Source organism: Aeromonas sp. s5, assembly GCF_040907865.1.
Lineage (GTDB): Bacteria > Pseudomonadota > Gammaproteobacteria > Enterobacterales > Aeromonadaceae > Aeromonas > Aeromonas dhakensis.
Genome location: NZ_JBFOCO010000007.1, coordinates 56,440 through 112,593 on the forward strand (window position 1 = coordinate 56,440; position 56,154 = coordinate 112,593).

General features: G+C 61.2%; 54 protein-coding genes and 1 pseudogene (2 of these 55 cut by a window edge). 37 read left to right on the plus strand and 18 right to left on the minus strand.

Features of this window, described 5'->3' with window-relative positions; translation table 11 throughout:
* The 3 genes from AB5Y94_RS05650 to AB5Y94_RS05660 all read left to right on the plus strand — a co-directional run.
* Positions 1 to 123, plus strand: the end of a protein-coding gene (locus tag AB5Y94_RS05650; RefSeq protein ID WP_019839346.1) for a potassium-transporting ATPase subunit C. Its footprint begins 405 nt before the window's first position; the window shows 123 of its 528 coding nt (coding positions 406–528); its start codon lies beyond the left edge, outside the window; it ends in the stop codon at positions 121 to 123.
* A gap of 102 nt (positions 124 to 225) precedes the next feature.
* Complete coding sequence (locus AB5Y94_RS05655) at positions 226 to 2,814, plus strand: sensor histidine kinase KdpD (RefSeq protein WP_201892930.1); 2,589 nt, start codon at positions 226 to 228, stop codon at positions 2,812 to 2,814.
* A gap of 38 nt (positions 2,815 to 2,852) precedes the next feature.
* Positions 2,853 to 3,536, plus strand: coding sequence for a response regulator (locus AB5Y94_RS05660; RefSeq protein WP_005307112.1), 684 nt, complete (start codon positions 2,853 to 2,855; stop codon positions 3,534 to 3,536).
* A gap of 4 nt (positions 3,537 to 3,540) precedes the next feature.
* Here AB5Y94_RS05660 and AB5Y94_RS05665 read toward each other — a convergent pair whose 3' ends face one another.
* Positions 3,541 to 4,668, minus strand: a complete 1,128-nt coding sequence (locus AB5Y94_RS05665; RefSeq protein WP_368205158.1) for a multidrug effflux MFS transporter — start codon at positions 4,666 to 4,668, stop codon at positions 3,541 to 3,543.
* Positions 4,669 to 4,760: 92 nt separating this feature from the next.
* Here AB5Y94_RS05665 and AB5Y94_RS05670 point away from each other — a divergent pair, with 92 nt between their 5' ends.
* Complete coding sequence (locus tag AB5Y94_RS05670) at positions 4,761 to 5,585, plus strand: helix-turn-helix transcriptional regulator (RefSeq protein WP_368205159.1); 825 nt, start codon at positions 4,761 to 4,763, stop codon at positions 5,583 to 5,585.
* Here AB5Y94_RS05670 and AB5Y94_RS05675 read toward each other — a convergent pair.
* Positions 5,515 to 5,748: a hypothetical protein gene (locus AB5Y94_RS05675; RefSeq protein ID WP_042051608.1), complete on the minus strand. Its 234-nt coding sequence runs from the start codon at positions 5,746 to 5,748 to the stop codon at positions 5,515 to 5,517. The two genes, AB5Y94_RS05670 and AB5Y94_RS05675, sit on opposite strands and share 71 nt — an antisense overlap.
* A gap of 282 nt (positions 5,749 to 6,030) precedes the next feature.
* Here AB5Y94_RS05675 and AB5Y94_RS05680 point away from each other — a divergent pair, with 282 nt between their 5' ends.
* A complete protein-coding gene (locus tag AB5Y94_RS05680) occupies positions 6,031 to 7,281 on the plus strand; it encodes a valine--pyruvate transaminase (protein WP_219326890.1) in 1,251 nt (416 codons plus the stop codon).
* A gap of 83 nt (positions 7,282 to 7,364) precedes the next feature.
* Here AB5Y94_RS05680 and AB5Y94_RS05685 read toward each other — a convergent pair whose 3' ends face one another.
* Positions 7,365 to 7,805 (minus strand): Hsp20 family protein, encoded by a 441-nt coding sequence (locus tag AB5Y94_RS05685; RefSeq protein WP_017766633.1) that lies wholly within the window; start codon positions 7,803 to 7,805, stop codon positions 7,365 to 7,367.
* Between the two features lie 92 nt (positions 7,806 to 7,897).
* Entirely contained in the window at positions 7,898 to 8,311 is a 414-nt protein-coding gene (locus AB5Y94_RS05690; RefSeq protein ID WP_016348872.1) for an Hsp20 family protein, read from the minus strand.
* Between the two features lie 236 nt (positions 8,312 to 8,547).
* Between AB5Y94_RS05690 and AB5Y94_RS05695 the strand changes: the two are divergent.
* Both AB5Y94_RS05695 and AB5Y94_RS05700 read left to right on the plus strand, forming a co-directional pair.
* Positions 8,548 to 9,242, plus strand: a pseudogene (locus AB5Y94_RS05695) (helix-turn-helix transcriptional regulator).
* Positions 9,243 to 9,308: 66 nt separating this feature from the next.
* Positions 9,309 to 9,686 carry a VOC family protein gene (locus AB5Y94_RS05700; RefSeq protein WP_368205160.1) on the plus strand — a complete coding sequence of 126 codons (378 nt, stop codon included), beginning with the start codon at positions 9,309 to 9,311 and terminating at the stop codon, positions 9,684 to 9,686.
* A 102-nt stretch (positions 9,687 to 9,788) separates the two neighbouring features.
* On the opposite strand, the gene gyrB is transcribed toward AB5Y94_RS05700, so the two are convergent.
* From gyrB to dnaA, 4 genes are all read right to left on the minus strand, one after another.
* Complete coding sequence (gyrB, locus tag AB5Y94_RS05705; RefSeq protein ID WP_017766631.1) at positions 9,789 to 12,200, minus strand: DNA topoisomerase (ATP-hydrolyzing) subunit B; 2,412 nt, start codon at positions 12,198 to 12,200, stop codon at positions 9,789 to 9,791.
* On the minus strand, positions 12,197 to 13,300 hold the full coding sequence (gene recF / locus AB5Y94_RS05710; RefSeq protein ID WP_017787844.1) for a DNA replication/repair protein RecF: 1,104 nt from the start codon (positions 13,298 to 13,300) through the stop codon (positions 12,197 to 12,199). Before recF ends, gyrB begins: the two co-directional genes overlap by 4 nt.
* Positions 13,301 to 13,302: 2 nt before the next feature.
* Positions 13,303 to 14,406, minus strand: coding sequence for a DNA polymerase III subunit beta (gene dnaN, locus AB5Y94_RS05715; protein ID WP_005307138.1), 1,104 nt, complete (start codon positions 14,404 to 14,406; stop codon positions 13,303 to 13,305).
* An 83-nt stretch (positions 14,407 to 14,489) separates the two neighbouring features.
* Positions 14,490 to 15,860, minus strand: a complete 1,371-nt coding sequence (dnaA, locus tag AB5Y94_RS05720) for a chromosomal replication initiator protein DnaA (protein WP_005307141.1) — start codon at positions 15,858 to 15,860, stop codon at positions 14,490 to 14,492.
* Positions 15,861 to 16,173: 313 nt separating this feature from the next.
* On the opposite strand from dnaA, the gene AB5Y94_RS05725 reads away from it, so the two are divergent.
* From AB5Y94_RS05725 to mnmE, 8 genes are all read left to right on the plus strand, one after another.
* Positions 16,174 to 16,932: an amino acid ABC transporter substrate-binding protein gene (locus AB5Y94_RS05725; protein ID WP_201892923.1), complete on the plus strand. Its 759-nt coding sequence runs from the start codon at positions 16,174 to 16,176 to the stop codon at positions 16,930 to 16,932.
* Positions 16,933 to 17,601 (plus strand): amino acid ABC transporter permease, encoded by a 669-nt coding sequence (locus AB5Y94_RS05730; protein ID WP_005307147.1) that lies wholly within the window; start codon positions 16,933 to 16,935, stop codon positions 17,599 to 17,601.
* An 87-nt stretch (positions 17,602 to 17,688) separates the two neighbouring features.
* Positions 17,689 to 18,423, plus strand: a complete 735-nt coding sequence (locus AB5Y94_RS05735; RefSeq protein ID WP_368205161.1) for an amino acid ABC transporter ATP-binding protein — start codon at positions 17,689 to 17,691, stop codon at positions 18,421 to 18,423.
* A gap of 269 nt (positions 18,424 to 18,692) precedes the next feature.
* Complete coding sequence (gene rpmH, locus AB5Y94_RS05740; protein WP_005307156.1) at positions 18,693 to 18,827, plus strand: 50S ribosomal protein L34; 135 nt, start codon at positions 18,693 to 18,695, stop codon at positions 18,825 to 18,827.
* A complete protein-coding gene (gene rnpA, locus AB5Y94_RS05745; RefSeq protein WP_005307159.1) occupies positions 18,827 to 19,186 on the plus strand; it encodes a ribonuclease P protein component in 360 nt (119 codons plus the stop codon). Before rpmH ends, rnpA begins: the two co-directional genes overlap by 1 nt.
* Positions 19,153 to 19,401, plus strand: a complete 249-nt coding sequence (gene yidD / locus AB5Y94_RS05750) for a membrane protein insertion efficiency factor YidD (RefSeq protein WP_010635605.1) — start codon at positions 19,153 to 19,155, stop codon at positions 19,399 to 19,401. Before rnpA ends, yidD begins: the two co-directional genes overlap by 34 nt.
* Positions 19,402 to 19,406: 5 nt before the next feature.
* Positions 19,407 to 21,053, plus strand: coding sequence for a membrane protein insertase YidC (gene yidC, locus AB5Y94_RS05755; RefSeq protein ID WP_021463924.1), 1,647 nt, complete (start codon positions 19,407 to 19,409; stop codon positions 21,051 to 21,053).
* A 109-nt stretch (positions 21,054 to 21,162) separates the two neighbouring features.
* Entirely contained in the window at positions 21,163 to 22,524 is a 1,362-nt protein-coding gene (mnmE, locus tag AB5Y94_RS05760; RefSeq protein WP_368205162.1) for a tRNA uridine-5-carboxymethylaminomethyl(34) synthesis GTPase MnmE, read from the plus strand.
* Between the two features lie 70 nt (positions 22,525 to 22,594).
* On the opposite strand, the gene fhuB is transcribed toward mnmE, so the two are convergent.
* The 5 genes from fhuB to AB5Y94_RS05785 all read right to left on the minus strand — a co-directional run bounded on the left by fhuB (position 22,595) and on the right by AB5Y94_RS05785 (position 30,152).
* Positions 22,595 to 24,577: a Fe(3+)-hydroxamate ABC transporter permease FhuB gene (gene fhuB, locus AB5Y94_RS05765; protein WP_368205163.1), complete on the minus strand. Its 1,983-nt coding sequence runs from the start codon at positions 24,575 to 24,577 to the stop codon at positions 22,595 to 22,597.
* Positions 24,574 to 25,500, minus strand: a complete 927-nt coding sequence (locus AB5Y94_RS05770) for an ABC transporter substrate-binding protein (RefSeq protein WP_368205164.1) — start codon at positions 25,498 to 25,500, stop codon at positions 24,574 to 24,576. Before AB5Y94_RS05770 ends, fhuB begins: the two co-directional genes overlap by 4 nt.
* Positions 25,501 to 25,518: 18 nt before the next feature.
* Positions 25,519 to 26,283: an ATP-binding cassette domain-containing protein gene (locus AB5Y94_RS05775; protein ID WP_005307174.1), complete on the minus strand. Its 765-nt coding sequence runs from the start codon at positions 26,281 to 26,283 to the stop codon at positions 25,519 to 25,521.
* A gap of 22 nt (positions 26,284 to 26,305) precedes the next feature.
* Positions 26,306 to 27,964, minus strand: a complete 1,659-nt coding sequence (locus tag AB5Y94_RS05780; protein WP_368205165.1) for a multidrug ABC transporter permease/ATP-binding protein — start codon at positions 27,962 to 27,964, stop codon at positions 26,306 to 26,308.
* A gap of 79 nt (positions 27,965 to 28,043) precedes the next feature.
* Positions 28,044 to 30,152, minus strand: coding sequence for a TonB-dependent siderophore receptor (locus AB5Y94_RS05785; RefSeq protein ID WP_368205166.1), 2,109 nt, complete (start codon positions 30,150 to 30,152; stop codon positions 28,044 to 28,046).
* Positions 30,153 to 30,535: 383 nt separating this feature from the next.
* Between AB5Y94_RS05785 and mioC the strand changes: the two genes are divergently transcribed.
* From mioC to glmU, 15 genes are all read left to right on the plus strand, one after another.
* Positions 30,536 to 30,985 (plus strand): FMN-binding protein MioC, encoded by a 450-nt coding sequence (mioC, locus tag AB5Y94_RS05790; protein WP_005307185.1) that lies wholly within the window; start codon positions 30,536 to 30,538, stop codon positions 30,983 to 30,985.
* A gap of 509 nt (positions 30,986 to 31,494) precedes the next feature.
* The gene (gene mnmG / locus AB5Y94_RS05795) at positions 31,495 to 33,384 is read left to right on the plus strand and encodes a tRNA uridine-5-carboxymethylaminomethyl(34) synthesis enzyme MnmG (protein WP_017783543.1); all 1,890 of its coding nucleotides are present in this window, start codon (positions 31,495 to 31,497) and stop codon (positions 33,382 to 33,384) included.
* Positions 33,385 to 33,404: 20 nt separating this feature from the next.
* Positions 33,405 to 34,031, plus strand: coding sequence for a 16S rRNA (guanine(527)-N(7))-methyltransferase RsmG (gene rsmG / locus AB5Y94_RS05800; RefSeq protein ID WP_024942392.1), 627 nt, complete (start codon positions 33,405 to 33,407; stop codon positions 34,029 to 34,031).
* 26 nt (positions 34,032 to 34,057) lie between these two features.
* Positions 34,058 to 34,861, plus strand: coding sequence for a ParA family protein (locus AB5Y94_RS05805; protein WP_005307193.1), 804 nt, complete (start codon positions 34,058 to 34,060; stop codon positions 34,859 to 34,861).
* A complete protein-coding gene (locus AB5Y94_RS05810; RefSeq protein ID WP_010635594.1) occupies positions 34,858 to 35,772 on the plus strand; it encodes a ParB/RepB/Spo0J family partition protein in 915 nt (304 codons plus the stop codon). The genes AB5Y94_RS05805 and AB5Y94_RS05810 overlap by 4 nt, the downstream gene beginning before the upstream one ends.
* A 190-nt stretch (positions 35,773 to 35,962) precedes the next feature.
* Positions 35,963 to 36,373 carry an ATP synthase subunit I gene (locus AB5Y94_RS05815; RefSeq protein WP_010635593.1) on the plus strand — a complete coding sequence of 137 codons (411 nt, stop codon included), beginning with the start codon at positions 35,963 to 35,965 and terminating at the stop codon, positions 36,371 to 36,373.
* An 8-nt stretch (positions 36,374 to 36,381) separates the two neighbouring features.
* Positions 36,382 to 37,164, plus strand: coding sequence for a F0F1 ATP synthase subunit A (gene atpB, locus AB5Y94_RS05820; RefSeq protein WP_005307200.1), 783 nt, complete (start codon positions 36,382 to 36,384; stop codon positions 37,162 to 37,164).
* Positions 37,165 to 37,222: 58 nt separating this feature from the next.
* On the plus strand, positions 37,223 to 37,465 hold the full coding sequence (gene atpE / locus AB5Y94_RS05825) for a F0F1 ATP synthase subunit C (protein ID WP_005307205.1): 243 nt from the start codon (positions 37,223 to 37,225) through the stop codon (positions 37,463 to 37,465).
* A gap of 52 nt (positions 37,466 to 37,517) precedes the next feature.
* A complete protein-coding gene (gene atpF, locus AB5Y94_RS05830; RefSeq protein ID WP_005307207.1) occupies positions 37,518 to 37,988 on the plus strand; it encodes a F0F1 ATP synthase subunit B in 471 nt (156 codons plus the stop codon).
* A 13-nt stretch (positions 37,989 to 38,001) separates the two neighbouring features.
* Positions 38,002 to 38,535: a F0F1 ATP synthase subunit delta gene (gene atpH, locus AB5Y94_RS05835; protein ID WP_211030772.1), complete on the plus strand. Its 534-nt coding sequence runs from the start codon at positions 38,002 to 38,004 to the stop codon at positions 38,533 to 38,535.
* 15 nt (positions 38,536 to 38,550) lie between these two features.
* Positions 38,551 to 40,092 (plus strand): F0F1 ATP synthase subunit alpha, encoded by a 1,542-nt coding sequence (atpA, locus tag AB5Y94_RS05840; RefSeq protein WP_010635591.1) that lies wholly within the window; start codon positions 38,551 to 38,553, stop codon positions 40,090 to 40,092.
* A 43-nt stretch (positions 40,093 to 40,135) separates the two neighbouring features.
* Complete coding sequence (gene atpG / locus AB5Y94_RS05845; protein ID WP_005307212.1) at positions 40,136 to 41,002, plus strand: F0F1 ATP synthase subunit gamma; 867 nt, start codon at positions 40,136 to 40,138, stop codon at positions 41,000 to 41,002.
* 33 nt (positions 41,003 to 41,035) lie between these two features.
* Positions 41,036 to 42,424, plus strand: a complete 1,389-nt coding sequence (gene atpD / locus AB5Y94_RS05850) for a F0F1 ATP synthase subunit beta (protein ID WP_005307215.1) — start codon at positions 41,036 to 41,038, stop codon at positions 42,422 to 42,424.
* Positions 42,425 to 42,442: 18 nt separating this feature from the next.
* Positions 42,443 to 42,871 (plus strand): F0F1 ATP synthase subunit epsilon, encoded by a 429-nt coding sequence (locus tag AB5Y94_RS05855; protein ID WP_005307217.1) that lies wholly within the window; start codon positions 42,443 to 42,445, stop codon positions 42,869 to 42,871.
* Between the two features lie 93 nt (positions 42,872 to 42,964).
* Positions 42,965 to 44,326 carry a bifunctional UDP-N-acetylglucosamine diphosphorylase/glucosamine-1-phosphate N-acetyltransferase GlmU gene (gene glmU / locus AB5Y94_RS05860; RefSeq protein WP_368205167.1) on the plus strand — a complete coding sequence of 454 codons (1,362 nt, stop codon included), beginning with the start codon at positions 42,965 to 42,967 and terminating at the stop codon, positions 44,324 to 44,326.
* A gap of 50 nt (positions 44,327 to 44,376) precedes the next feature.
* Here glmU and creD read toward each other — a convergent pair whose 3' ends face one another.
* From creD to blrA, 4 genes are all read right to left on the minus strand, one after another.
* A complete protein-coding gene (gene creD / locus AB5Y94_RS05865; RefSeq protein ID WP_368205168.1) occupies positions 44,377 to 45,738 on the minus strand; it encodes a cell envelope integrity protein CreD in 1,362 nt (453 codons plus the stop codon).
* A 117-nt stretch (positions 45,739 to 45,855) separates the two neighbouring features.
* The gene (gene blaOXA / locus AB5Y94_RS05870; protein ID WP_005307225.1) at positions 45,856 to 46,650 is read right to left on the minus strand and encodes an OXA-12 family class D beta-lactamase; all 795 of its coding nucleotides are present in this window, start codon (positions 46,648 to 46,650) and stop codon (positions 45,856 to 45,858) included.
* A gap of 75 nt (positions 46,651 to 46,725) precedes the next feature.
* A complete protein-coding gene (gene blrB / locus AB5Y94_RS05875) occupies positions 46,726 to 48,147 on the minus strand; it encodes a beta-lactam sensor histidine kinase BlrB (RefSeq protein WP_139753478.1) in 1,422 nt (473 codons plus the stop codon).
* Between the two features lie 34 nt (positions 48,148 to 48,181).
* A complete protein-coding gene (blrA, locus tag AB5Y94_RS05880) occupies positions 48,182 to 48,856 on the minus strand; it encodes a beta-lactam response regulator transcription factor BlrA (protein ID WP_252602887.1) in 675 nt (224 codons plus the stop codon).
* A gap of 122 nt (positions 48,857 to 48,978) precedes the next feature.
* On the opposite strand from blrA, the gene AB5Y94_RS05885 reads away from it, so the two are divergent.
* Positions 48,979 to 49,752 (plus strand): DeoR/GlpR family DNA-binding transcription regulator, encoded by a 774-nt coding sequence (locus AB5Y94_RS05885; RefSeq protein ID WP_005307234.1) that lies wholly within the window; start codon positions 48,979 to 48,981, stop codon positions 49,750 to 49,752.
* A 51-nt stretch (positions 49,753 to 49,803) separates the two neighbouring features.
* Positions 49,804 to 51,636 carry a glutamine--fructose-6-phosphate transaminase (isomerizing) gene (gene glmS, locus AB5Y94_RS05890; protein WP_024942398.1) on the plus strand — a complete coding sequence of 611 codons (1,833 nt, stop codon included), beginning with the start codon at positions 49,804 to 49,806 and terminating at the stop codon, positions 51,634 to 51,636.
* Between the two features lie 69 nt (positions 51,637 to 51,705).
* Here glmS and AB5Y94_RS05895 read toward each other — a convergent pair whose 3' ends face one another.
* A complete protein-coding gene (locus AB5Y94_RS05895) occupies positions 51,706 to 52,482 on the minus strand; it encodes a LuxR family transcriptional regulator (RefSeq protein WP_016352388.1) in 777 nt (258 codons plus the stop codon).
* A gap of 209 nt (positions 52,483 to 52,691) precedes the next feature.
* Between AB5Y94_RS05895 and AB5Y94_RS05900 the strand changes: the two genes are divergently transcribed.
* The 5 genes in view from AB5Y94_RS05900 to AB5Y94_RS05920 are tightly spaced (each overlapping or abutting the next) and all read left to right on the plus strand, a layout consistent with a single transcriptional unit that may run on beyond the window.
* Positions 52,692 to 53,453: a DUF3450 domain-containing protein gene (locus AB5Y94_RS05900; RefSeq protein ID WP_368205169.1), complete on the plus strand. Its 762-nt coding sequence runs from the start codon at positions 52,692 to 52,694 to the stop codon at positions 53,451 to 53,453.
* The gene (locus AB5Y94_RS05905; protein WP_368205170.1) at positions 53,450 to 54,757 is read left to right on the plus strand and encodes a MotA/TolQ/ExbB proton channel family protein; all 1,308 of its coding nucleotides are present in this window, start codon (positions 53,450 to 53,452) and stop codon (positions 54,755 to 54,757) included. The genes AB5Y94_RS05900 and AB5Y94_RS05905 overlap by 4 nt, the downstream gene beginning before the upstream one ends.
* Positions 54,754 to 55,284, plus strand: coding sequence for a MotA/TolQ/ExbB proton channel family protein (locus AB5Y94_RS05910; protein ID WP_005307253.1), 531 nt, complete (start codon positions 54,754 to 54,756; stop codon positions 55,282 to 55,284). Before AB5Y94_RS05905 ends, AB5Y94_RS05910 begins: the two co-directional genes overlap by 4 nt.
* A complete protein-coding gene (locus tag AB5Y94_RS05915; RefSeq protein WP_010635580.1) occupies positions 55,281 to 55,682 on the plus strand; it encodes a biopolymer transporter ExbD in 402 nt (133 codons plus the stop codon). The genes AB5Y94_RS05910 and AB5Y94_RS05915 overlap by 4 nt, the downstream gene beginning before the upstream one ends.
* Positions 55,679 to 56,154, plus strand: the 5' portion of a protein-coding gene (locus AB5Y94_RS05920; RefSeq protein WP_017766612.1) for an energy transducer TonB. It continues 187 nt past the right edge of the window; the window shows 476 of its 663 coding nt (coding positions 1–476); it begins with the start codon at positions 55,679 to 55,681; its stop codon lies beyond the right edge, outside the window. The genes AB5Y94_RS05915 and AB5Y94_RS05920 overlap by 4 nt, the downstream gene beginning before the upstream one ends.

Sequence of the window (56,154 nt, forward strand, 5' to 3'; positions counted from 1 at the left end):
GGGCTGGATCCCGTTCGGCTGACGGAGCAGGTCAAGTCGGCGGCACAAGCTGGTATCCTTGGCCCGCAGGTGGTCAACATTCTCCAGTTGAACCTGCAACTCGATCATCAAAAGGGCGCCTGAGGGCGCTCCTTGCCGTTCGGGAAGGCTCCCTTTCGACAACGGGGACAAGCATGAGCAATGAGGTCACGGCCGCGGTTCGGCCGATGCAACGGGAGCGCGGGGATGCGTGATGAAGTGAGGGCGGACGCCCTGCTGGCGAGCCTGGAACAGGAGCACAGGGGCAAGCTGAAGGTGTTTCTCGGCGCCGCCCCCGGCGTGGGCAAGACCTACGCCATGCTGCAGGCGGTGCGGGAACAGGCCAAAGAGGGGGTCGACATCCTGATCGGGGTGGTGGAGACCCACGGCCGCCAGGAGACCCTGGCCCTGCTCGACAAGCTCGCCATCCAGCCGCGCAAGCTGCACCTGCACCGCCAGCAGCGGTTGGAGGAGATGGATCTGGACGGCCTGCTGACCCGCAAACCCGCCATCGCCGTGGTGGACGAGCTGGCCCACAGCAACGCCCCTGGCAGCCGCCACGAGAAGCGCTGGCAGGATGTGGAGGAGCTGCTCGGCGCCGGTATCGACGTCTACACCACCCTCAACGTGCAGCACCTGGAGAGCCTCAATGATCTGGTGTGGCAGCTGACCGGGGTAAGGGTCAAGGAGACCCTGCCCGATCAGGTGCTGCTGGAAGCCGACAGCCTGGTGCTGATCGACCTCCCCCCCAAGGAGCTGCTCGGCCGCCTCAAGGAGGGCAAGGTCTATGTGCCCCACCAGGCCAAGGCCGCCCTGCAGTCCTTCTTCTCCCTCAACAACCTGACCGCCCTGCGGGAGCTGGCGATGCAGACCGCCGCCAGCCACGTGGAGGGGGATCTGCAACTGCAGTGGCAGGCCGCCGGCAAGACCACACTGCCGCTGAGAGGCAAGCTGATGGTCTGCCTCGGCGACGAGCACGGCGCCGCCCTGGTGCGCTACGGCCACCGCTTCGCCCAGCGCCGCCAGCTGCCCTGGCTGGTGGTGCACGTCGACAGCAAGGGGCAGCGTTCCGCCGAGCAGGAGCAGGCGCTGGCGCTCGCCTCCCAGCTGGGTGCCAAGGTGCTGACCCTCTCCAGCCCGGCGGTGGCCGATGCCCTGCTGGAGACGGCCGAACAGCAGCAGGTGTCGCAACTGCTGCTGGGCAAGCCCCACAAGGCGCCGTGGCGCCGCTCGCTGGTGCAGCATCTGCTCAGGCAGGCACAGGGGCTCGAGATCACCCTGGTGGACACAGAGAAGCGCAAACCCGGCCTGAACTGGCAGCCGCTTCACCCCAAGGACATTCGCCAGAGCCTGCTGGCGGTGGTCATCATGGGGACCACCTCGGCCGCCGTCTGGGGGCTATCTCACTGGCTGCCGCCCGCTTCCCTGCCCATGCTGTTCGTGCTGGGAGTGCTGGCCACCGCGCTCACCACCAGCCTGGTGCCCGCCATCCTGGCCGCCGTGCTGGGCTTCGTCGGCCACAACCTGCTGTTCACCGTCCCCTACTTCTCCCTCAGCGTCGCCAGCCACAGCGACCTGCTCACCCTGTTCGTGCTGCTGATCGTCGGCATCACGGCCGGACGGCTCGCCTCCCGTCAGCGCCAGCAGCTGGTCGGCCTGCGCGAGACCCAGCAGCTGGGCAACGCCCTGCTCTCCCTGAGCCAGGGGCTGGCCACCGCCAGCAGCCCGGTCGAGGTGCTCAGGCAAGGGAGCCAGGCCATCTCGCTGGCACTGGGTCAGCCGGTGTTTGCCCTCGATCGGCACTACCAGTACTGGGCCGGCTCGACCGAGCACAAACCGGGACAGACCGACAAGGCGGCCATCGACTGGTGTCTGGCCCAGAAACAGAGCGCCGGCGCCCACACCGCCACCCTCAACGCGGCCGAGGCCCAGTACCATCACCTCAGCGATGACCTGGTGCTGGGCATACTGCTGGCCAATCCGCTCGCCTCCTCGGCCGAGCATCAGCTGCAGGCGCTGCTCACCGATATCCGCGCCGCCCTGGCCCGGATCGACCTCAACGAGCGGCTGGCCGACAGCCAGCTGCAGGCAGAGACCGACCGGATGCGCGCCGCCCTGCTCTCTTCTGTCTCCCACGATTTGAAGACACCGCTCGCCACCATCATAGGTGCCGGCAGCACCCTGCTGGAATATGGTGACCGGATCAGCAGCGAAGACCGCAGCGAGCTGTTGCACTCGGTGCAGGAGGAGGCGCGCCGCCTGCACAGCTATGTGCAGAACCTGCTGGACATGACCCGCATCGGCTCACCTGACTTCCAGCTGAAACGGGACTGGGTCGATCTGGCGGATCTGGTGGAGAATGCCCGCCGCCGGCTCGACTCCTCCTGGCGCCAGCACAAGCTGCTGGTGCACTTCGATCAGCAGATACCCCGTCTCTATGTGCACGGCGCCCTGATCGAGCAGGTGCTGGTCAATATCCTCGACAACGCCTCCCGCTACTCGCCGGCCGGCACCCCCATCGAGTTCAAGGTGATGCTGGCGGACCCCGACCTCATCATCGACATCATAGATATCGGGGTCGGCATCGCCGAGTCGGACCGCGACAAGATCTTCAACCTCTTCTACACCCAGCCGGTCGGTGATTGCGGCAGCCGCGGTACCGGGCTTGGCCTCGCCATTTCCCGCGCTATGATAGAGGTCCATGGGGGCCGCATCTGGGCCTTTTCCGGCCCCAACGGCAACGGTACCTGCATGCGCATCTCCCTGCCGCTGGCCCTCAATGCTCCGGCGGCCTGATGGTCGCCGCCCTTTTTCATCAGCGAGCTGGAGGTTGAATGGCTCACATACTGGTCATCGACGACGAGGCGGCCATCCGCCGTTTTTTGCGGATCAGCCTGATCGCCGAAGGTCATCAGGTCAGCGAGGCCGTTGGCGTCAACGAGGGGCTAGCGCAGTATCGCCACCTCAACCCCGACCTGGTGATCCTGGATCTGGGCCTGCCGGATGGGGATGGTCTTCAGGTGTTGCAGGCCATTCGCGAGCACCATCAGCATCCGGTACTGGTGCTGTCGGCGCGGGACTCGGAGCAGGAGAAGGTGCGCCTGCTGGATGCCGGAGCCAATGACTACATGAGCAAGCCGTTCGGCGTCGGTGAAATGATGGCCCGTATCCGGGTGCTGCTGCGCCAGCGGGCCGGGGTCAGCAGCGGTGAGTGCCGCCACTTCCCCCAATGCGGGCTGACCCTGGACAGCAGCAGCCACAGGGTCACCCTGGGGGAGGAAGAGGTGGCCCTTTCCCGCAAGGAGTTCGCCCTGCTGCAGGCGCTGGTGTGCCACCCCGGCAAGCTGGTGCTGCAGACCCAGCTGCTCAACGACATCTGGGGGCCGAGCCACAAGGAGGACACCCACTACCTGCGCATCGTCATCGCCAGCCTGCGCAAGAAGCTGGGGGATAACCCTCAAGACCCCGCCCTTATCGAGACCGAATCCGGCATCGGCTACCGCTTTATCGGCAGCTGATGTTTCACGTGGAACGACGCCAGCAACAACACAGGGCCAACAGACCGCAGCCACCGAGCAGCAGACCGAGATCCTGCAAGCTGGCTGCAACCGCCAACCCCAGGCTGAGCAGCAGGTAGTAACCGAGCCCGAACAGGGCGCCAGCACTGCCCGCCACCTCTCGATAGGCCAGCAGCGCCTGGCTCAGCACATTGGGGATCGCCAGCCCGAATGCCACTACCACTCCCGTCATGGGCAGCAGAAACCAGAGCGACGCCTGGCTGGCCCACACCAGCCAACCCGAGCCCAGTGCCAACAAGGCGGCAAGCCGGATCAGCGAGGCAGGCGACCAGCCAAGTCCCAACAGACGCTTGTTGACCAGACTCCCCCCCAGGGTCGCCAGTGCCAGCACGACACCGGAGTAACCAAACTCGCCCGCGCTCAACCCCAGCCCGGCAAACAGAAACGGCGCCAGACTGTAGTAGCCGAACAGCATGGTGTTGAACAGCGCCACCAGAGCTGCGCTGCGCCACAAGCCGCTATCACGCACCATCCGGCATACCAGCGGCCAGAGTGCCACTCGCTGGGTGGTGATCGGCCGGGTTTCCGGCAACTGCCGGCAGGCAATCAGCAACAAGCCGATTGCCAGTGCCAGCAGGGCGCCAAATACCCCGAGATAACCAAAACCATCGGCCAGCAGGCCGCCGCTCACCAGCCCCAGCACTGGGCTGAGGGAGAGCGCTATGCCCATCACCGAGAAGACCCGCGCCAGATCGCTGCCCTGATAGCTGTCGCGCAGCATGGTCTGGGTCACTACTGAGCCCACGGCGGCACCGAAGGCCGCAATGACCCGGGCCAGCAGCAGGGTTTCAAATTGAGTGGCCAGCAACGCCAGCAGGGTGCCGGCGCCATAGGTCAGCAACCCCGCCAGCATGGCTGGGCGCCGACCGATGAGATCGCACAACCGACCCCAGCAAACCACGCCCGCCGCAAACGCCAGAAAATAGACCGACAGGGTCTGGGATGCCTGCCCCTCACTCACCCGAAACTCAGTGGCGATATGGGTCAGTACCGGGCTGTAGATGGTCTCCACTATCTGGGGAAACATCATCAGCCCGACCACCAGCCAGAGCGGTGGCAACTTGTTGTTCATGACAAACCTCCTTCACTAGAGGCCGTCATTCTAGAGTGACGCCAATTGTCCGATTACAATAAGCAAGACTATAAACATCAATAATCGGACACATGGCCTTTATTCTTCCCGATCACCCTTTTGATCCTGACCAGCACGACGGCAGTGCCATCGGTATCGCCGCCGCCCTCGGCTGGCACGACTCTGGCCGCCACCAGCACAGGCGCCATCAGCTGCTGTTCGCCCAGGCCGGCTGCATGACCATAGAGCTGGACGATCAGGTCTGCCTGCTGCCGCCGACGCGGGCCGCCTGGTTGCCGGCGGGTCTGCCCCATCGGGTGCTGATGCGCGGGGTGGTGGCCTATCGCTCCCTCTACTTCCAGCCGGAGCCCGGCTTGCCAGCCGAGATGGCGGTGCTGGCGGTCAACCCGCTGCTGCGGGAGATCATCGAACGGATGGCGCTCTGGCCGTGGGACAAGCCGGAGACAGAGCAGACCTGCACGCTGGCATTATTGAAAGAGGAGCTGGCGCAAGCGCCGCGGGAATCCTGGCAGTTGCCGCTGCCGTCAGACGTGCGTCTGGCCGGCTGGCTGCAGGAGGTGAAGCAGGGTGACGCCCTGCCCGATCGGCTCAACCGGCTGGCCGAACGGGTGGGTGCCAGTGACAAGACCATAGGCCGCATCTTCATGCGGGAGACCGGCATGAGCTACCAGGCCTGGCGTCAGCAGTGGCGACTGCTGCGGGCGCTGGAGCTGCTGGCAGAAGCCGAGCCCATCAGTCGGGTGGCGGCTGCGCTGGAGTTCGCCAGCGACAGCGCCTTCATCGCCTTCTTCAGGCAACACACGGGGCAGACCCCGTTGCGCTATCTCAACTCTCGGGATGAGTCGCATCGGCCGAGCTCGCCTCCACCACCAGGGTCTCCAGCGCCAGCGGCTTGAGGTTGTGAATGGCTTCCTCCACCACCGCATGGGAGGCCTGCTGCTGCTGGGCCAATACTTCCTGCTCCAGCTTCACGCTGTCCAGTTCGGGTCTGGAGTACTCGTCGGCCATGACGTTCAGGCTCAGGCTGCTGGCAATCAAGGTTGCGATCAGGATTTTCATCTGGTGTGCTCCGGTGTGGTTGAGATGACCAGATAACTATTCCAATTGTCGTGCCACATCTATAACGATATGATTCTACTCGAATTAATTGTTTTTAGATGAAAAGTGGCGCCAGTTGGAAAACATCCTGTAGTCAGGATTGAACCAACAAGTGGTCATTTTCACCACACTAGATTTTGCCTGCTGTTCCACGTGGAACGTCCCATTTTTTTGATCGACACCCGCTTTTAAACTGAGCTATGGTGCTAGCTCCCCCGTAACTGACTCTGGATCTGTCACCGAATGGAATTTTCCTTGTTCGGCGAGAAGTTCACTCGCCATGCCGGTATTACCCAACTCATGGATGACCTTAATCAGGGGCTGACCAATCCGGACGCCATCATGCTGGGTGGCGGCAACCCAGCCCCCATCCCCGCCATGCTGGAACGCTTTCAGGCCGAGGCCAAGAGCCTGCTCGACAACGGCGAGCTGGTGAAGGCGATGGCCAACTACGATGGCCCCCAGGGCAAGGACAGGTTCACCAAGGCGCTGGCGGCCCTACTCAGCAAGGAGCTGGGCTGGGAGATCTCCGCCCGCAACATCGCCCTGACCAACGGCAGCCAGAACGCCTTCTTCTATCTGTTCAACCTGCTGGCGGGCGAATTTGCCGATGGCCGCAAGAAGAAAGTGCTGTTCCCGCTCGCCCCCGAGTACATCGGTTATGCCGACTCGGCTCTGGCGGACGACTACTTCGTGGCCTACAAACCCACCATCGAGAAACTGCCCAACGGCCAGTTCAAGTACCACGTGGACTTCGAGAGCCTGCAGGTGGGTGACGACATCGGGGTGATCTGTGTCTCCCGGCCGACCAACCCGACCGGCAACGTGCTCACCGACGAGGAGATTGAGCACCTCGATCAGATCGCCCGCGACAAGGGTATTCCTCTGCTGATCGACAATGCCTACGGCGTCCCCTTCCCTGGCATCATCTTCAGCGAGGCCAAGCCGTTCTGGAACGCCAACACCATCCTCTGCATGAGCCTCTCCAAGCTGGGGTTGCCGGGCACCCGCTGCGGCATCGTCATCGCCGACGAGAAGATCATTCAGGCCATCACCAACCTGAGCGGCATCATCAATCTGGCACCGGGCAGTCTGGGCCCCGCCATCACCATTCCGATGATCGAGAGCGGCGAGATCATCGCCCTCAGCGAACAGGTGGTGAAACCCTTCTATCGGCAGAAGGCGGAGCTGGCGGTGCAACTGCTGCGCGAAGCGATCCCCGATCCGCGCTTCCATATCCACAAGCCGGAAGGTGCCCTCTTCCTCTGGCTCTGGTTCGAAGACCTGCCGATCCACTGCCAGGCGCTGTACGAGCGACTGAAGGCGAAGAACCTGCTGATCGTGCCGGGTCACTACTTCTTCCCCGGCATCGATGACCCGGAGTGGCGTCACAGCCGGGAATGCATCCGCCTCAACTACTCCCAGAGCGAGGAGCTGGTGCGCCGCGGCATCGCCATCCTGGCCGACGAGATCAACGCCCTCTACGCCGGCTAATCCGCCCGGCGATACAAAAACAGAGAGGCCTGCGAATGCAGGCCTCTCTTCTATCAGCTGGTAAGCGGTACTGTTTAGCCGGGTTAGCCGGGCAGCGCCAGCTGCTCGGGTTTGCCGATGGGGATGGCGCGGGGCTTGAGCGCCTCCGGCAGCTCGCGGGCCAGCTCTATGGTCAGCAGGCCATGCTCCAGCTTGGCACCCTGCACCTCTACATGCTGGCTCAGCTTGAAGGCGAGCTCGAAGTCCCGCTCGGCGATCCCCTGATGGAGGAACTGGCGCTCACCCATGGAGGCGACCTTGCGCCCCTTCACCTTGAGGGTGCCGTTTTCGGTCTCCAGCTCCAGCTCATTGCGCTCGAAACCGGCCACGGCAACCGTGATGAGGTAGCTGTCGTGATCGCGTTTTTCGATGTTGTACGGGGGATAGGCCGAGGTCTTCTGATCGAACAGGCCTTCCAGCTCACGGGCCATCCGCTCAAAGCCGACGGCATTGGAATAGAGATGAGAAAAATCGAGGTTACGCATGATCCTATCCTTCTATAAAGCAACAGGGTTTACTCTCCACGGGCCCGTCATCGGCACCCGGGAAACGTCAACAATTCAATGAGGTCAGGCTATCAGCCGTTGATCTCGATCTTGCGGGGCTTCATCGCCTCGGGCACTTCGCGCACCAGGTCGATGTGCAGCAGACCGTTTTTCAGATCGGCCCCCTTCACCCGCACATAGTCGGCCAGTTGGAAGCGACGCTCGAAACCGCGTTCGGCTATGCCTTGGTAGAGGTAGTTGCGCTCGCTATCGGCCTGCTTGTTGCCCTTCACCGTCAGCAGATTTTCCTGGAAGCTCAGCTCCAGCTCTTCCTGAGTAAAGCCCGCCACCGCCATGCTGATGCGGTAGTCGCTGTCACCCAGCTGCTCGATGTTGTAGGGGGGATAACCGGCATTGCCATTGCTGGCGGCAGATTCGATGAGATTGGCCAGACGATCGAAACCGATGGCAGAACGATAGAGCGGAGAAAAGTCGATAGAACGCATAGTATTATCCTCTTTTGAGCGATAACTGATTGTTTGCCCTCCTGATGGACGGGCGCCTGGTCGAAACCTCTGTCGAGCGTTCCGGCCTTGTTATCTATATAGGGGCCCGCTTTCGGCTTTCAAGGGCCCTGATCGAAAAATCTTCTCTCCGCCCATTTGCAGGCTTTTTCCTTATTGAGCTTCCTCCCCCAGTCACAAACATGGCACCCTGAGCGGAGATCTTGAGGAGCTACATCATGTCCCGTTCCGAACGCCTGCTGGCCCTACTGCAACTGCTGCGCGGCCACCGCTACGCCATCACCGGCAGCGAGCTGGCCAGCCAGCTTGGCATCAGTCTGCGCACCCTCTATCGGGATATCGCCACCCTTCAGGCACAGGGCGCCCACATCGAGGGGGAAGCGGGTATCGGCTATGTGCTGCGCCCCGGCTTCATGCTGCCACCGCTGATGTTCAGCGAAGAGGAACTGGATGCGCTGGTACTGGGCTCACGCTGGGTGGCGGCCCATGCCGATCACGCCCTCAGCACCGCCGCCAGCAGCGCGCTGGCCAAGATAGAGGCCGTGCTGCCCACCGACTATCGCCAACAGCTGCATGCCAATGCCCTGCTGATCGGCACCGCTCGCGGTGACAGCCCCGTCGATGAGGCTCCGCTGCGCAGCGCCATCCGCCAGCAGCGTAAGGTGACTCTAAACTATCGGGATCTCAAGGAAGCGAGTTCGGAGCGTACCGTCTGGCCCTTCGCCCTCGGCTACTTCGATCAGGTGCGGGTACTAGTGGCCTGGTGCGAGCTGCGCCAGGGCTTTCGTCACTTTCGGGTGGACAGGATCAGCACGATGCGGCTGGAGGTGGAACCTTATCCAGGCAGTCGGGAGCGGCTGCTCAAGGAGTGGCGCGCCAGCCGCAGCCCAGATTCATTGCTGACAGAAACTGACAGCAGGCGGCGCCATGCTGATGGGGTCGGCGCCGATGCGCCATCTCATCAGCAAGGAGCATCACCATGTTAGTCCCCCAATTCACCATCCTCTACGTTGCCAACCCGGCCCGCAGCGCCCTCTTTTACCGCGAGCTGTTCAGCCGCCCACCGGTGGAAGAGTCCCCCACCTTTGCCATGTTCGTGTTCGAGTCAGGCGCCAGGCTGGCACTCTGGTCCAGCGACACGGTCGAACCCGCTGTGACCCAAACGGCCGGGGCCATGGAGCTGGCCTTCGCCCTCCCCGATGATGCCGCCGTCGATCGCCAGTCTGCTGAGTGGCAGGCACGCGGACTTACCCTGATCCAGGCACCGACCCGGATGGAATTTGGCTACACCTGTATGGCCCTCGATCCGGACGGCCATCGTCTGCGCCTCTACTGCCCTGCACCTGAACTGGGGTAATCGGGTTCAATGTTCCACGTGGAACGAGCCACTTCCTCCACCCAGAAAACAAAAAGCCGCTCACAGGGAGCGGCTTTTTAATATTGTACTGACAGCGTCGAATTAGACGTCGAGGTTGGCCACGCGCAGGGCGTTGGTCTCGATGAAGTCGCGACGCGGCTCTACTGCGTCACCCATCAGGGTGGAGAAGAGCTGGTCGGCACCGACGGCATCATCGATGGTGACGCGCAGCATGCGACGGGCTTCCGGATCCATGGTGGTTTCCCACAGCTGGTCCGGGTTCATCTCACCCAACCCTTTATAGCGCTGGATGTAGATGCCGCGCTTGCCTTCGCCCATCAGCCACTCGACCGCTTCGACGAAGCTGGCGACCGGCTTCACCTTCTCGCCACGCTTGATGTAACCGCCTTCCTCGATCAGGTTGGCGATCTCCTTGCCCAGCGAGACCAGCTGACGGTACTCGGAGGATTGCAGGAAGTCGTAGCTGATCGGATATTCGCGGTCGACACCGTGTTGACGCACCACGGCGTGCGGCACGAACAGACGGCGCTCTTCATCGCGGCGCACCTGCATCTGGTACTGGATGCCATGGTTGCTCTCGTTGAGCACGGCCTCCATGCTCTGGCACCAGGCCTGCAGATCGCTCTCGCTGGTCAGCAGTGCTTCGTTCAGTTCCGGCTGATAGATCAGCTGGGTCAGCACGGCTTCCGGCGCACGACGGGACATGCGGGTGATGAGGTGGGTCACGGCGCGATGCTGGTTGACCAGACGCTCCAGTGCCTCGCCACCGATGGCCGGGGCAGACTCGTTGACGTGCAGGGTCGCACCATCCAGCGCCATGGCGGTCTGGTACTGCAGCAGCGCGTCCTCGTCTTTCAGGTACTGCTCCTGCTTGCCCTTCTTCACCTTGTAGAGCGGCGGCTGGGCGATGTAGACATAGCCACGCTCGATGATTTCCGGCATCTGACGATAGAAGAAGGTCAGCAGCAGGGTACGGATGTGCGCACCATCGACGTCCGCATCGGTCATGATGATGATGTTGTGATAACGCAGCTTGTCTGGATTGTACTCGTCGCGACCGATACCGCAGCCCAGTGCGGTGATCAGGGTGCCCACCTCCTGGGAGGAGATCATCTTGTCGAAACGGGCCTTCTCCACGTTCAGGATCTTGCCCTTGAGCGGCAGGATGGCCTGGTTCTTCCGGTTGCGACCCTGCTTGGCGGAACCGCCAGCAGAGTCCCCTTCCACTATGTAGAGTTCGGAGAGCGCCGGGTCTTTTTCCTGACAGTCGGCCAGCTTGCCGGGCAGACCGGCGATATCCAGCGCGCCCTTACGGCGGGTCAGTTCGCGGGCCTTGCGGGCCGCTTCACGGGCACGGGCCGCATCGATGATCTTGTTGACCACGATCTTGGCATCGCCCGGGTTTTCCAGCAGGAAGTCGGCCAGCTTCTCACCCATCGCCTGTTCGACGGCAGTCTTCACTTCGGAGGAGACCAGCTTGTCCTTGGTCTGGGAGGAGAACTTGGGATCCGGCACCTTGACGGAGATAACGGCAATCAGACCTTCACGCACGTCGTCGCCACTGGCGGCAGACTTGGCCTTCTTGCTGTAGTCCTCTTTGTCCATGTAGGAGTTGAGGGTACGGGTCAGCGCGGTACGGAAGCCCACCAGGTGGGTGCCGCCATCACGCTGCGGAATGTTGTTGGTGAAGCAGTAGACCCCTTCCTGATAGGCGTCGTTCCACTGCATCGCCACTTCGACGCCGATGCCGTCCTGCTCGGTGGTGAAGTGGAACACCTTCGGGTGGATCGGGGTCTTGTTCTGGTTCAGGTACTCGACAAACGCCTTGATGCCGCCTTCGTAGCAGAAGTGCGCCTCGCGGCCGTCACGCTCGTCCATCAGACGGATGGAGACGCCGGAGTTGAGGAAGGAGAGCTCGCGCAGACGCTTGGCCAGGATCTCGTAGTGGAACAAGGTATCGCTGAAGATGGTCGGGCTCGGCCAGAAACGCACTTCGGTCCCGGTGGTGGTGGCATCGCCGATCTGCTTGAGCGGGGCCTGTGGCTCGCCCAGGTGATAGGTCTGCTCGTAGACGTGACCGTTGCGACGGATGGTCAGCAACAGCTTGTCAGAGAGCGCGTTCACCACGGAGACGCCCACGCCGTGCAGACCGCCGGACACCTTGTAGGAGTTGTCATCGAATTTACCGCCGGCGTGCAGTACGGTCATGATGACCTCTGCGGCGGAGCGACCCTCTTCCGGGTGAATGTCGACAGGAATGCCGCGGCCGTTGTCACGGACGGAGACGGAACCATCGGAGTGGATCTTGACCTGAATATCGGAGCAGTAGCCAGCGAGCGCCTCGTCAATGGAGTTATCGACCACTTCGAACACCATGTGGTGCAGGCCCGAGCCATCATCCGTATCGCCGATATACATCCCCGGGCGCTTGCGGACCGCATCCAGGCCCTTCAGTACCTTGATATTCGAGGAGTCGTAAGTATTTTCACTCATAGCTTACTCTCTGCCTTCTCTAACGTTTCGGAGATCTTGCCTTGTTCCACGTGGAACAACTTGCAGTCATTCGCATCCATCATGTCTGCGAGCTGACCGGTGTCGATGGCGGTGATGAACACCTGGGACGCACACTGCTTCAGCCTTGCGGCCAGCAAGCGGCGCTTGTCGACATCCAGTTCAGAGGCAAAATCATCAATTAAAAAAATACAGCCACGGCTGCTATGTTGATTCAAATAGAGCCCTTGGGCCAGTCGCATGGCACAGACCAACAACTTCAACTGACCCCTGGACAAAATATCCTGAGCGGGCACGCCGTTCGCCTTGAGGCGCACATCGGCCTTCTGCGGACCAACGCCCGTGTAACCCAGCGTCCGATCCCGCTCAAACCCCGCCTCTAGCAATTCATTGAGCGGGGTATCTTTTTCCCAGCCTCGATAGAATCCAAGGCTGATGTCGAATTCCGGCAAAAAGTCCGCCGTCATCTCCTTGATCAGGGGGGTAATGGCCTGACAATAACTGGCGCGAAACTCGGCCAGCTCTCCCCCCAACCGCACCAACTCCTGATCCCAGAACGCCAGTTGGCGATACTGGGTGCTCTGGCGCAGCAGTGCATTGCGCTGTTTCAGCAGCCGCCGTACCCGTCCCCACAAGGAGAAGAAGGTCGGTTCCTGATGAAAAACACCCCAGTCGAGCCAGGCTCGGCGAGCCTGGGGCCCGCCGGTCAGCAGGTTGAAGCCATCCGGGTGGATCAGCTGCACCGGCAGCAGCTCGGCCAGGTCGGCCAGGCGCTGGGCCTGGGCACCGGCAATCTTTAGCTGGGTCTCGCCACTCTTGTCCTTGGCGAGGCCGATGGGAACCTGTCGCCCCTCCAGTTCGCACTGGGCGAACAGGGTAAACGCCCTCTCCCCCTGGCGGATGACCCGCCCGGTCAGGTGAGTGCGAAAGGAGCGACCGAGACCGAGGTAGTGAATGGCTTCCAGTACGCTGGTCTTGCCGCTGCCGTTGCACCCGACCAGGATATTGAGGCCGGGTGACAGCGCGAGACTGGCCTGCTGGATATTGCGAAAGTCGCTGAGCTGGAGTTTGACCAGGGACACGACTAGATCCGCATCGGCATTACCACGTACTGAGCATCCTGACTGTCAAAATCCTCAATAATGGCGCTGCTGATGGAATCGCTCAGGCTGATCCGGATTTGGTCACATTTTAACGTATTCAGCACGTCCAGCACATAAGAGACGTTGAAACCGATCTCCATCTCGCCGGCTTCGTATTGTACGTCAAGCAGCTCTTCGGCTTCTTCCTGTTCCGGGTTGTTGGCGGTGATGCGCAGCAGGTTTTCCTGCAGATTGAGACGCACCCCACGGAATTTCTCGTTGGAGAGGATGGCGGCACGGGCAAAGGCCTGACGCAGATCCTCACGGCCGGCGATCAGGGCCTTGTCGCTGTTGCGCGGAATGACGCGGCGCCAGTCCGGGAAACGGCCATCCACCAGCTTGGAGGTGAAGATGAAGCCGTCGAGGGCGGCGCGCAGGTTGCTGCGGCCGATCTGCAGCCGTACCGGCTTGTCTTCCGCTTCCAGCAGGCGCACCAGTTCCAGCACGCCTTTACGCGGCAGGATGACCTGATGATCGGGCAGCGATTCGCTCACCACCTCGCGGCGGCAGGTCGCCAGCCGGTGACCATCGGTGGCCACGGTACGCAGGCCGTGCCCCTCGCTCTCGAACAGCATGCCGTTCAGGTAATAGCGCACGTCCTGGCTCGCCATGGAGAACTGGGTCGCGTCGATGAGTTTTTTCAGCTCCAGCTGGCCGATGTCGAACTCGAGCACGGATTCCCAATCCTCGATGTTCGGGTATTCGGTGGCCGGCAGGGTCGACAGGTTGAAGCGGGAGCGGCCGGAGCGGATGATCAGACGCTCGCCTTCGGTATTGAGACGAATGTCCGCCCCTTCCGGCAGACCGCGACAGATATCCAGCAGCTTGCGCGCCGGTACTGTGGTGCGGCCATCCTGACTGTCACTGTTGAGATAGACCTGACCGATCATCTCCACTTCGAGGTCGGTACCGGTCAGTGACAGCAGACCGTTGCTGACATCCAGCAGCACGTTGCCGAGGATCGGCAGGGTCGGCCGGCCACCGAGGGCACCGGACACCAGTTGCAGAGGACGTAACAGGGCCTCACGGCTAATTTCGAGCTGCATCTGTGTTCTCCGTTGTGATTAGGAGTAAAGGTTTCGGATCAGGTTGGCATGTTCAAGCTGCATCTGTGCACTCAGTTCCGTCATCAGGAAGAAAGGGTACGGATCAGGTTGGAATAGTCTTCCTTGATGTCGTGACTCTCTTCCTTCAGCTGCTCGATCTTGCGGCAGGCATGAAGCACGGTAGTGTGGTCACGACCACCAAAGGCATCACCTATCTCCGGCAAGCTATGGTTGGTCAGCTCCTTGGCCAGTGCCATCGCCAGCTGGCGTGGACGGGCGACAGAGCGGGAACGGCGCTTGGAGAGCAGATCCGCCAGCTTGATCTTGTAGTACTCCGCCACCGTCTTCTGAATATTGTCGATGGTGACCAGCTTCTCCTGCAACGCCAGCAGATCGCGCAGCGCTTCGCGCACGAAGTCGATGTTGATGGCGCGACCAGTGAAGTTGGCATTGGCGATCACCCGGTTCAGCGCCCCTTCCAGCTCGCGCACGTTGGAGCGCAGCCGCTTGGCGATGAAAAAGGCCACTTCGTCCGGCAGGTGGATCTGGTTCTCGTCCGCCTTGCGCATCAGGATGGCGACACGCGTCTCCAGCTCAGGCGGCTCGATCGCCACGGTCAGGCCCCAGCCGAAGCGGGACTTGAGACGATCTTCCACCCCGTTGATCTCCTTCGGATAGCGATCCGAGGTCAGGATGATCTGCTGGTTGCCTTCGAGCAGGGCGTTGAAGGTGTGGAAGAACTCCTCCTGGGAGCGCTCCTTGTTGGCGAAAAACTGGATGTCATCGATGAGCAGGGCATCGACGCTACGGTAATAACGCTTGAACTCTTCAATGGCGTTATTCTGCAGCGCCTTCACCATGTCCTGCACAAACCGCTCGGAGTGCATGTAGATGACTTTGGCGTCCTGCTTGCGCTCCTTGATGGCGTTGCCGACGGCATGCAACAGGTGGGTCTTGCCCAGACCGGTGCCGCCATAGAGGAACAGCGGGTTGTAGGCCCCGCCCGGATTGTCGGCAACCTGACGGGCAGCCGCACGGGCCAACTGGTTGGACTTACCCTCGACGAAATTCTCGAAGGTATAGTTCACGTTGGTGTTGCTCTTGTGGTTTGGTTCGGGCTTGGCCTCGGCCTTGCTTTCCCAGCTCTTCTGCGAGTTATTCACAGGATCCGCACCCCGCGCCGGCGCCCTGGCCACCGCGACGGGATGGGGACGATTGCCGATGTCAAAACGCAGGGTGGGGCCATCGACCCCGCAGAGCTCATTGATGATGCCGTTCACCCGGATGAGATACTTGTCTCGAACCCAGTCCAGAACGAAACGATTCGGTGCATACAGGGTCAGAGTATTGTCACTCAACTCCGCTTGAAGCGGCCGGATCCACATGCTGAATTCTGCCGAGGGCAACTCATCTTGCAGCCGGTTAAGGCACTGCTGCCATAGCGAAGCAGTCACTCTAAACTCCCGTCGATTGATTAACTAAAGACCGGCTATTCTACGTTTTTAGCGGCTGGATCTCTAGCCGCGACCTCGCGGATCCAGCAAATAAGATCCTTGACTTTCAAGGATCCAGCAGCCGTGGATCTGATTTCATCCCCAAAGTTACCCACAGCCCGATCCCGTCACCGATGCACCAAAGATCCAGACCTGAAGCGGTTATTTTATATAACCAAATATCATTTATTCTTTAGGTTTTATTCCAATAACATCAGCGCAACCCCAGCGTTTACAACTAAAAATACAGAACTACAGAGAGAGAGGAATCACCATGACGTCATCCATCAAGCTGGTCTCCGGCGCCTCCATTCTGCTGGCCGCCCTGTCCGGTCAAGCCATCGCCCAGGAAACCATCAAGGTCGGCATGTCCGGCAAGTACTTCCCGTTCACCTTCGTCAAGCAGGACAAGCTGCAGGGCTTTGAAGTGGACATGTGGAACCAGATCGGCGAGCGCACCGGCTACAAGGTCGAGTTCGTGACCGCCAGCTTCTCCGGCCTGTTCGGCATGCTGGAAACCGGCCGCGTCGACACCATCTCCAACCAGATCACCATCACCGACGAGCGCAAGGCCAAGTACGCCTTCTCCCAGCCCTATGTCTATGACGGCGCCCAGATCGTGGTCCGCAAGGGCAACAGCACCATTCACGGCATCAAGGATCTGGAAGGCAAGAAGGTTGCGGTGAATCTGGGCTCCAACTTCGAAGAGCTGCTGCGCAAGAACGACCCCAACAAGAAGATCGACATCCGCACCTATGACTCCGCCTTCGAGCAGGATGTAGCGCTGGGCCGCATCGACGCCTTCGTGATGGACCGCGTCTCCACCGCCCAGCTGATCAAGGAATCCAAGCTGCCGCTGCAACAGGCTGGCGCACCGTTCGAGACCATCGAGAACGCCCTGCCCTTCCTGAAGACCCCGGAAAAGCAGGCACTGCTGAAGAAGGTCGATGACGCCCTCACCGCCATGCGCAAGGATGGTTCCCTGCGTCAGATCTCTGAAAAATGGTTCGCTTCCGACATCACCGACAAATAAATGATGGAATTTGACCTCGAATACACGCTGGGGCTGTTTCCCATCCTGCTCAAGTATCTGGGCACCACGATGGAAATGGCCCTGTGGGGATTCGCATTGGCACTCGTACTGTCGCTGGCCCTGGCGATAGTACGGGTCTTTCGCGTTCCCGTGATCCACTGGCTGGCGATGCTCTATATCTCGTTCTTTCGGGGTACACCGCTGCTCGTCCAGCTGTTCCTGCTCTACTACGGGCTGCCGCAGCTGTTCCCCATCTTCGTGGGAATGGATGCCTTCACCGCCGCCATCGTCGGTTTGACCCTGCACTTTGCCGCCTACATGGCCGAGTCGATTCGTGCCTCCATCATTGGCATCCACAAGAGCCAGATGGAAGCCGCCCTCAGCATCGGCATGAGCCGTTACCAGGCGATGCAGCGGATCATACTGCCGCAGGCGGCCCGCATCGCCACGCCGTCCCTGATGAACTACTTCATCGACATGATCAAGAGCACCTCGCTGGCCTTCACCCTGGGGGTGGCCGAGATCATGGGCAAGGCGCAGATGGAAGCCTCCTCCTCCTTCAAGTTCTTCGAGAGCTTCATGGCGGTGGCGCTGGTTTACTGGGTAGTGGTCATCTTCTTTACCCGCCTGCAGCATCTGCTGGAAGTGCGGCTCAACCGTGCCTATTAGGGGTTTGCCATGACAACGCAACCGACCCGCTTGCAATGCACGCCGGAAGTCCGTTTTAACTCTGCGCCTGTTTAAAGGAGGGCCATCATGATCAAGCTAACCGGCCTCTCCAAGGCATATGACGGCAATCAGGTGCTAAACAGCATCGATCTGGAGGTGAAAAAGGGGGAAATTGTCGTCATCATCGGCCCCTCCGGCACCGGCAAGTCCACCTTGCTGCGCTGCCTCAACCTGCTGGAGACTCCCGACACGGGCACCCTCGTCATCGACGATCTGCAGCTCAACCTGGCCAAGGCCAGCGAGCAGCAGGCGATAGAGCTGCGCAAGCGCGCCTCCTTCGTGTTCCAGAACTACGCCCTGTTTGCCAACAAGACGGCGCTGGACAACATCGCCGAGGGGCTGATCACCGTCTGGAAGCAGCCGAAGGCGGAGGCCCGTGCCACCGCCCTCGGCATCCTCAAGGACATAGGTCTCGCCGACAAGCAGGACGCCTATCCGGCCTCATTGTCGGGCGGTCAGCAACAACGGGTCGGCATCGGCCGGGCCATGGCGGCTCACTCCAAGGTGATCCTGTTTGACGAACCCACCTCGGCCCTCGATCCCGAATGGGTCGACGAAGTACTGGGCCTGATGAAGGAGCTGGCTCGCCAGCACCAGACCATGGTGGTGGTGACCCATGAGATTGAATTTGCTCGAGATGTTGCCGATCGGGTGATCTTCATGGAGGGGGGCCGGATCGTGGAACAGGGCCCGCCGGATCAGATATTGGTCGATCCGCAGGATCCCCGCACCCGGGAGTTCCTGCGCAAAGTGCTTAAATAGCTCTCTCTTTGGCGGCATTGCCGCCTTTTTTATTGGAGGATCCTTGTTAAACCCCGGGTTGCCAGTATAATCCGGAGCCCTTGATCCTTCGGATCCTCACGCTCGCCCAAGACCTTTTCCAGGTCGGGGCAGGATGGGAGGGAACGGCGGATTGACTAAAAGCCGAACTCTGTTTAGAATTCGGCCTCTTTTGCTAGTCGTCACACGCTATAGCTGGCGCGTCGGCTAAGTGTGACAATCAAAACTGTACAGAAATACGGAATCGAATCATGAAACGTACTTTTCAACCGTCCAACCTGAAGCGCAAGCGCTCTCACGGTTTCCGCGCCCGCATGGCAACTGCCAACGGTCGTAAAGTTCTGGCCGCTCGTCGTGCCAAGGGTCGTGCCCGCCTGGTAGTCTAATGCCTACCCAGCACGCCTTTTCTCGGGAGTTACGTCTGTTAACTCCCGAACACTTCAAACGCGTTTTCGCCGAGCCTGTCCGGGCCGCTTCTCCGCAGATTACACTTCTCGCCTCTCCCAATTCGCTCGAACATCCTCGCCTTGGTCTCGCCGTGCCCAAAAAAGCACTCAAGCGTGCCGTCTGGCGCAACCGTGTAAAACGGGTGGTTCGGGAAAGTTTCCGCCTCAATCAAGCCAATCTGCCCGCTATCGACATCGTCGTGATCGCCAAGGCCGGTGTGAAGGAGATGGATAACGAGGAACTGTTCAAGTTACTGGAAAAGCTATGGCGCACTCTGTCACGCCGTTGCAATGGGTAGCTGTCAAACTGATACGCCTGTATCAGCTAATCATTAGCCCTCTGCTCGGGCCGCGCTGCCGTTTCACCCCGACTTGTTCCCAATTTGCGATAGAAGCAATCCGACTTCACGGTTTCATAAAAGGCGTTTGGTTAGCCAGCAAACGTCTATTAAAATGCCATCCCTTATCCGAGGGTGGTTATGACCCGGTTCCGCAACCAAAGCGAAGAAACTGAAGACTATGGAATCACAACGCAATCTCATCCTGATCGGTTTGCTGTTCGTGAGCTTTTTGCTCTGGCAACAGTGGGAGTCCGACAAGGCTCCGAAGCCGGCCCCGACTACCGTGGCCCAAACCGAACATTTCGTACCTGAAGCCGGTCAGACCGGTGATATTCCTCAGGTTTCCGAGCAAGCCAACGCGAACACCGCACGCAAGCTGATCACCGTCACCTCCGACGTGCTCAAGCTGACCCTGGATACCCAGGGTGGTGACATCGTCTCTGCCGAACTGCTGGCCCACAAGCTGGAAGAAGGCAAGGATCAACCGTTCGTACTGCTGACCAGTCAGCCTGAGCACCTCTATGTTGCCCAGAGCGGCCTGGTTGGTCGCAATGGCCCGGACAGCCAGCCCCAGGGTCGTCCCACCTATGAAGCCACCCAGACCAGCTACCAGCTGGCCGATGGTCAGGATCAAGTCGTCGTCCCGATGACCTGGACCGACAGCAAGGGTGTGGTCTTCACCAAGGAGTTCGTCCTCAAGCGTGGTGACTACGCAGTCGGCGTCGACTACAAGATCGACAACAAGTCTGCCGAGCCGGTCCAGGTGCAGTTCTACGGTCAGCTGAAGCAGACCGTGGCCACACCGAAAGACCAGCAGGGTCACGCCATGGTGGCCAGCGCCTACCGCGGTGGTGCCTTCTCCAGCGAAGATACCCGCTACAAGAAGTACACCTTCGACGAGATGAAGGATGCCGACCTGAACAAGACCACCAAGGGTGGTTGGGTCGCCATGCTGCAACACTACTTCGTCTCTGCCTGGGCACCGAATGCCGACGACACCAACAGCTTCTACAGCCGTGTGATCCCCGGCAAAGACCAGGCCATCATCGGCTACAAGGCACCGCTGGTTGACATCGCTGCCGGCCAGCAGGCCGAAGTGACCAGCAAGCTGTGGGTCGGTCCCAAGCTGCAGGATCAGATGGCCAAGGTGGCAAACCACCTCGACCTGACCGTCGACTACGGCTGGCTCTGGTTCATCGCCCAACCGCTGCACTGGCTGCTGACCGTGTTCCACGGTTTCGTCCAGAACTGGGGTCTGGCCATCATCATGCTGACCCTGCTGGTGCGTGGCGTCATGTTCCCGCTGACCAAGGCCCAGTACACCTCCATGGCCAAGATGCGCATGCTGCAGCCCAAGCTGGCCGCCCTGCGCGAGCGCTTCGGCGACGATCGCCAGAAGATGTCTCAGGGCATGATGGAGCTGTACAAGAAGGAGAAGGTCAACCCGCTGGGTGGCTGTCTGCCGATCCTGGTGCAGATGCCGATCTTCATCGCCCTCTACTGGGCACTGATGGAGTCCGTCGAGCTGCGCCACGCGCCGTTCGCCCTGTGGATCACCGACCTGTCGGTGAAGGACCCCTTCTTCGTGCTGCCGATCCTCATGGGTGCCTCCATGTGGTATCTGCAGAAGATGAGCCCGACCACCATTACCGACCCGATGCAGCAGAAAGTGATGCAGTTCATGCCGATCATCTTCACTTTCATGTTCCTCTGGTTCCCGGCAGGTCTGACCCTGTACTGGCTGGTGAGCAACGTCATCTCCATTACCCAGCAGACCATCATCTATCGTCAGCTGGAGAAGAAAGGCCTGCATACCCGCAGCTAATCGCTCCCGATGGCAAGATGGATGACAAAAGAGGCGGCCTTCGGGTCGCCTTTTTTATTACAATGACCCCACTGCTGTGAACCATCAGCGAACAAATGAGCCAAGCAAGATGACTACTAATACCATCGTGGCCCAGGCCACCGCCCCCGGCCGTGGCGGCGTCGGCATAGTCCGCGTCTCCGGCCCCGCCGCCGAACAGGTCGCCGAGATAGTACTCGGCAAGCTCCCCCGGGTGCGCTACGCCGAATATCTGCCGTTCAGGGATGAGCAAGGCCAGCCGCTGGATCAGGGCATCGCCCTGTTGTTCAAGGCCCCCAACAGCTTCACCGGCGAAGACGTGCTGGAGCTGCAGGGCCACGGCGGCCCGGTGATCATGGACATGCTGGTGCGCCGCATCCTGCAGATAAAGGGGCTGCGCCCAGCCCGCCCCGGCGAGTTCAGCGAGCGCGCCTTCATGAACGACAAGCTGGATCTGGCCCAGGCCGAGGCCATCGCCGACCTCATCGAGGCTTCCAGCGAGCAGGCCGCCCGCAGTGCCATGCACTCCCTGCAGGGGCAGTTCTCCGGCAAGATCCAGCAGCTGGTGGAGAGTCTCACCCGGCTGCGTATCTATGTGGAAGCCGCCATCGACTTCCCGGACGAGGAGATCGATTTTCTCTCCGACGGCAAGGTGGCGGGGGATCTCTACGCCATCATGGACGAGCTGGATGCGGTGCGTGGCGAGGCCAAGCAGGGCGCCCTGCTGCGGGAAGGGATGAAGGTGGTGATCGCCGGTCGTCCGAACGCCGGCAAATCGAGCCTGCTCAACGCCCTGGCCGGCCGCGAGTCCGCCATCGTCACCGAGATCGCCGGCACCACCCGCGACGTGCTGCGCGAGCACATTCATCTGGATGGCATGCCGCTGCACATCATCGACACTGCCGGCCTGCGCGATACCCAGGACAAGGTGGAGCAGATCGGCATCGAGCGTGCCTGGACCGAAATTGAACAGGCCGATCGGGTACTGTTCATGGTGGATGGCACCACCACGGATGCGGTCGACCCGCGGGAGATCTGGCCGGAATTTGTTGATCGGTTGCCAAAAAAGATTGGCCTCACCGTCATTCGCAACAAGGCCGACCTGACCGGCGAGGATCTGGCGCCGAGTCAGGAGCAGGGCCATGCCGTCTATCGCATCTCCGCCAAGACCGAGCTGGGGCTGCCCGCCCTGCGCGAGCACCTGAAAGCCTGCATGGGCTTCCAGGGCAACACCGAGGGGGGCTTCATGGCCCGCCGCCGCCATCTGGATGCGCTGGAGCGCGCCGCCGAGCGGCTGCTGGTGGCCAAGGAGCAACTGGAAGTGTTCGTGGCCGGCGAGCTGGTGGCCGAAGAGCTGCGCCTGGCGCAGGAGTCCCTCTCAGAGATCACCGGCGAGTTCAGCTCCGACGATCTGCTGGGTCGCATCTTCTCCAGCTTCTGCATCGGCAAATAACGCCGCACGGCAGGCAATAAAAAGCCCGGGTTCATCCCGGGCTTTTTTTGTGCATTTTTCATCCACCAACCTAGAGGCGGCGCAGGCACCACATGAAGTAAGCGCCCCCTAACAAGGTGGAGACCAGCCCCACCGGCACCTCCTGCGGGAACAGGATCTGCTGGCCGATCCAGTCCGCCGACACCATCAGCAGGGCGCCGGAGACGGCGGCACCGAGCAGGTGCCAGCGTGCCCGCACCAACCCCATCAGCTTGGCCATGTGCGGCGCCAGCAGGCCGACGAAGGAGAGCGGCCCCACCACCAGGGTCGCGCTGGCGGTGAGCACGGCAACCAGCAGCAGGATGGCGAGCTGAGCCCGGTTGAGCCGAATGCCGAGCGCGGCGGCCACCGCCGGTCCCATCGGCAGCAGATCGAGCCAGCGGCTGAGCAGCAGGCAGACTGCCAGCAGCGTCAGCGCCAGCACGACCAACCCGCCGGCAAGCGGCAGGGTGACGTAATAGGTGGAGCCGGACATCCAGGAGAGCAGTTGCTGCACCCGCAGGTCACCGTTGGCCAGCGCGATGGCCTGCAGCGGCTCGAACAGCGCCGTGATGGCGATGCCGGAGAGCAGCAGTCGCTCCGGCTGGAAGCCATGGCTGCGATTGACCAGCAGCAACAGCAGCAGACAACCGAAGGCACCGAGCAGGCCGCCGGCCAGCATCATGGGCAGCGGCAGGGCGGGCAGCAGCAGCGCCGTGGCAATCACCCCCATGAAGGTGCCACCACTCACCCCCAGCAGCTCGGGGCTCGCCATGGGGTTGCTGCTGACCCGTTGCAGCAGGGTGCCCGCCAATGCCAGCAGCATGCCCGCCGCACCGGCCGCCAGGGTGCGCGGCAGCCGCCACTCCAGCTGGGCCTGCCAGCGCAGCCAGCTCGGCCAGCGCCAGCCGTCCATCCCCTGCCCAAACAGCAAAGAAGCGATCACCGCCACTACCAACCCCATCAACATCAGGCCGACAAGGCGGGCTGGCGCCGGGTGGCGGGCCACCAGCAGGGCGGCATTCGCCTTCGGCGTGCCCGATTTGATACCCAGGCGCGGGATCAGCCACAGCAACAGCGGCGCTCCCAGCAGAGCCGTCATGGCGCCGGTCGGGATGAGCACGGATCCGCTGCGACTCAGGGATTGCAGCAACAGATCGGTGGCCGCCAGCAGCAGAGCGCCCAGTAGCGGGGCCCACAGCAGTCGCAGAGCCAGTTTTCTCACCCCCAGCAAGCGCACCAGGGCGGGCGCCGCCAACCCGATGAAGCCGATCAGCCCCACCACGCTCACCACGCAGGCGGTGACGAACACCGCCAGCCCCAGTCCGGCGAAACGCAGATGTTGAAGGGAGACCCCCAGACTGCGGGCACTGGCATCATCCAGCTCCAGCACCGCCAGCGGGCGCACCAGCACCGCGGCCAGCACGCCAGCCAGCAGCAGACGGGGCAGCAGGTAGCTCACCCCGCTCCAGCTGTTTTGCACCAGCGAGCCACTGCCCCACACCAGCAAGCCTTTCAGCTCCTCCTGAAAGAACAGCAGGAGCCCCATGCTGATGGCCGCCAGATAGAGGTTGATCACCAGCCCGGCAAAGACGATGACCACAGGATTGAGCTGGCGACGCCAGGCCAGGGCAAACACCAGCCCCATGGCGAGGCTGCCGCCGGCCATGGCGATCCACTCCCGCCCCAGCAGCAGCCAGGAGGGCGCAAACAGGGTCACCATCATCAGCGCCAGCTGGGCACCGGAGGCCACCCCCAGGGTGGTGGGCGAGGCCAGCGGATTGCGCAGCACCTGCTGCATCAGGGTGCCGGCCAGCCCGAGGGCGGCGCCGGCCAGCAGGCAGACGGCAAGGCGCGGCAGCCAGCTGAAGTGGACCACCGCCTGGCTGGCATCGGTCAGATCCGGCGACAACAGGGTCGCCAGCCAGCGTGCCGCCGGCAACTGATCGGCCAGCTCCCAACCGGCGAGCGCCAGCGTCAGCCCCAGCAGCAGGCTGACGGGAAGCCGCAGCGGCGACGGAAAAATCCGGTTCATTGCAGCCCCTCCCCGCTTTGCCCATCTTGCTGCAGCGCAGTACTGAGCTGCACGGCAAAGCGACGCGCCGCCAGCACGCCGCCAAAACTCCACACCGCGGACAGATGCAGCACGGCCGCCGCCCTCACCTGTGGCAGCTGTTGCCATAGACCAGGCTCCTGCAGCCGCTCGCTCACCCCGACCGGGATCGGATCGACCACCACCAGTCGCGCTTGCGGCAGCGCCATCAACTGCTCCAGGCTGGCCACGGCAAAGCCCCAGGCATTGGTTTCCCCCTGCCAGCCATTGCGCAGGCCGAGCCGCTGCATCACCGCCTCAAACAGGCTGTGGCGGCCAAATACCCGCACATGGCGCTCATCGATGAACTGCACCACCAGCAGGGGCGGCAGCTCTGCAGGCAACGCCGCCCGCATCTGCGCCAGATCCTGGTCCAGCCTGGCCAGCAGTTGCTCGGCCTCGGCGGTTTTGTCCACCAGCGCGGCTATGGTCAGGGTCGCCTCGTGCAGCCGCTGCCATAGATCGGCATCCGGCTCGTAGAGCGCGATGGATTGTACCGGCGCGATGCGGGAGAGGGTCGGCGCCAGCGGGGCCGCCAGCGGCGAGATGAGGATGCGATCGGGTTTGAGCTCGGCCAGCAGCTCGCGGTTGGGCTGGGCACGCTGGCCGATATCCACCACGGCGGCCGGCAGCAGCGGTTCGCCGACCCAGGCGCGGTAGGAGCCGACATCCCCCACCGCCAGCGGTGTCACCCCGAGCGCCAGCAGGGTTTCCGCTATGGTCCAGTCGACGGTGGCGATACGGGGTACCGACTTCACAGCATCGGCTCGAGAGAGGTCTGCAGCGGCAGGCATCACTGGCTCGGCCTGCAACATAAGCGGAGCCAAGAGGCAGCAGAACCAGCCAACTTTCTTGAATAAGAGCATCGAGATAACAAGCCTTATCTAAACGATGGCGATGGCGTGATCATGGGCCGGGTGGCGAATGACCTCCATCGGGATGCCATAGATGGCGTGCAGGGTCTCGCCGGTCATGATCTGCTCGGGTTCGCCGTGGGTCAGCAGGCGGCCGGAGTGCAACGCCACCAGCCGATCGCAGAAGCGGGAGGCCATGTTGATGTCGTGAATGACGATGATGACCCCGAGCTTGAGCTGGCGGCTCAACTGCTTGACGAGCGTGAGCACCTCTACCTGATGAGCTACGTCCAGCGCGGCCAGCGGCTCGTCCAGCAGGATGAAACGGCTCTCCTGGGCCAGCAGCATGGCCAGCCACACCCGCCCCCGCTCGCCGCCTGAGAGGGTATCCACCAGCCGGTCGGCAAAGCGTTCGGTATGGGTCAGCGCGATGGCCCGTTCGACCTGGCGGTGATCCTCCGCCCCCATCCGACCCAGCAGGCCGCGCCAGGGGTAGCGGCCCATCTCCACCAGCTCCCGCCCGAGCAGGTTTTCGGCGCTCGGCAGATGCTGGGGCAGATAGGCCACCTGACGGGCGAAGTCGCGCGCGCCCCACGCCGGCAGCGGCTTGTCATCGAACCGGATCTCGCCGTCACTGAGCGGCTGCTGGCGTGCCAGCAGCTTGAGCAGGGTGGATTTTCCCGAACCATTGTGGCCGATGAGGCCATAGACTTTGCCCTGCTCGAAACAGAGATCGGTAGGGTGCAGCAGCGTGCGGTCATTGACCGCGAAGCTGGCTGATTTCATCTCAAACATAAGCGGTTCCTGTTGGCCGGGTTCAAACCGGCGCCTCTGCATTCAAGTCACAATCCAGATGGGCGACCGCATCGCGGCTCACCTGCTCGCGCCGCTCGCCGGTCAGCTCGCTGAGCCGGCCCTGGCGCATCTCCAGCAGCCGGTCGGCCTGGGAGAAGTAGAGATCGTCGTGGCTGATGGCTATCACCGTCTTGCCCATCTCCTTCAGGCGCGGCAGCAACAGCTGATAGAAGATGCGACGGAACTGGGGATCCTGATCCGCGGCCCACTCGTCAAACAGCATCACCTCGCGCTGCTCGGCCAGCGCCAGCAGCAGGGCGACCCGCTTGCGCTGCCCCTGGGAGAGGTCGATATCGGCGATGAAGCCATCTTCGATGGTGAGTTTGCTGCCCATCTGCAGCCGCTCCAGCCACTCGGCCACCAGCTCATCCTTGGGTTCCGGCCCCAGCAGGTGCTGGAACAGGTGATAGTCGGTGAAGATGGCGGAGAAGAGCGCCAGATAGGCGTTGCGATCGGTGACCGGCTCCCCATCCAGCAGGATCCGGCCCGATACCGGCTGATAGAGGCCGGTCAGCAGCATGGCCAGGGTCGACTTGCCGGAGCCGTTGCCACCTATGATGAAGATTTGCTCCCCCCGCTCGATCACCAGATTGATGGGACCCACGGCAAAACCGCCCTCCCCCTGATAGTGAAAGCTCACCTGCTCCAGCTCGATGCGCTGCCAGGCGCGGGGTGCGGACGGCAGCGGGAACTCGGCGTCCGGCGCGGCCAGATTGAGGGCCGCTATCTTGTCGAACGCCACTTGGGCCGAGAGCAGGGTCGGCAGCGCGCCAATGCCCTGCAGCAAGGGGGTACGCAAGAACAGCAGGGTCAGCGCGAAGGTGGCGGCCACCTGGGTGTCGGCCCAGCCCAGCCCGTTAGCCAGGAAGAAGACCAGGCCGATGGCCCCCAGCATCATGATATTCGACCAGTTCACCGCGCTCAGGTGATAGGTGTCGGCGCGAATGATCTGCTCCCGATAGTCCTGCGCATTCTGCTGATAAAGCTGGTGGTAGACGAAGTGGGCCCGCTCGCGGTTGAGCGCCAGTTCCTTGCTGCCGGCGATGATGGCCTGATAGTTCTGATAGAGCCGATCCTCGGCCTGACGCATGTGGGAGAGATGGCGATAGACCCGGTTCACCAGCAGCCAGCCCACCACCATGGTGAAGGTAACCCAGAGCGTGGTAACGCCGAGCAGGGCCGGCGACAGCCAGCCGAGGTAGAGGGCCGAGCCCAGAGTGAGCACCAGCCCCTGCACCAGCTCCGGCAGGCGCACGAAGGCGATGGTGATCTGGCCGATGTCGCTGGAAAGGGAGGCCAGCAGCGGCCCCTGGCCAATCTGGCGCAGGCGGGCGACATCGGTATCCAGCAACTGCTTGAGCAGGCGGCTGCGCAGCCGGTAGACGAAATGATGGCCGAGGGTGGTCAGCGCCAGCTGAGAGCCGAGCGTGATCACCAGCAGCAATAAGATGAGGCCGATCAGCTGACCGAGCACCGGCAGCGGATCGCCGACGGATTCAACTAGAGACTGATTGATAAAGGCAATGACACCAATCCCGCTGACGGCACTGAGCAGGCTGAGCAGGGTAATGGCGATGAAGGGCCAACGATATTGGCGATAAACCAGAGACAAGAGTTCCATAACGGGCCGGTATTCCAGAGAGATCAGAGCAACTGCAGGTGAAAAGAAGGGCGGGAACCCGGTTCCCGCCCCACTTCGATTACCAGCGGTAGTTGATGCTGCCCACTACGCTGCGCGGCTCGCCGTAGTAGCAGTAGTAGTCGCAGCTGGCCACGTAGGTATCACCCAGCAGGTTGTTGACGTTGAGCTGAGCCCGCCAGTTCTTGGCAAAGTCATACCCGATCATCGCATCCCACACGGTATGGGCCGGCACCTGGGCCGAGCCGTAGATGGGGGTGTAGTCCGCATTCACGGCACCGATGCCGACGCTGGAGCCGACGTAGCGCACGCCGCTCCCCAGCTCGAGACCGGAGACCGGACCCTGCTGCACCTTGTAGTTGCCCCAGAAGGAGGCCTGGTGGCGCGGGATCAGGCTGGCACGGCGATCGCCATTGCCGGTGTCGTTGGTCTTGGCATCGGTATAGGTGTAGGCGGCGGTCAGGCGCAGCGCCTCGGTGGCCTGCACGCTCCCTTCCAGCTCGACACCCCGGGAGGTTACTTCGCCGGCCTGGGTCTGCTGGCCGGAACCGGTGGACACCAGCGAGTTGGTCTGCTCCAGATCGAACAGGGCCAGGTTGATGTAGCCATCGAGGAAGCTCGGCGCGTACTTGACGCCGGTCTCGTACAGGGTGCCCTTGAGCGGCTTGTAGGATTCGCTGGTGTTGGGGTCGATCCCAGGCAGCACCTCGAACGACTCGGCATAGGCAACATAAGGAGAGAGACCATTGTCGGCCAGGTACATCAGGCTGCCGGAGAGGGAGAGCTCGTGATCATACTGCTTCTCGTTCTTGCCCTTGGCTTCGCTGATGTTGTGGGTCTCCACGTAATCGAAGCGACCGCCGCCAGTCAGCAACCAGCGATCGTCCCAGCGGATCTGGTGCTGGGCATAGAGGCTGCTCTGGCCCTTGGTGCTCTTCTGGTGGGTAGCGGTGGATTCATCAAAACCGGGGAAGCCGCTGTAATCCGGGTTCATGGTATTGATGGAGCCCATGCCGTAGTTGTCGGCTTCCTGGCCTTCATTGACATGGCGCTGCAGATCCACCCCCAGCAGCAGGGTCTGCTCTGTGCTGTCGGTGTTCCAGTAACCCACCATCTGGTTGTCCATGGTGGCGCTCTTGGTGGTGCCGTCGCGATAGATCAGGCCGCGGAAGGCGGTGGTGCCTTCATAGGTCGGGAAGATATAGGTCTGGCGCAGCAGCAGATCGTTGTAGTTGAAGCGGACGTTCTGCTTGAACTCCCAGGTCTGGTTGAGCTGGTGGGCCAGCTCGTAACCGGTGGAGAGCTGGGTGTTGCGGTTGCGATCGTAATCCGGCTGGCTCAGGTTGGTACTGGGATCGATCTGGCCACCGCTGGTATTGAGGGTGCCGTAAACCGGGAAGAAACCGTTGGTCGGCACCCCTTCGTCGTGCAGGAAGCTGGCCAGCAGGGTCAGGCTGGTGCGATCCGAGAGATCGAAGGTCACGCTCGGCGCCAGATAGACGCGATCGTTGTAAGTGCCGTCCAGCACGCCGTCACGCTCCTTATAAAGAGCAACCATGCGGTAGCGGCTGTTGTCGGTCAGTGCATCGGAGACATCCACCCCGATCTGGCGATGATCACGGCTGCCCAGCTGCAGATCCAGCAGCCCCTGCGGGGTGGCGGTCGGCCGCTTGCTGATGGCATTGATCACGCCGCCGGGAGGCGCCTCGCCGTAGAGGATCGAGGCCGGGCCTTTGAGCACTTCCACGCTCTCCAGGCCGAACGGCTCCGGCGTCCAGAGATAATAGCCGGTGCCGAACAGGCGGTTGCCATCCAGATAGGAGGCAGCATCGAAGCCGCGCACCTTGAACCAGTCGGTATTGTTGTCGGAGCCATAGAGGCCGGTGAGCACGCCGGAGCGGTAGCGCAGGGACTCGTCAAGCTGCTGCACGGCACGCTGATCCAGCTCCTCGCGGTTGACCACGGAGACGGCGCGAGGCGTCTCGGCCATGGGCACTTCCACCTTCATGGCGGTGCCGGTGACCACCATGGTCTCGCTGGCTTTGGGCAGTTCTTTCGGTTGTTCGGCCGCCAGCACGGGCAGGCTGGCCAACAGGCAGGAGAGCGGCAGCAGTTGCTGTGCCCCTCTCTTTCGCATCGCTGCGATGGGGGTGTTTTTTTGCGCAATCATAGTAAGTGTCTCAAATATCAATGAGTTGTTTCTGATTTCTTATTATTGATAGCCGGTCATGCCGGCAGCCCGGTTCCTCAGGCGAATAAAGCAGCGACATGCTACTACAGGAGCCATGATCGAATCGATTCAATAATTGCTAATCATTTGCATCCGCATTGTTACTTAACGTATCAGGAGCCGAGCGGAGAACACACAAGAGGAGGAAACGGCCCCTTTTCGACACGATCGCAAGATTGGGCAGGATCGGCGGGCGGGGATCCCTTTTTTCCGTACAAAAGCAGCGAGGATCCATTATCCCCAAGCTTTATCCATATTTATCCACACCCTTTGGCGGTAGAATCCGGCTTTCTCTTGCTTCGTCTGAAATCAGGATCCATTCCATGGCCAAACTCAATCTCGTCGTCGGCTCCATGCTGGGCGCCTCTGAATATGTCGCGGACCACATCGCCGGCCTGCTGGAACAAGCGGGCCATCAAACCGAGATCCACAACCCCGCCAGCCTGGCCAGGGTGCTTGCCGAGCCGGAGGCCATAGTGCTGGTGGTCACCTCCACCCACGGTGCCGGCGATGTGCCCGACAATCTGCAGCCTTTCGCCAAGGATCTTGCCGAGCAGCGTCCGGATCTTGATGGCTGGAAATACGGGGTGATCGCGCTGGGAGACAGCAGTTATGACACCTTCTGCCAGGGGGGCAAGACGCTGGATCGACTGCTGGCCGAGTGCGGCGCCAGCAGGATTGGGGATCGTCTCGACATCGACGTGACCCGGCACGAGATCCCGGAAGATGCAGCCGAAATCTGGATCCGGGACTGGTTGGCCCTGATCGCCTGAACCGGGAGCGGGAGATCCGGCATGAACGGCTCGATCTCCCCGCTTATCCCCAGATCGCTATCCACCAGGTTATTAACAGGTGGATCCGGAGAAGTTGTTCCAAGGGTTCCCCTAGAATGCTCCGAGAAATTGTGAATAACTCCTGTGTGAAACTCTGTAAAACCTATAGTTATCCATGTATTAGATCTAAAACAAAGGGTGTCTGTGCATAAAAACCCTTGTTATCCCCCAGTTCACGGGGCCAGGATCCAAGCTTTTCCACAACCAGAGATCGCTCTTAAGACGATGATCTTTATGATCAAAAAGTGCTTATCAACAGAAGCGGCGGATCCTAATAAAAGATCCAATAAAAGATCGATCTAAAGATCCTTAAGATCTATTTAGTGGATCCTCCCTCCATACTGAACGTTAAGTAGACGTTCCCCTCAGGACGCTAAACAGATAGAATGTTCCGCCCTCGAGCACAGGCAAACAAAGATCTTCAGGCGTGCAGATCAAGGTGATCCCCAATGCAATACCATGAACAATTTGATGTGATCGTCGTCGGTGGCGGTCATGCAGGAACCGAAGCGGCAACAGCGGCAGCCCGGATGGGCCTCAATACCCTGTTGCTGACCCACAATATCGATACGCTGGGACACATGTCCTGCAACCCGGCGATCGGCGGGATCGGCAAGGGACACCTGGTCAAGGAAGTTGACGCTCTCGGCGGGATCATGGCGCGTGCCATCGATCTTGGCGGGATCCAGTTCCGTACCCTCAACTCCTCCAAGGGCCCGGCGGTTCGCGCCACTCGCGCCCAGGCGGATCGTTTGCTTTACAAGGCAGTCGTGCGCCAGATGCTGGAGAACTACCCCAACCTGAAGATCTTCCAGCAGGCCTGTGACGATCTCATCATGGACGGGGATCGGGTTGCCGGCGTGGTCACCCAGAGCGGGATCCGCATCAGCGGCAAGACGGTCGTGCTGACCGTGGGTACCTTCCTGAACGGCCTGATCCACATCGGCATGGAAAACTACAAGGGCGGCCGCGCCGGGGATCCTCCCTCGATCGCCCTCGCCCAGCGCCTGCGGGAACTGCCGCTGCGCATCGATCGCCTCAAGACAGGTACGCCGCCCCGCATCGATGCCCGCAGCGTCGATTTCTCGGTGATGCAGGCCCAGCACGGTGACGATCCGCGTCCGGTCTTCTCCTTCATCGGCGATGCCAGCCAGCATCCGCGTCAGGTGCCCTGCTACGTTACCCATACCAACGAGCGCACCCACGAGGTGATCCGCAACAACCTGGATCGCAGCCCCATGTACGCCGGGGTGATCGAGGGGATTGGTCCGCGCTACTGCCCATCGATCGAGGACAAGATCACCCGTTTTGCCGACAAGACGGCGCACCAGATTTTCGTCGAGCCGGAAGGCCTGACCACCCACGAACTCTATCCGAACGGGATCTCCACCAGCTTGCCGTTCGACGTGCAGGTGCAGATCGTCCGCTCCGTGCGCGGCTTCGAGAATGCGCATATCACCCGCCCGGGTTATGCCATCGAGTACGATTTCTTCGATCCGCGGGATCTCAAGGCCAACATGGAGAGCAAGTGCATCGGCAACCTGTTCTTCGCCGGCCAGATCAACGGCACCACCGGCTATGAAGAGGCGGCAGCCCAGGGCCTGCTGGCCGGTCTGAACGCCGCCCTGCGTGCGCAGGGCAAGGATCCCTGGCATCCGCGCCGGGATCAGGCTTACATCGGCGTGATGATGGACGATCTCTCCACCCTGGGAACCCGCGAACCCTACCGCATGTTCACCAGCCGTGCCGAATATCGCCTGCTGCTGCGGGAAGACAACGCCGATCTGCGTCTGACCGCCATCGGCCGCGAGCTGGGCCTGGTGGATGACGAGCGCTGGAGCAAGTTCAACGCCAAGATGGAACAGGTGGAGCAGGAGCGTCAGCGCATGCGCTCGACCTGGATCCACCCGCAACATCCGTCGCTGGAGGCGGTCAACGCCCTGGTCAACACCCCGCTGACCCGCGAGCAGAGCCTGGAAGAGCTGCTGCGTCGCCCCGAGGTGACCTACGATGCGCTGATGGCCATCGAGGGGGTCGGGCCTGCGCTGAGCGATTCGGCCGCCGCCGATCAGGTGGAGATCCAGATCAAGTACGCCGGCTACATCGAACGCCAGCACGACGAGGTGGAGAAGCAGCTACGCAACGAGAACACCCTGCTGCCGCTGGACATGAACTACCGCGACGTCAACGGTCTCTCCAACGAGGTGATCGCCAAGCTCAACGATGCCAAGCCGCAGACCATAGGTCAGGCGTCCCGCATCTCCGGCATCACCCCGGCGGCCATCTCCATCCTGCTGGTTCATCTGAAAAAACACGGCCTGCTGCGTAAAACCGCCTGAGGATCCTACCGTTGCAAAACATGCTGGAAAGATTGAACGGCCTGCTCATGCAGGCCGGAATTGTTATCACCGAGACCCAAAAGACCCAGTTGGTTCGGCTTGTCGAGTTGCTGCACAAGTGGAACAAGGCTTACAATCTCACCTCGGTACGAGATCCGGACGCCATGCTGGTCAAGCACATCCTCGACAGCCTGGTGGTGAGCCGGCACCTGCACGGTGAGCGCTTCATCGATGTGGGCACTGGCCCGGGTCTGCCCGGACTGCCGCTGGCGATCATCAATCCGGACAAGCAGTTCGTGCTGCTGGACAGTCTGGGCAAGCGGATCAACTTCATCCGCCAGGTGATCCTGGAGCTGGGCTTGACCAACGTGACTCCCGTCAAATCCCGGGTCGAGGAGTATCAGCCCGAGGTGGGATTTGACGGCGTGCTGAGCCGGGCCTTCGCCTCGCTGGAGGACATGCTGGGCTGGTGTCACCATCTGCCGTCTGCCCAGGGCAGCTTCCTCGCGCTCAAGGGACAGTATCCCGAGCAGGAGCTGGCCCAGTTGCCCGCCAACATCCGTCTGGTCGCCTCCCATCAATTGGTGGTGCCGGAGCTGGAAGGCGAACGTCATCTGCTGGAATTCAAACATATCCAGCCCGAATAGGGTCGCAGTTTCATTTAGGGGACAGTGTGGGAAAAGTCATCGCCATAGCCAACCAGAAGGGTGGAGTGGGTAAAACCACCACCTGTGTGAATCTGGCCGCCTCCATGGCCGCTACCCGCCGCAAGGTGCTGGTGATCGATCTGGATCCGCAGGGCAATGCCACCATGGGCAGCGGTGTCGACAAGTATGAAGTCGAGCGCACCGCCTATGAGCTGCTGATCGAGGACGCCCCCATCGGCGAGGTGATCATCCCCGAAACCTCCGGGGGCTATCACCTGATCGCCGCCAACGCCGACGTGACCGCGGCCGAAATTCGTCTGATGGAGTTCTTCGCCCGCGAGATCCGCCTGCGCAACGCGCTGGCCGCGGTGCGGGACAAATACGACTACGTCTTCATCGACTGCCCGCCTTCTCTCAACATGCTGACCGTCAACGCCATGGCCGCCGCCGACTCCGTGCTGGTGCCCATGCAGTGCGAATACTATGCGCTCGAAGGGCTCACCGCCCTGGTCGACACCATCAGCAAGCTGGCAGCCGTGGTCAATCCGGATCTGAAGATCGAAGGGGTGCTGCGCACCATGTTCGATCACCGCAACCGGCTGGCCAATGATGTGTCCGATCAGCTTAAACAGCACTTCGGGGACAAGGTCTATCGCACCATCATTCCCCGCAACGTAAGACTGGCGGAGGCACCGAGTTTCGGCGCCCCGGCCATGCACTATGACAAATCATCGGTGGGCGCCAAGGCCTATCTGGCTCTGGCTGGCGAGATCCTGCGTCGCCAGGAGCAGGAGCGTCAGGTGACCATCGCAGACCGAGAGAGCATATGACGCCGAAAAAACGTGGGCTGGGCAAGGGGCTGGACGCTCTGCTCAGCACCAGCACGGCCGCGCGCCAGAAGCAGGTGATGAGCGATCAGCGCACCGAGCAGGCCATGGCCCCGACCCCGACCAATCAGGGTGAACTGCGCAAGCTGCCGGTGGAGTGGTTGCAGTCCGGCAAGTACCAGCCGCGCAAGGACATGTCGCAGGATGCGCTGGAAGAGCTGGCCAATTCCATCCGTGCCCAGGGGGTGATCCAGCCCATCGTGGTACGCCCCCTTGGCGAGCAATCCTTCGAAATCATCGCCGGTGAGCGGCGCTGGCGCGCCTCCCAGCTGGCCCGCCTCGAGGTGGTGCCCTGCCTGGTCAAGGATGTGCCTGACGAGGCGGCCGTCGCCATCGCGCTCATCGAGAACATCCAGCGTGAAGACCTCAACGCCATCGAGGAGGCGGTCGCCCTGCAGCGGCTGCTGACCGAATTCGAACTGACCCACCAGCAGGTGGCCGATGCGGTGGGCAAGTCCCGCACCACGGTGACCAACCTGCTGCGCCTCAACCAGCTCAACGACGACGTGAAGCGCTTCGTCGAGCACGGTGACCTCGACATGGGCCATGCCCGTGCCCTGCTGGCCCTGAGCGGCCAGGCCCAGTCCGAACTGGCCAAACTGGTTGCCCAGAAGGGGCTGACCGTGCGAGATACCGAGAAATTGGTGCAAAAGGCGCTGGAACCGGCAAAAGCCAGGGTCGAGCCCGTCCGCGATCCCCAGTTTGGTTATCTCGAGCGCCAGATTTCAGAAAAAATTGGCAATCAGGTACAACTTCAGCCGGGAAAACAGGATAGCGGCAAGTTAGTAATTAGTTACGAGAACTTGGCGGATTTGGACCGGGTATTGAGCTATTTTGGCCTGTCAGAATCGTGATTTTTACGCTTTTTGTAGTAATAAAACATCCATTCCTTTTGATATGAACATAACCTTAATTCTGTGCGGAAAGCCGCAAAAATTAAGGATTTTTGCCATGTTGCAATAGCTGTCTTCAAGGGTATAATTTGACCGGCTTTTTGGGCTGTAAACGCGGGGTCTTCGGATCCCGATTTTTTACAGTTCTGTAATGTTCAGGGGTAGGTTGGTGAAGCAGAAAATAGCCTTGGAAGGTTTAACGCTGGCCTTGGCTATGCTCGTTTGTCAGCTCGTCCTGATCCTGGCGATCAGTACCGTCTGGTTTTACCAGGCCGGTGCGTTTGCCGGACGCTCCTCTCTCTACGGGGGGAGCATGTACTGGGTTCCACAAGCCCTGTTCACGCTCTGGGTTCTGCGCCGCAAGGTAACGAAAGAGAGCGTGGGCCTGGTTCTGCGGGACTTTTATGGTGGGGCAGGGATTAAGCTCATTACTACAACAGGACTTTTCGCCCTGATGTTTGGCGCCGGGATCGAGGTCGATACCGTCTCGTTCTTTGCCACTTATATCCTCGCCCTCGTTGTACAGTGGATAGTCTCATTCACGCTTAACAACCACTATTAGGAAAACTCATGTCTGCAACCGGAGAAGTCCTGACTCCTCAGGGATATATCTCCCACCATCTGACCCATCTGCAAGTCGGGTCTGGGTTCTGGACAGTCAATGTCGACTCAATGATATTTTCTGTTCTGTTGGGCGCTCTGTTTATCTGGTTGTTCCGCCGCGTAGCCGTCAACGCTACCAGTGGTGTGCCCGGTAAACTGCAGTGCTTTGTGGAGATGCTGGTCGAGTTTGTGAGTGGTAACGTCAAGGACATCTTTCACGGTCGCAACAAGGTCATCGCACCTTTGGCCCTGACGGTGTTTGTGTGGATCTTCCTGATGAACCTGATGGATCTGATCCCCGTTGACTTTATCCCCCACGCTGCACAGTTGATGGGTGTTCCCTATCTGCGTGTGGTTCCCTCTGCTGACGTTAACATCACCATGTCCATGGCTTTGGGCGTGTTCTTCTTGATCCTGTACTACAGCATCAAGGTCAAGGGTATCGGCGGGTTTGTGAAGGAGCTGACGCTTCAGCCTTTCAACCACCCGGCGGCCATCCCGGTTAACCTCATCCTGGAAACTGTTACGCTGATTTCCAAACCTGTTTCTCTGGGTCTTCGACTGTTCGGCAACATGTATGCTGGCGAACTGATCTTTATCCTGATTGCGGGTTTGCTACCCTGGTGGTCTCAGTGGATCCTGTCCGTGCCTTGGGCAATTTTCCACATCCTGATCATCACTTTGCAGGCGTTTATCTTCATGGTGCTGACCATCGTCTATCTGTCGATGGCTCAAGAAGACCATGGTTGATGCAACTCAAATAATCCTTTTTATACAATCAATTACATCTAAATAAATGGAGATCCTCATGGAAAACTTGAACATGGACCTGCTGTACATCGCTGCTGCAATGATGATGGGTCTGGCGGCTATCGGCGCTTCCATCGGTATCGGTATCCTGGGTGGCAAATTCCTGGAAGGTGCAGCTCGTCAACCGGACCTGATCCCTGTTCTGCGTACCCAGTTCTTCATCGTGATGGGTCTGGTGGATGCGATCCCGATGATCGCCGTTGGTCTGGGTCTGTACGTGATGTTTGCGGTTGCCGGCTAAGTCATAGCGACCTCCGGACATAACCCATTAACTAACTAAGAGGACACAGGCTGTGAATATCAACGCCACCCTCCTCGGCCAAGCAGTTGCTTTTTTCTTCTTCGTAGTGTTTTGCATGAAGTACGTGTGGCCGCCGCTGATGGCTGCCATCGAAGCCCGTCAGAAAACCATTGCTGACGGCCTCTCTTCTGCCGAGCGTGCCAAGAAAGATCTGGATTTGGCCAAGGCCAACGCCACCGATCAGCTGAAAGAAGCCAAGCTCCAGGCTGCAGAAATCATTGAACAGGCCAACAAACGCAAGGCCCAGATCATTGATGAAGCTGCTGCCGGTGCCCAATCTGAGCGGGAAAAAATCCTGGCTCAGGGCCGTGCCGAGATTGAAGCTGAACGTCATCGTGCCAAAGAAGAACTGCGTAAGCAGGTTGCTGCTCTTGCCATTGCTGGTGCAGAGAAGATCCTGGCGCGCCAAATCGACCAGGCTGCCAACAGCGACATCGTCGACAAGCTGGTAGCAGAACTGTAACGGGAACGGGGCTATGTCTGAACTGACTACAATCGCTCGCCCCTACGCCAAGGCTGCTTTCGAGTTTGCCGTTGAGCACAAGGCGGTTGACCAGTGGCTGGGGATGCTCGGCTTCGCTGCACAAGTAGCGGAGAACGAGACCATCCACAACCTGGTAAACGGCTCTGTGGCTGCCGAAGAGCTGGCAAAGTTGTTTGTCGGCATCTGTGGTGAGCAACTCGACGAGCATGGTCAGAACCTGATCCGGGTGATGGCCGAGAATGGTCGCTTGGGTGTGCTGCCGGCGGTCGTTGCCGAATTCATCGCGTTCAAGGCTGAACTGGATAAAGAAGTTCAGGCTGACGTGATTTCGGCGATCGAACTGACCGACCAGCAGAAAGCCAATATTCAGGCTTCTCTGGAACAACGTCTCGCGCGCAAAGTGAAGCTGAATTGCAGCATAGATGCGTCCTTGATGGCCGGGGTGCTCATCAAGGCCGGTGACCTGGTTATCGACGGCACGGTCCGCGGTAAGCTGGATCGCATGGCTGACGCGCTGCAATCTTGATTGGGGTATTAGAGCATGCAACTGAATTCCACTGAAATCGCCGAGCTGATCAAGCAGCGCATTGCGCAGTTTGATGTAAAGAGCGAAGCGCGTAACGAAGGTACCATCGTCTCTGTGAGCGACGGTATCATTCGTATTCACGGCCTGGCCGATGCCATGCAAGGTGAGATGATCGAGCTGCCGGGCAACCGCTATGCTCTGGCATTGAACCTGGAGCGTGACTCCGTCGGTGCGGTGATCATGGGTTCCTATGACGGTCTGTCAGAAGGAATGAAAGTAAAAGGGACTGGCCGCATTCTGGAAGTGCCGGTCGGTCGTGGTCTGTTGGGCCGGGTGTTGAACACCCTGGGTCAGCCGATCGACGGTAAAGGTCCAATCGACAACGACGGCTTCTCGCCGATCGAAGTGATTGCACCGGGCGTTATCGAACGTAAGTCTGTTGACCAGCCGGTCCAGACCGGTCTGAAAGCCATCGATGCCATGATCCCTATCGGTCGTGGCCAGCGTGAGCTGATCATCGGTGACCGTCAGGTGGGCAAGACTGCCATCGCCATCGACACCATCATCAACCAGAAAGACTCCGGCATTAAGTGTGTCTACGTTGCGATCGGCCAGAAGGCCTCCACCATCGCCAACGTGGTGCGCAAGCTGGAAGAGCACGGCGCCCTGGCCAACACCATAGTGGTGGTTGCCTCTGCCTCCGAAGCGGCTGCCCTGCAGTACCTGGCTCCGTATGCCGGCTGCTCCATGGGTGAGTACTTCCGTGACCGCGGTGAAGACGCGCTGATCATCTATGATGACCTGTCCAAGCAGGCCGTAGCTTATCGCCAGATCTCCCTGCTGCTGCGCCGTCCGCCAGGACGCGAAGCCTACCCGGGCGACGTTTTCTATCTGCACTCCCGTCTGCTGGAGCGTGCTGCTCGCGTCAACGCCGAGTACGTAGAGAAGTTCACCAACGGTGCCGTGAAAGGCCAGACCGGTTCTCTGACCGCCCTGCCGATCATCGAAACCCAGGCTGGTGACGTATCCGCGTTCGTTCCGACCAACGTGATCTCCATCACCGATGGCCAGATCTTCCTGACTTCACAACTGTTCAACTCCGGTATCCGTCCGGCCGTTGACCCGGGTATCTCCGTATCCCGTGTAGGTGGTGCCGCTCAGACCAAGATCGTCAAGAAGCTGTCCGGTGGTATCCGTACCGCGCTGGCCCAGTATCGCGAACTGGCTGCATTCGCCCAGTTCTCTTCCGACCTGGACGATGCGACCCGCAAGCAGCTGGATCACGGTCAGAAAGTGACCGAGCTGATGAAGCAGAAGCAGTACTCTCCGCTGAGCGTGGCTCACCAGTCTCTGGTGCTGTTCGCCGCGGAAAAAGGCTATCTCTCCGATGTCGAGCTGAACAAGATCGTCGACTTCGAAGCCGCTCTGCTCTCTTACGCCAATACCCAGCATGCCGAGCTGATGGCTGAAATCAATGCCAAGGCCGACTACAACGACGCGATCGTTGGCAAGCTGACTGCGTTGCTGGACAACTTCAAGGCAACCCAGACCTGGTAAGCGTGTGTGGCAGCGCGAGCTGCCACCTGATGGAGAGTAAGAGATGGCCGGCGCAAAAGAGATACGTAACAAGATCGCGAGTGTGAAAAACACTCAGAAGATCACCGGCGCTATGGAAATGGTGGCAGCAAGCAAGATGCGCCGTGCGCAAGATCGCATGTCTGCCAGCCGTCCGTACGCTGAAACCATGCGCAAGGTGATCGGCCATATCGCTCAGGGGAACCTGGAATACAAGCACCCCTACCTCATCGAACGTGAGGTCAAGCGAGTGGGTTACATCGTCGTCTCCACCGACCGTGGCCTGTGTGGTGGTCTGAACATCAACCTGTTCAAGGCTGCCCTCAATGACATGAAGCAATGGAGCGCGAAAGGAGCCAAGGTTGACCTGGCTCTGATCGGCAACAAGGCCTCCAACTTCTTTGAACGGCACGGCGCCAAGGTGAAAGCTCACGTCGCAGGACTGGGCGATAACCCGAGCGTCAATGACCTGATTGGTTCAGTCAAGGTCATGCTGAAGGCTTACGACAACGGTGAGATTGACAGGCTGTATCTGGTGTACAACAAGTTCGTCAACACCATGGTTCAGCAACCACGAGTCGATCAACTGCTGCCTTTGCCCGTAACTGAAGACAGCAAGCTCGCCAAGAAACACCACTGGGATTACCTCTATGAGCCGGATCCCAAGCAACTGCTGGATACCCTGCTGATTCGCTACGTCGAATCCCAGGTCTACCAGGGGGTAGTGGAAAACTTGGCAAGTGAACAGGCAGCCCGAATGGTTGCCATGCAAGCCGCGACTGACAACGCCGGTAACCTGATTAACGATCTGCAACTGGTATACAACAAGGCCCGTCAGGCCAGTATTACCCAGGAACTGACAGAGATCGTGTCCGGTGCTGCTGCGGTGTAAGGCAAGGGTTATCAAAGGTTTAGAGGATTTGACATGAGTAACGGTTTCATCGTCCAAATCATCGGCGCTGTGGTGGACATCGAGTTCCCGCAAGATGCCGTGCCCCAGGTGTACGATGCACTGAAGGTTGTCAGCGAAGGTCAAGGCCAGGGTCTGGTGCTGGAAGTTCAGCAACAGATCGGTGGCGGCGTCGTTCGTTGCATCACCATGGGCTCCTCCGACGGTCTGCGTCGTGGGTTGGAAGTAGTGAATAGCGGTAAATCCATCCAGGTGCCGGTCGGCGTATCGACTCTGGGTCGGATCATGAACGTACTGGGCGATCCGATCGACGAAAAAGGTCCGATCGGTGAAGAAGAGCGTTGGTCCATCCATCGCGCGGCTCCCAGCTACGAAGATCAGTCCAACAGCAACGACCTGCTGGAGACCGGTATCAAGGTTATCGACCTGGTATGCCCGTTCGCCAAGGGTGGTAAGGTTGGTCTGTTCGGTGGTGCCGGTGTAGGCAAAACCGTAAACATGATGGAGCTGATCCGTAACATCGCGATCGAACACAGCGGTTACTCCGTTTTCGCCGGTGTAGGTGAGCGTACCCGTGAGGGTAACGACTTCTACCACGAGATGATGGAGTCCAACGTTCTGGACAAAGTATCTCTGGTTTACGGTCAGATGAACGAGCCGCCCGGAAACCGTCTGCGCGTGGCGCTGACCGGCCTGACCATGGCCGAGAAGTTCCGTGACGAAGGTCGTGACGTGCTGTTCTTCGTGGACAACATCTACCGTTACACCCTGGCCGGTACCGAAGTATCCGCACTGCTGGGCCGTATGCCCTCCGCAGTAGGTTACCAGCCGACCCTGGCCGAGGAGATGGGTGTTCTGCAGGAGCGCATCACCTCCACCAAGACCGGTTCCATCACCTCCGTACAGGCCGTTTACGTGCCTGCGGATGACTTGACCGACCCGTCTCCGGCGACCACCTTCGCCCACCTGGATGCGACCGTGGTACTGTCCCGTCAGATCGCGGCACTGGGTATCTACCCAGCCGTTGACCCGCTGGACTCCACCTCCCGTCAGTTGGATCCGCTGGTGGTTGGCAAGGAGCACTACGAGACTGCTCGTGGCGTTCAGACCGTGCTGCAGCGCTACAAAGAGCTGAAGGACATCATCGCCATCCTGGGTATGGATGAACTGTCAGAAGAAGACAAACTGACCGTAGCCCGTGCCCGTAAGATCGAGCGTTTCCTGTCCCAGCCGTTCTTCGTGGCCGAAGTGTTTACCGGTTCTCCGGGCAAATACGTGCCGCTGAAAGAGACCATCCGTGGTTTCCAGGGCATCCTGAAAGGCGAGTACGACGATCTGCCGGAGCAGGCGTTTTACATGGTTGGCAGCATCGACGAAGTTGTCGAGAAAGCCAAGAAACTGTAAGCCTCGATAGGAGGGCCCATGGCTGAGATGATCTCCTTTCACCTGGACGTGGTGAGCGCCGAAGGAAAACTGTTTTCCGGTCGCGTGCAGTCCGCTCAGGTATCAGGCTCCGAAGGTGAGCTGGGTCTCCGCCACGGTCATGCTCCGTTGCTGACTGCCATCAAGCCGGGCCTGGTCCGCTTGGTGAAGCAGAACGGAACTGAAGAGGTGCTGTACATCTCCGGCGGCATGCTGGAAGTGCAACCCGAAGCCGTGACCGTGCTGGCGGACACCGCGATTCGTGCCGACGATTTGGATGAGGCGAAAGCCCAGGAAGCCAAACGCGCGGCGGAAGAGCGGATCCACAGCTCCCATGGTGATATCGACTACGCCCAGGCCGCCACCGAGCTGGCCAAGGCGATGGCTCAACTGCGGGTCATCGATATCGTCAAAAAGAATTACCGTTAATAACGGTGAGGTAAAAAGCGACCTGCGGGTCGCTTTTTTTTTACTCGTTGGATAGACTCCGCCCAGCATTTCCACCTGTTTCAAAGGCTAGCTATGTCTCTCAATGTCGTGATCCTGGCTGCGGGTAAAGGCACCCGTATGCGTTCCTCCCTGCCCAAGGTACTGCACCCGATCGCCAACAAGCCCATGGTCTCCCATGTGATCGATACCGCCCGCCAGGTGGGTGCCGAGCAGCTGCACCTGGTCTATGGCCACGGTGCCGAACTGCTGAAGGAGCGGATCCAGGCATCCGACCTGAACTGGGTGCTGCAGGCCCAGCAACTGGGAACCGGTCATGCGGTGGCCCAGGCCATCCCGTTCTGGAATGATGAAGACGACGTGCTGGTGCTGTACGGCGACACCCCGCTGATCCAGCCGGAAACCCTGCAGCGGCTGCTGGCGGCCAAGGCCGACGACGGCATGGCGCTGCTGACCGTGGTGCTGGACAACCCGACCGGCTATGGCCGCATCGTACGCAGCAATGGCCAGGTGGTCGGCATCGTCGAGCAGAAGGATGCCAACGCCGAGCAGCTCGCCATCCGCGAAGTCAACACCGGCGTGCTGGTGGCCAACGGTGGCCAGCTGCGCAGCTGGCTCTCCCGTCTGGACAACAAGAATGCCCAGGGCGAGTTCTATCTGACCGACGTCATTGCCATGGCCCACGCCGACAACTGCCCCATCGCCGCGGTTCACCCGGACAGCGCCATGGAGGTGGAAGGGGCCAACAACCGGGTGCAGCTGGCCCAGCTCGAGCGCAGCTATCAGCAGATGCAGGCCGAGAAGCTGATGATCGCCGGTGCCACCCTGATCGACCCGGCCCGCTTCGATCTGCGCGGCACCCTGGAGATCGGGGAAGAGGTGGTAATCGACGTCAACGTCATCATCGAAGGCAAGGTTGTGCTGGGCAACCACGTCCGCATCGGGGCCGGCAGCGTGCTGAAGGATTGTGTGATCGGCGATCACTCCGAGGTGAAACCCTACTCCGTCATCGAAGGCGCGCAAATCGCCGACCAGTGCTCGGTCGGTCCCTTTACCCGCCTGCGCCCGGGTGCCGTACTGGAGCAGGATGCTCACGTCGGCAATTTCGTCGAGATGAAGAAGGCGCGCCTCGGGGTTGGCTCCAAGTGCGGTCATCTGACCTATCTGGGGGATGCCGAAGTAGGTGCCAAGGTGAACATCGGGGCCGGCACCATCACCTGCAACTACGACGGGGTGAACAAGTTCCAGACCATCATCGAGGACGACGTCTTCGTCGGCTCCGATACCCAGCTGGTGGCGCCGGTGCGCATCGGCAAGGGGGCGACCCTGGGGGCCGGCTCCACCATCACCAAGGATGTGGCCGAGAACGAGCTGGTGATCACCCGGGTGCCCCAGCGTCACATCAAAAACTGGGCTCGCCCGGTCAAGAAGAAGTGATGCCCGATCAATGAAATGCAAACCGGCGCCTGATGGCGCCGGTTTTGTTTTCAGCTCTCCTGCCCGCTGGCGGGGGGCGTCGGGGCGCTTCCCATCACCCGATACCAGTCCAGCTTGCGGGTCAGCACCATGACCAGCGCCAGGATGGCGAACAGCAGCAGGGCGCCGAGCAGCAGGGCTATCTCCTCGGCCTGCAGCAAGCCGAACAGGATGGCGTAGACCAGCCCCAGCAGGGCCGCGAAGCCGAGCCCCTGTTTGGGGCCGCCCAGCACATGGCTGAGGTAGAAGCCGTTGAGGGTCACGCTGGCCAGGGCGGCAATCAGATAGGCCCAGGCAAAGCCGAGGTGTTCGGTCAGTGCCAGCAGCACCAGATAGAAGATGGCCAGCCCCATGCCCACCAGCGCGTACTGGATCGGGTGCACCCGCAGCCCCTTGAGCAGCTCGAACATGAAGAAGCTGAGGAAGGTGAGGCCGATGAACAGCAGCGCATACTTGGCGGCCCGCTCGTTCTGCTGATAGTGATCCACCGGCTGCACCAGGCTGACGCTGAAGGCGGGCAGATCGCCGCTGGCACCCTTCATCATCCGGTTGAAACGGCTCTCCATGTCGGTGGCAAACCAGCTGCTCTGCCAGCTCGCCTCGAAGCCGCTGGCGGTGAGGGTACGGCTGCCCGGCAGAAAGTCGCCGATGAAGTTGGGGTGGGGCCAGTTGCTGGCGAGGTTGAGCCTGCTGTCCTGGCCTAGCGGCACCACTTCCAGCTGGTTCATCCCCTGCAAATCCAGCTCGATGTGAAAGGCGCCACCCTCCCCCGGCAGGGCCGCGAGCGGCGCATGGATGCCGGCCAGTCCGTCACCCAGCAAGGCGCCGGGGGCGAACGGGATGCGCTGCTCCCCCAGTTGCAGCTCGGGTACCCGGTTGATGCCGCGGGCATCGGACAGCACCAGGCTCAGATAGGGTTTTCCTGCCACCAGGGCGGGATCGGCCCCATCGACGGTCAGATCCGGTTCGCCGCTGATCAGGGTTTTACCGTTCAGTTCGGCAGGCAGTCGCCCGGAGAGGGAGAGCCGGGTGTGATAGACCTGGGCCTGGTAGATGCCGAGCTTGCGCGGGGTCACCTCCATACTGGCCTGCACGTCCAGCTGCTCCGGCAGCAGGTAGCGGTAGAGCTGCAGCTTGCGCTCGAAGCGCTTGCCATCCTGCTCCACCGTGACGGTACGGGTATAAGGCTGCACTACGACCGGCCCCAGCAGTCGCTGCGGCCCGCTGCTGCTGGCCATGATGCTGTGGATGGCCTGGCTGCGATAGGCCTGGCGCTCCCGGTTCAGCTCCATGATGGATTGCACCGGCACCATCAGCAGCAGGCTGAGCAACAGCAGCAGAAAGATCTTGTGGCTGAATATCTGTTTGACCATGACACGTCTCCTTGTTGATGGAGCGAGTGTGGCTGGGTCGGGTGAAGGGGGGATGGGGCTGTGTGAAGTGGAGGTGAAGGGGGATAAAAAAACCGGCGCAGAGCGCCGGTTTTGCCATCACAGGGTTTTCAGTTTGGCCGGCAGGGCGGCCAGCACCTCTTCCTTGGCCTTGAGGGAGGCGAACTGCTTGCCGGGTTTCTGCACCACGGTATGGACGAAGATGAGCTGCTTGCCCGGTTTGCTGGCCCAGCCGACGAACCAGCCGATCTGCTGATCCCGGTTGAGGCTGCCATCCAGCTTTTTCGGATAACCCATCCCGGTCTTGCCGTGGATCTGCCAGCCGTCGATCTCGCTCACCTTGAGGATGTTGGCGGTGTACTGCAGGGTCTGCGCCGACACCGGCAGCTTGCCGCTCACCATCTTGCCGAGGAAGCGGGCCTGCTCCTCTGGACTGATGGCCAGGCTGGCGCTAAGCCAGGCCTGGGTCAGACCGTCGTGTTTGCCGGGGTTGCCGGAGAGATCCCGGTTGCCGTAGTCGAAACGGTCGACGTACTGCTGGAAGCGCTCCATCCCCAGCCATTCGGTGATCTGCTGGGAGAACCAGACCACCGAGTAGGTTTCCCAGCGGCGCGGGGTGGTGGTCTCCCGCCAGGCGGGCAGCCAGTCGTCGTAACCCGGTTTGAAGGGCAGCGCCGGGTGCTCTTCGTCTACCAGAAAGCCGCTGTCATAACCCATCAGCGCCAGCGGGATTTTGAAGGTGGACGCGGGTGGCAACTGGCTTGAACAATCCCCTTCGCTGGAGAGGGTCTGGCCGTTGCCGTCGGCATAGAGAAAGCAGCCGGTGGCGGCGCTGGCCGGCAGCGAAAACAGCAGGCCTGCGCCGAGCAGGCCGGATAACAGAAGGCGGGACATGGGGGCTCCTTGAGCACATAAAGTTCGCTGGGAAAACACCAGCATAGCGCCGCTTTATGTGCCCAGTGTGAAGTGTCAGCCCGCTGGCAACCAGAGCTCGGCCAGCACTCCGCCGTCAGCCTGGTTGGTGAGGGTCAGCCGGCCGCCGTGCTGGCGCGCCACTTCGGTGGCGAAGCTGAGCCCGAGGCCGCTGCTCTTGCCTTTGTCGGGTCTGGGCAGGGAGTAGAAGCGCTCGAAGATGCGCGGCAGGGCGTAGGCCGGAATGCCGGGTCCCTGATCCCGTACCCGGAAGCAGTAACCCCCCTCTTCCATGGTGCCGCTCAGCCTGAGAGTGCTGCCGACGGGGGAGAAGTCGAGGGCGTTGTCCAGCAGGTTGCCGAGGGCCTGCTCCACCAGCAGGGGATCCCACTTCTGTTTCTGGGCTTCCCCCAGCTCGGCGTGCAGGGTTATCTGGCGGCGCTGGGCCAGGATCTGGCGGGCGTCGAGCGCCCGTCTGCCCAGCCTGGCCGGCTCGACCGCCTGTCTGTCCAGCCCCTGCCCCGACTCCAGTTTGGCCAGCTGCAGCATCCGCTCGATCAGTTGCTGCATGCGGGCCGTCTCCAGATTGATGTTGCCGATAAAGCGCTTTGCGACGTCCAGCGGCGGGGCCTCGGTCAGTATTTCCCCTGCCCCGCGAATGGCGGCCAGCGGGCTCTTGAGCTCGTGGGTCAGGCTGTGCACATAGGCTTCGATGTAGGCCTTGCCATCCAGCTGGCGGCGCATGGTCTCAAGGGAGCGGCCGAGCCGATCCAGCTCCGGGCTGTAGAGGCGTGGCAGAGTGGCGGGCTGGCCCTGGCTGACCGCATCGGCATAGTGCACCAGCTTGCCGATGGCGCGGTTGAGCCACCACACCAGCAGGGCGCCGATGAGCAGTGAGATGAACAGCAGCAAGGCTGCCCCCTGCAGCAGCTGGTGCTCGCTGCGTTCTATCATGGGCAGCAGGGTGCGGTTGGGTTTGGCGACGGTGAGGGAGCCGAGGATGTCGTCCCCCTCCCGCAGCGGGGCGGCGACGTGCATCACCGAGCTGGTGGGATCGTCGGGATCGCTGCGGGTGCTGCGGGCGCCGTATTCACCGCGCAGGGTCAGATAGACGTCGTTCCAGCGCGAGTAGTCCTTGCCCAGGTCCACCCCGTCCGAGTCGTAAACCACTTTGCCCCAGCGATCGACCACATAGATGCGGTACTCCGCCTGCTGCTTGAGGTGGCCGTCGATGAGGGCGTTGATGGGGCTCTGGTTGAGGCGGGCGAAGGCGCTGGCCAGCCGGCCGTCGGCCATCTTCCCCTCCTGCAGGTCATCCAGCGCCAGCGGGGCCAGCATCTGGGCCATGTCTACCAGGGTATCTTCGGTGGCGCTGCGCACCCCGGGTTTGATCTCCTCGACAAAGATCTCCAGCACGAACCAGGCGGCCAGCGCAAAGATCAGCACCAGCCCGCACAGCAGTTGCAGTCCGATTCTCATGTCATCCCCCGGCCGTGACCCGGTAACCGTCTGTTCATGCCAGCTCCAGGCTGTAACCCAATCCGCGGTGGGTCAGGATCAGGTTGGCGTCCGGATCCCGCTCTCGCAGCTTGGCGCGGATGGTCTTGATGTGGGTGTCGACGGTGCGATCCAGGCTCTCCTCCGCCCCGCTCCACACCAGATCCATCAGCTGCTGGCGGGAGTAGACCCGGCCCGGCGTCAGCATCAGGGTCTTGAGCAGCAGGTACTCGTAGCGAGTGAGCGCCAGCGGCTGGCCGTGAAAGCTGATGCGGGCCCGCTCCTCGTCCAGGGTGAGTGTCTGGCTCGGCTGGGGGGCGGCTGGCTGGCTGCGGCGCAGGATGACCCGCACCCTGGCGCACACCTCGCGGGGCGAGAAGGGCTTGGCCACGTAGTCGTCGGCGCCTATCTCCAGCCCGATCAGCCGGTCTATCTCTTCGCTGCGGGCGGTGAGGAACATCAGGGGGACGTCGCAGCGGGCTCGTACCTCCTTGCACAGCTCGAAGCCGCTGATGTCCGGCAACCCCACATCCAGGATCAGGAAGTCGGGGCGCGACTGAGCAAGTCGCGCCAGCAACGGCTGGCCGAGGGAAAACCACTCCACCTCGAAACCGTCGGTTTGCAGGGCATAGATCAGGGTGTCGGCGATGCTGGCTTCATCTTCTACCAGCCAGATGGTTCGTTTTTGCATGGCATCCTCGTCGCAAATCAGCCCCCCATTCTGGCATCGAACCATATCGGATCCTATTTGCCGTTTGATTTTTCCAGAAAAGGCATTAATATTTCGAAATTCTTTCGAATCGAAACTTTAAGATGACCAAACGTAATACTCAGCAGCGCCGTCACACCATAGTGAGCCTGGTGCAGGAGCAGGGTGAAGTGAGCGTCGATGCCCTGGCCAAGCACTTCTCCACCTCCGAGGTGACCATTCGCAAAGATCTGGCCGTGCTGGAGACCGGTGGTCTGTTGCTGCGTCGTTACGGTGGCGCCGTGCCCCTGCCCAGCGAGATGGTGGTGGACGGCAATCCAGAGCAAGTTTCGAAACGAAAGCTGGCTATCGCCAAGGCGGCGGCAGAGCGGATCCGCGATCACAACCGCGTCATCATCGACAGCGGCACCACCACCAGCGCCATGATCCCGCTGCTCGGCAACAAGCGCGGTCTCATCGTGATGACCAACTCCCTCAATGTGGCCGGTGCCCTGCGCGAGCTGGAAAACGAGCCTACCCTGTTAATGACGGGAGGCACATGGGACCCCCACTCCGAATCCTTCCAGGGTCAGGTGGCGGAGCAGGTGCTGCGCTCCTATGACTTCGACCAGCTGTTCATCGGTGCCGATGGCATCGATCCGGAACGCGGTACCACCACCTTCAACGAGCTGGTGGGCCTGTCCCGGGTGATGGCCGAGGTGTCGCGGGAGGTCATCGTCATGGTGGAGTCGGAAAAGATCGGCCGCAAGATCCCCAATCTCGAACTGCCCTGGTCCAGCATCCATACCCTGGTGACCGACGAGGGGCTGGCCATCTCGGCCAGAGAACGAATTCAGGCCAAGGGGATCCAGCTGATCTGCGCCCCCGTGGCAGTCTGACCTGAACAAATGATTATCCAACCGAATCAATAGCGTCCTAAGGAGAAGTGTATGTGTGGCATCGTCGGGGCCGTCGCCCAACGTGATGTGGCTGAAATTCTGGTAGAGGGTCTGCGCCGTCTGGAATACCGCGGCTACGACTCGGCCGGTGTGGCCGTGTTCAGCGCCAGTCAGCCGCTGCAGCGGGTGCGTCGCCTCGGCAAGGTAGCCGAGCTGGCCAAGGCGCTGGACGAACAGTCCGTGCACGGCGGTACCGGTATCGCCCACACCCGCTGGGCCACTCACGGCGAACCGTCCGAGCGCAACGCTCACCCCCACGTCTCCGAACATATCGTGGTGGTGCACAACGGCATCATCGAGAACCACGAAGAGCTGCGGGAAGAGTTGAAGGCGCTGGGCTATGTGTTCAGCTCCGACACGGATACCGAGGTGATCGCCCACCTGGTGCACCACGAGCTGAAATCCGCCCCCAGCCTGCTGGCTGCCATGCAGGTGGCGGTGAAGCAGCTGCGCGGCGCCTACGGCACAGTGGTGATGGACAGCCGTGACGACAGCCGTGTGGTGGTGGCCCGTTCCGGCTCCCCGCTGGTGATCGGCCGCGGCATCGGCGAGAACTTCATCGCTTCCGACCAGATGGCGCTGCTGCCGGTGACCCGTCGCTTTATCTTCCTGGAAGAGGGTGACGTGGCCGAAGTGACCCGTCGCGACGTGCACATCTTCGATACCCACGGCGAGGCAGTGGTGCGTGAAGAGCAGGAGTCCGAACTCTCCCACGACGCCGGTGACAAGGGCGAGTATCGCCACTACATGCTCAAAGAGATCCACGAGCAACCCAAGGCCATCACCAACACCCTGGAAGGGCGTCTGGGTGGTGATCACGTGGTGGTCGAGTCGTTCGGCAACGGTGCGCGCGCCATCTTCGACAAGGTCGATCACGTGCAGATCGTCGCCTGCGGCACCTCCTATCACTCCGGCATGGTGGCTCGCTACTGGTTCGAAGAGATCGCCGGCGTCTCCTGCGACGTGGAGATAGCCTCCGAATTCCGCTATCGCAAGTCGGTGGTGCGCCCCAACAGCCTGCTGGTGACCCTCTCCCAGAGCGGCGAGACCGCCGATACCCTAGCCGCCCTGCGCCTGGCCAAAGAGTCCGGCTACATGAGCTCGCTGGCCATCTGCAACGTGCCGGGCTCCTCCCTGGTGCGTGAATCGGATCTGGCCTTTATGACCCGTGCCGGTGCCGAGATCGGTGTGGCCTCCACCAAGGCGTTCACCACCCAGCTGGCCGGTCTGCTGATGCTGGTGGCCTCCATCGGTCGTTGCCGCGGCCACCTGAGCGCCGCCGCCGAAGCCGAGTTGGTCAAGGCGCTGCAGGCCCTGCCGCTGCGCATCAAGGAGAGCCTGGCGCTGGCCAAGGATATCGAGGCCCTGGCCGAAGAGTTTGCCGACAAGCACCACAGCCTGTTCCTGGGTCGCGGCAGCCAGTACCCCATCGCCATGGAAGGGGCACTCAAGCTCAAAGAGATCTCCTACATTCACGCCGAGGCCTATGCCGCCGGTGAGTTGAAGCACGGTCCGCTGGCGCTGATCGATGCCGAGATGCCCATCATAGTGGTGGCGCCGAACAACGATCTGCTGGAGAAGCTCAAGTCCAACGTGGAAGAGGTGCGTGCCCGTGGCGGTATCCTCTACGTCTTCGCCGATGCCGATACCGGCTTCAAGAGCGACGAGACCATGCGGGTGATGAGCCTGAACCACGTGGAAGAGGTGATCGCGCCGATCGTCTATACCGTGCCGCTGCAGTTGCTCTCCTACCATGTTGCCCTCATCAAGGGCACCGACGTGGATCAGCCGCGCAACCTGGCGAAATCCGTGACGGTGGAATAAGCCGTCGCCGGAAATGAAAAAAGAGCCGCATTGCGGCTCTTTTTTATTGGCTGTGCTGCCGGGCTGGCGTCACGACAACCGCAGGTTGGTGATGGTCACGTCGTCCAGCGAGGGCACTATGATGCCGCTGGAGATGCTCTTGGCGATCGCCTGGTTGCGGTTCTTCGAGTCGGTCTTGTTGGTAACCTGATTGAGGTGGAAGTTCACGGTCCGCTCGCTGATGCCGAGGATGGTGGCGATCTCCCAGGAGGTCTTGCCCTCGCTGGCCCAGAACAGGCACTCCTTCTCCCGATCGGACAGCTCGGTCAGGTACTTCATCAGGTCCGGCCTGCTCTTTATCAGCTGCAGCGCCGAGTTGAAGATGTAGCTGGCGCAGAACGACAGCAAGGGAACGTTTTCAAACATCAGATCGGAATTGGACTTCTCCTTGCTGATGAAGGAGAGGATGCCGTGTTCCCCCTGCGGCGTGTGCAGCGGGAAAGAGACACCGTTTCTCACCCCGAAGTCGGCCGCCAGGTTCATCACCTCCCGGCTGGCGCTGGGCAGCCAGGGGGAGTCGCAGTCGAGCTTGTTCCAGAAGATGGGCTGGGTCTGTTTCAGCCCCAGGAAGACGACCGGATCCTGGGTCAGGTAGTGCCGCTCCGAATAGGCATCGAACCAGCTGGTGGGGCAGTTGTTGAACAACGCCACATGGGATTTCTGCATGCTGATGGGGAAAATAATCAGCAAACGAAAGTAATCAAAGCCCATCTGGTGACTGAAGCGCTCCAGCTGCTGCTGGATGTCGCTGGTCTTCTTGGCCTTGGTGAACCGATCGATATGTTCCCAGATCGCATCGTTGAACATGAACTTCTCCTTTTTCGATCTCTATCACATTGATCGAAAAGATATTTTTTATTTATTAATTTGGTGTTGTGACGAACAACGCCAGTGACTCCCGTGCTTGCTTAAAAATTATCCTGTTTTTTCAGCCGAAGGCCAACAAAATCATCTGATTGCCACTGACCCTCCACTCTGAGACAATGAGAATAGTTATCATTGTTAAGATTTATATCATGAACAAGTTTTGGGGTTTGGCCTTGTTGCCACTGTCAGTCCACTTCGCTGCCGGCGCCGACGAGCTGGTCGCGCCGGCACTGAAAAACAGCATAGCTGCCGGGAAAGCCTCCCAGCAGCGCGTGGAAAAAGCCGCCGATGCGGCCGTTGCCGCCAGGCTGGAGCTGCAGAATGCGCAGCTGCAACTGCGCGATCTGGAAGCCTACAACCGCTACATGCAGTCTCTGGTGGCCGATCAGCAAAATGAGCTGGGCAAGCTGAGTCAGCAGCTGGAGGCGGTACAGGAGACCCGGCAGGGCCTGATCCCGCTGATGCTGCAGATGCAGGCCGATCTGGAGCAGCTGGTACAAAATGACATTCCGCTGCGCAAGGAAGATCGCCTGGCGCGAGTTGAACAGTTGAAAGCCACTCTGGCCAGGGCTGACGTGAGCGAGGCGGAGAAGTTCCGCCAGCTGCTGCAGGCCTACCAGATCGAAGCGGAATATGGCAGCAGGCTCGACAGTTATGCCGCCGAACTGGTGCTGGACGGCGCGCCGCGCCGGGTCGACGTGCTGGCGGTGGGCCGGGTCTCCCTGTTGGCGATGACCGCCGATCGTTCCCAGGCGTGGCGCTGGTCCGCGCACAACAAGCAGTGGCAGCTCCTCGACAGCCAGTGGCTCTCTCCCATCGCTGAGGCGCTGGAGATGGCTGCCGACAAGAAGGTTCCCCAGTTGTTGAATGTCCCCCTTTCCGTCAGCCGTGGTCAGGAGGCCCAGTCATGAGCGTCACCATGAAGTGGTTCCCCCTCGCCCTCGCCCTCTCTCTGGGCACCACTGCCGCCGTGGCCGACGAAGCCTGGCAGCAGCAGGAACAGGTCCGTGAACAGCAGGCACAGCAGGATCTGGCGTCCGTCTCCAAGGAGCTGAACAGTGCCCGCGCCAAGCTGGCCGAGGCCCAGCGCCTGAGCAAGGAGCTGGCCAGCCAGTTCGCCACCAATGAGAAGCAGCTGGTGGAGCTCAATGCCCAGTGGGAGCAGGCCTCCGGCGACATGAACGAGATCTTTGCGGTCACCCGTCAGGGGGCCAGCGATGCGGTCAAGCTGCTGAGTGAATCCGCGGTCGAAGGTCAGTACCCCGAGCGCCTCGCGCCGCTCAAGGCGATGGCACAGGAGAAGCAGGTACCGGATCGCGCCGCCCTCGCCCTGCTGCCTGCCACCCTGCAGCAGGAGATCCGCGAGTCGGGCCGGGTTGCCCAGTTCAACGGCAAGGTGCTGGATGCCCAGGGGACGGCCAGCGAGCAGCAACTGACCCGGGTCGGCAGCTTCGCGCTGTTTGGCGAGCAGGGGTTCCTGCAGCCAACAGCCGAAGGCCTGAGCCCGGTGCTGGGCCTGCCCGGCAACGTGCTCTCCGCCGCGGCCGCCTATCAGGGCCAGGAAGGAGAAGCGCTGCCGCTGGATCCCTCCCACGGCACCTTGCTGGCGATGCTGGCGCAGGCGCCCACCTTCTGGCAGCAAGTCCAGCAGGGCGGCCAGGTCGGCGCCATCATAGTGCTGCTGGCCGCCATCGGCCTGGGGATCGCCGGGGTGCGGCTGTGGAGCCTCTCCCGTGAACTGGGTCGGGTTCGTCGCCAGCTCAAGAGCGGTGAATATCATGCCGACAACGCCCTCGGTCGGGTGTTGACGGTGGCAGACACGCATCCAGAGCTGAGCATGGAGACCCTCGAGCTGCGTCTCGATGAGGCGATCCTGCAGGAGACCCCTCGTATGGAGCGTGGCATCGGCATGGTCAAGGTGATCGCGGCCATTGCCCCCATGCTGGGGCTGCTCGGTACCGTGACCGGGATGATCGGCACCTTCCAGGCCATCACCCAGTTCGGCACCGGCGATCCCAAGATCATGGCGGGCGGCATCTCCATGGCACTGGTCACCACGGTACAGGGTCTGGTCGCGGCCATTCCGCTGATCCTGGCCCACAGCCTGCTGCAATCCCGCTTCACCGAGCTCTCCAACGTGCTGGAGCAGCAGGTGGCCGGCATTCTGGCCGAGCGGGCCGAAAGCAACCGTGACGGGATGGAGCGGGCGGCATGATGCTCGACATCTGGCAACAGCTGCAGAGCTTCATGGGTCGTGGCGGCCCGGTGCTCTGGGTCATTCTGGCCCTGCTGGTGCTGATGTGGATTCTGATGATCGAGCGGCTGCTCTACCTCAATCTGGGGTTTGCCCCGCTGCAGCGCCAGCTGCTCGGCCGCTGGCAGGCCCGCAGCGAGCGTCACAGCTGGCACGCTCGGGCGATTCGCGGGCGCTGGCTGGCCGAGGCCGAGCTTGAGCTCAACCGTCATCTGATCTTCATCCGCACCCTGGTGGTGCTCTGCCCCATGCTGGGGCTGCTGGGTACCGTGACCGGCATGATAGGCGTATTCGATGCGTTGGCCGCGGCCAACCGCTTTAACCCGGAGAGTATGGCGGGCGGGATCTCCCGTGCCACCATCCCCACCATGGCTGGCATGGTGGTCGCTCTCTCCGGCGTGTTGTTACTCAGCCGGCTCGAGAGCCAGGCCAAGCGTGCGCTGGCCAAGACCCGGGACGGCCTGCGAGAAGAGAAGGTAATGCAATGAGACGGCAATCCAAACGCCAGCGCGACGAAGTGCAGATCGACATGACCCCCATGCTGGATATCGTGTTCATCATGCTGATCTTCTTTATTGTCACCACCTCCTTTGTGCGCGAAGCCGGGCTCGAGGTGCACAGGCCCCAGGCCAGCCAGGCCAAGGCGCAGAAGTCCTCCAGCATCATGCTGGCGATCGGTCCCCAAGGGCAGATATTCCTCGACCGCAAGCAGATCGACGTGGAGCGAGTTCAGGCCAGCGTCGCCCGCCTGCTGGCGGAACAGCCCGATGCCAGCCTGGTGATCCAGGCCGACGAGCGGGTTCCCCACGGCAAGGTGGTGCGGGTGATGGATGAGGCCAAGGCGGCGGGCATCGCCAACATCGCCGTGGCGGTGGCACCGAAATGAAATACAAGCTGATGAGCCTGGGACTGGGGATTGCCCTCAGTCTGGGGATCCTGTTGTTCATGGCTACTCTGGTGGAGCCGCCCAGAGGGGAGAAGGCGAGCGCCGAGCAGAAGTCCATCGTCATCAACATGCAGAACGAGGTGACCGAGGTGCAGGTGCGCGAGCGCCCGGTACCCCAGGAGCCGGAACCCCTGCCGGAGCCGCCTGCCGCGCTGGCCTCGACGCCGCTGCCTATGCCGGCGGCGGCCCCGCTGCCCTCGGTGCAGCCGAGCCTGGATCTGGTCTCCAGCCTCAGCGCGGTGCAGGTCTATGCCCCTGGCGTTGCGACCAGTCCCAACCCGGTCGCGAGCGGCAACTTCCATGGCCAGCAGCAAGGTGCCGGGATCGGCGCCGGCGACATGCTGATGCCATTGCAGCGGATCGAGCCAGTCTATCCCTATCGGGCCCAGCAGGCCGGCATCGAAGGGTCGGT

Coding starts and splice junctions, on each gene's coding strand:
- blrA (WP_252602887.1), bottom strand. CDS start 48,856: ATGCAAAAACGAACCATCTGGCTGGTAGAAGATGAAGCCAGCATCGCC.
- atpG (WP_005307212.1), top strand. CDS start 40,136: ATGGCCGGCGCAAAAGAGATACGTAACAAGATCGCGAGTGTGAAAAAC.
- AB5Y94_RS05885 (WP_005307234.1), top strand. CDS start 48,979: ATGACCAAACGTAATACTCAGCAGCGCCGTCACACCATAGTGAGCCTG.
- yidD (WP_010635605.1), top strand. CDS start 19,153: ATGGCGCACTCTGTCACGCCGTTGCAATGGGTAGCTGTCAAACTGATA.
- blaOXA (WP_005307225.1), bottom strand. CDS start 46,650: ATGTCCCGCCTTCTGTTATCCGGCCTGCTCGGCGCAGGCCTGCTGTTT.
- AB5Y94_RS05725 (WP_201892923.1), top strand. CDS start 16,174: ATGACGTCATCCATCAAGCTGGTCTCCGGCGCCTCCATTCTGCTGGCC.
- glmS (WP_024942398.1), top strand. CDS start 49,804: ATGTGTGGCATCGTCGGGGCCGTCGCCCAACGTGATGTGGCTGAAATT.
- AB5Y94_RS05690 (WP_016348872.1), bottom strand. CDS start 8,311: ATGCGTTCTATCGACTTTTCTCCGCTCTATCGTTCTGCCATCGGTTTC.
- AB5Y94_RS05810 (WP_010635594.1), top strand. CDS start 34,858: ATGACGCCGAAAAAACGTGGGCTGGGCAAGGGGCTGGACGCTCTGCTC.
- AB5Y94_RS05905 (WP_368205170.1), top strand. CDS start 53,450: ATGAGCGTCACCATGAAGTGGTTCCCCCTCGCCCTCGCCCTCTCTCTG.
- AB5Y94_RS05780 (WP_368205165.1), bottom strand. CDS start 27,964: ATGGAACTCTTGTCTCTGGTTTATCGCCAATATCGTTGGCCCTTCATC.
- AB5Y94_RS05910 (WP_005307253.1), top strand. CDS start 54,754: ATGATGCTCGACATCTGGCAACAGCTGCAGAGCTTCATGGGTCGTGGC.
- AB5Y94_RS05895 (WP_016352388.1), bottom strand. CDS start 52,482: ATGTTCAACGATGCGATCTGGGAACATATCGATCGGTTCACCAAGGCC.
- mioC (WP_005307185.1), top strand. CDS start 30,536: ATGGCCAAACTCAATCTCGTCGTCGGCTCCATGCTGGGCGCCTCTGAA.
- AB5Y94_RS05670 (WP_368205159.1), top strand. CDS start 4,761: ATGGCCTTTATTCTTCCCGATCACCCTTTTGATCCTGACCAGCACGAC.
- atpB (WP_005307200.1), top strand. CDS start 36,382: ATGTCTGCAACCGGAGAAGTCCTGACTCCTCAGGGATATATCTCCCAC.
- AB5Y94_RS05665 (WP_368205158.1), bottom strand. CDS start 4,668: ATGAACAACAAGTTGCCACCGCTCTGGCTGGTGGTCGGGCTGATGATG.
- AB5Y94_RS05775 (WP_005307174.1), bottom strand. CDS start 26,283: ATGTTTGAGATGAAATCAGCCAGCTTCGCGGTCAATGACCGCACGCTG.
- AB5Y94_RS05730 (WP_005307147.1), top strand. CDS start 16,933: ATGATGGAATTTGACCTCGAATACACGCTGGGGCTGTTTCCCATCCTG.
- atpH (WP_211030772.1), top strand. CDS start 38,002: ATGTCTGAACTGACTACAATCGCTCGCCCCTACGCCAAGGCTGCTTTC.
- AB5Y94_RS05655 (WP_201892930.1), top strand. CDS start 226: ATGCGTGATGAAGTGAGGGCGGACGCCCTGCTGGCGAGCCTGGAACAG.
- atpA (WP_010635591.1), top strand. CDS start 38,551: ATGCAACTGAATTCCACTGAAATCGCCGAGCTGATCAAGCAGCGCATT.
- AB5Y94_RS05915 (WP_010635580.1), top strand. CDS start 55,281: ATGAGACGGCAATCCAAACGCCAGCGCGACGAAGTGCAGATCGACATG.
- rnpA (WP_005307159.1), top strand. CDS start 18,827: ATGCCTACCCAGCACGCCTTTTCTCGGGAGTTACGTCTGTTAACTCCC.
- AB5Y94_RS05680 (WP_219326890.1), top strand. CDS start 6,031: ATGGAATTTTCCTTGTTCGGCGAGAAGTTCACTCGCCATGCCGGTATT.
- glmU (WP_368205167.1), top strand. CDS start 42,965: ATGTCTCTCAATGTCGTGATCCTGGCTGCGGGTAAAGGCACCCGTATG.
- AB5Y94_RS05855 (WP_005307217.1), top strand. CDS start 42,443: ATGGCTGAGATGATCTCCTTTCACCTGGACGTGGTGAGCGCCGAAGGA.
- atpE (WP_005307205.1), top strand. CDS start 37,223: ATGGAAAACTTGAACATGGACCTGCTGTACATCGCTGCTGCAATGATG.
- dnaN (WP_005307138.1), bottom strand. CDS start 14,406: ATGCAGCTCGAAATTAGCCGTGAGGCCCTGTTACGTCCTCTGCAACTG.
- AB5Y94_RS05735 (WP_368205161.1), top strand. CDS start 17,689: ATGATCAAGCTAACCGGCCTCTCCAAGGCATATGACGGCAATCAGGTG.
- AB5Y94_RS05785 (WP_368205166.1), bottom strand. CDS start 30,152: ATGATTGCGCAAAAAAACACCCCCATCGCAGCGATGCGAAAGAGAGGG.
- atpD (WP_005307215.1), top strand. CDS start 41,036: ATGAGTAACGGTTTCATCGTCCAAATCATCGGCGCTGTGGTGGACATC.
- AB5Y94_RS05770 (WP_368205164.1), bottom strand. CDS start 25,500: ATGCTCTTATTCAAGAAAGTTGGCTGGTTCTGCTGCCTCTTGGCTCCG.
- AB5Y94_RS05675 (WP_042051608.1), bottom strand. CDS start 5,748: ATGAAAATCCTGATCGCAACCTTGATTGCCAGCAGCCTGAGCCTGAAC.
- AB5Y94_RS05685 (WP_017766633.1), bottom strand. CDS start 7,805: ATGCGTAACCTCGATTTTTCTCATCTCTATTCCAATGCCGTCGGCTTT.
- rpmH (WP_005307156.1), top strand. CDS start 18,693: ATGAAACGTACTTTTCAACCGTCCAACCTGAAGCGCAAGCGCTCTCAC.
- blrB (WP_139753478.1), bottom strand. CDS start 48,147: ATGAGAATCGGACTGCAACTGCTGTGCGGGCTGGTGCTGATCTTTGCG.
- rsmG (WP_024942392.1), top strand. CDS start 33,405: ATGCTGGAAAGATTGAACGGCCTGCTCATGCAGGCCGGAATTGTTATC.
- mnmE (WP_368205162.1), top strand. CDS start 21,163: ATGACTACTAATACCATCGTGGCCCAGGCCACCGCCCCCGGCCGTGGC.
- gyrB (WP_017766631.1), bottom strand. CDS start 12,200: ATGAGTGAAAATACTTACGACTCCTCGAATATCAAGGTACTGAAGGGC.
- AB5Y94_RS05700 (WP_368205160.1), top strand. CDS start 9,309: ATGTTAGTCCCCCAATTCACCATCCTCTACGTTGCCAACCCGGCCCGC.
- AB5Y94_RS05900 (WP_368205169.1), top strand. CDS start 52,692: ATGAACAAGTTTTGGGGTTTGGCCTTGTTGCCACTGTCAGTCCACTTC.
- creD (WP_368205168.1), bottom strand. CDS start 45,738: ATGGTCAAACAGATATTCAGCCACAAGATCTTTCTGCTGCTGTTGCTC.
- AB5Y94_RS05815 (WP_010635593.1), top strand. CDS start 35,963: ATGTTCAGGGGTAGGTTGGTGAAGCAGAAAATAGCCTTGGAAGGTTTA.
- AB5Y94_RS05660 (WP_005307112.1), top strand. CDS start 2,853: ATGGCTCACATACTGGTCATCGACGACGAGGCGGCCATCCGCCGTTTT.
- mnmG (WP_017783543.1), top strand. CDS start 31,495: ATGCAATACCATGAACAATTTGATGTGATCGTCGTCGGTGGCGGTCAT.
- fhuB (WP_368205163.1), bottom strand. CDS start 24,577: ATGAACCGGATTTTTCCGTCGCCGCTGCGGCTTCCCGTCAGCCTGCTG.
- yidC (WP_021463924.1), top strand. CDS start 19,407: ATGGAATCACAACGCAATCTCATCCTGATCGGTTTGCTGTTCGTGAGC.